The following is a 55543-nucleotide window of genomic DNA, read 5'->3' as shown; positions in this document are numbered from 1 at the left end:
CCGGCCAAGCTGACCAAGCCACTGCTTCGCACAGGCGAGAGGGGATCGGGCGAATTCCGCGAGATCGAGTGGGACGAGGCGCTGGAACTGGCGACCCAGTGGCTGGGCGAGGTTCGCGAGCGTGATCCGGCCAAGCTCGCCTTCTTCACCGGGCGTGACCAGTCGCAATCTCTGACCGGATGGTGGGCCAGCCAGTTCGGCACGCACAATTTCGCAGCCCACGGAGGCTTCTGCTCGGTCAACATGGCTGCAGGCGGGCTCTACACGCTGGGCGGGGCCTTCTGGGAATTCGGCGAGCCCGATTACGAGCGCACGCTCTACCACATGATGTTCGGCGTGGCCGACGATCATGACAGCAATCCGATCAAGCTTGGCCTCGGCAATCTGAAGACCCGGCCGGGGACGAAGTTCGTGTCGGTCAATCCGGTGCGTACCGGCTATTCGGCGATCGCGGATGAGTGGATCGGGATCAGGCCGGGGACCGACGGACTGTTCGTGTTCGCGCTGATCCATGAACTTCTGCGGGCGGAGAAGATCGATTGGGCGAGCCTTGCCCGCTATTCCAACGCGCCCTGGCTGGTCATCAACGAGCCGGGCGCTGCCGATGACGGCCTGTTCCTGCGGCACGAGGACGACGGCGCACCGCTTGCATGGTGCCTCGAGCAGGACCGGGCGATCAGGGCCAATGCTGCGCACATCAAACCGGCCTTTGCGGGCGAGCGAGAAATGAATGGCCGCCGCGTCGTTCCGTCCTTCCAATTGCTCGCGGAACGGTACCTAGACGCCGAATTTTCAGCCGATGCCGTTGCAGCGACGACCGGCATTCCGGCGGACACGATCCGCCGCATTGCCGCAGAACTGGCGGAGACGGCGTTCGAGAAGGAAATCGTAATCGAGGAGCCGTGGATCGATGCCTGGGGGCGTCACCACGACCGCTTCGTCGGCCGGCCCGTGTCCTTCCATGCCATGCGCGGCATCTCGGCGCATTCGAACGGTTTCCACACCTGCCGGGCCATCCACATCCTGCAGGCGCTGCTTGGCTCGGTCGATTGCCCTGGAGGATGGAGGTACAAGGCGCCGTTCCCCAAGCCGATCCCGCCCGGCGTCAAGGCGGCTTGGCCCAAGGCGGAAGCGGGCGTTCCGCTGGACGGCCCACCGCTGGGCTTCCCGCGATCGCCTGAAGACCTGATCGTCGACCAGCACGGCGAACCGCTGAGGATCGACAAGGCTTTCAGCTGGGAGCACCCGCTGGCGCTGCACGGCATGATGCACATGGTGCTGCACAATGCCGCCACGCAGGACCCTTACGGCATCGATTTGCTGTTCATGTTCATGGCCAACATGGCCTGGAACAGTTCGATGAACATCCCCGACACGTTGGGCTATTTCACGAAGAAGCGCGAGGACGGCGAATACGTCATCCCGAAGATCATCTACTCCGATGCCTTCTGGTCGGAGACGGTCCCCTATTGCGACCTCATCCTGCCCGATACGACCTATCTGGAGCGGTGGGACTGCATCTCCATGCTCGACCGGCCGATCTCGTCTGCCCATGGCGGCGGGGACGCGATCCGCCAGCCGGTCCTTCCGCTCGACCGCGATGTGCGCCCGTTCCAGACTGTCCTGCTCGATCTCGGCGCGCGGCTGGGCCTGCCGGGCATGACCAATCCCGACGGATCGCCGAAATTCCCGGGCGGGTACGAGGACTATATCATCAACCACGAACGCGCGCCCGGGGTGGGTCCGCTATCGGGCTGGCGCGGCGAGGACGGGAGCAAGTCGGGCGTCGGTTCGGTCAATCCCGAACAGCTCGACCGCTACATCGAGAACGGGTGTTTCTGGCACGAGGAACTGCCGCTTTCCGCGCAATTCATGAAATACGCGAACCGCGAATACCTCGCCTATGCCAAGAAAATGGCTTGGCTCGGCTCGACCGACCCAATCACCTTCCAGCTCTACAACGAGGATTTGCAGAAATTCCGCCTGGCGGCGCGCGGGCACGGCAAGATCCAGCCGCCGGAGGAGCATCGCGAACGGATCGACACCTATTTCGACCCGCTGCCCATCTGGTACCAGCCATTCCTCGAACGCGAGGAGGGCGGGGAAGACTTCCCGGTCCACGCTCTCTCGCAGCGGCCGATGCACATGTATCACAGCTGGGGCAGCCAGAATGCGTGGCTCCGGCAAATCACCAGCGCGAACAAGTTGCACATGCACCGCGACCTTGCCGCCCGCCACGAGCTTGCGGACGACGACTGGGTTTGGATCGAGAACGGCCGCGGTCGCGTGAAGGCGCAGGTGAAGCTCGTCACCGGCGTGAACCCCGATGTCGTGTGGACCTGGAACGCGATCGGTAAGCGCAAGGGCGCCTGGGGCCTCGACAAGGACAGCCCCGAGATGACGCGCGGCTTCCTTCTCAATCACATCATCACCGAGAAGCTGCTGCCGGAGAAGGGCGACAAAGCCTATTCCAATTCGGACCCGGTGACCGGCCAGGCCGCATGGTACGATCTTCGCGTCCGCTTGCGGAAGTGTACGGCGGAGGAGGCAGGTGAAGCATATCCCGTTTTCGAGCCCGTCGGACAGCGCTTCACGGGGCAGGACGGCCCGCTGGAGTTTGGCGCGGACCTCAGGGGTGACGGGACGGGCGGGAAGGCCGCACTCAAGGAATTCATCGGCCAGCGGCACGCCAATCACAGCTGGATCGACGGCATCAGGGATGGGCGCGGTAACCGTGGGAATAAGGGGACATGACCAGCCTTCCGGAGACTACTGGCAAGAAGCTCGGCCTCGTCGTCGATCTCGACATCTGTGTCGGGTGTCACGCCTGCGCGGTGAACTGCAAGGAATGGAATGCAGGCGCGAAGTCCGCGCCGCTCACCGACTACGACCCCTACGGCAAGAAGCCGGACGGCGTATGGTTCAACCGTGTCCACACCTACGAGACGACCGATGAGGCCGGCCGCGGCCAGACCGTCCATTTCCCGCGGTCCTGCCTGCACTGTGAGGATGCGCCTTGCGTGACCGTGTGCCCGACAGGGGCGAGCTACAAGCGCGAGGAAGACGGCATCGTGCTGGTCAACGAGGACATCTGCATCGGCTGCAAGCTGTGTAGTTGGGCGTGCCCCTATGGCGCGCGCGAATATGACGAGAACCAGGGCGTGATGAAGAAATGCACGCTCTGCGTCGACAAGATCTACAACGAGAACCTGCCCGAGGAGAGCCGCGTGCCGGCCTGCGTATCTACCTGTCCGGCAGGCGCGCGCAGTTTCGGCGACTTGGGCGATCCGGATAGCGAAGTGTCGCGCCTCGTCGCTGCAAGAGGCGGCTACGACCTCATGCCCGAGCAGCAGACGAAACCGGTCAACAAATACCTGCCGCCGCGACCGCGACAGGACGGGCGGGAAGGGGCCAAGGCACCGCGCATGCTGGACCATGTCGACGAGACGACCGAAGGGGCGGGCCTGATCGCCCGCTGGGTCGACAAGATCCTGTCGTAGGGGAACGGGCGATGCATCCTGCGAAATCCGTGATCTTCTTCACTACCGCCAGCGGCGCGGGCTACGGGATGATGATCGTCTTGGCCTTGCTCGCATCGCTGGGCGTCCTGCCGCGAGAGGCGGGTTTCGGTTTCGCGACTTTCGGCCTGGCTTTTACCCTGATCGTTGCGGGGTTGCTGTCCTCGACGCTGCACCTTGGACGTCCGGAACGCGCATGGCGGGCGTTGTCGCAGTGGCGGTCGAGCTGGCTTTCACGCGAAGGGCTGGCGGCAGTGATCGCCTTCGTCCCGCTCGGCCTGTTCGCGATTGCGTGGAGCTTCAACCTCGTCGCAAGCTCGACCAACGTCGTTCTGGGCATCGTGGGAGCGGCCGTGTCGCTCGTGACGCTTTACTGCACGGCCATGATCTACGCTTCGCTGCGGCCTGTTCCCGCGTGGTTCAACGGCTGGACTGTTGCGGGCTATCTTGTCCTCGGGCCGATGAATGGCGCGGTGATCCTCGCATTCCTGCTGGACGCTTTCGATGCCGACCAGGCGACGGCGATCACGCGGCTGCTTGCGCTGGTAATGTTGATAATCGGGCTAGGCGTGAAGATGGCCTACTGGCGGCGCATCCACACCTCCGCGCCCGTCAGCACGGCAGGTTCGGCGACAGGGCTGGGACATTTGGGGCGGGTCGAGATGACCGGGAGCCCGCACGACAATGACAATTACCTTCTACGCGAAATGGGATTCCGCATCGCGAGGAAGCACGCGGACAAGCTCCGGCGGATTACCGTATGGTCCGGTTTCATCATCCCCATGCTCGCCATGGTGTACGGGCTGGTCTTCCCCTTCGAACCTTTGACACTGCTGTTTGCGGTGATTGGCCTGGTCGCCTGCCAGATCGGGGTTGCGACCGAGCGTTGGCTGTTCTTCGCCGAAGCCAAGCACGCCGTAACCCTGTATTACGGAGAGCAGGCCGTCTGACCTCACTGGCTCAGCCGCGCTTCGGCTTCACGTAGCTGGGTAAGATCATCGATATCCTCGAACGCATCGCCACTGCCATCTGTAGGCCATTGTATTTCGAGCGCCTCCTGCGCCTCCGCAAACCGCCGGAGTGAACGCCCGCCTTGTGCGATGAAAGCGGCAAGCTCGTCCGGCGCAACCCGCCAGAGACCGGCCATCGCCTGTAAATGCCCGCTCGCGACGGGAAGCGCGGCACCTTTACCACCGATAGCTGCCGCAAGGCGCGGCAAAAGGTCGCGGTGAAGGAAAGGCATGTCGCAGGCCACCAGCAGGACGTGAGAGCAGTGCTGCTCACCGGCGAAGCGGAACGCGCTGGCGAGCGCCGAAATCGGGCCGAGGTTTTCCGCGCTGTCGAACAGGATGGGAAGGTCCGAAGGCGCTGCCTGCCCGGGCTCGCTCACCGCTATCGCGATGGTGTCGCCCCATGTTTGCGCCGCATCGATGGCACGTTCCAGCATGGATCGTCCGGCCAATATCCGGGCGGGCTTGTCTCCGCCAATGCGTTCGCCACGCCCGCCTGCGGCGATGACTATGGCAACCCGGCTTGGATGCAGAACTTCGACCACTGATGCAGGCTAGGCCGGGCGGACGAGGCCGTCCATGCCGATTGCATCCGCTCGTTTGTCAGACCGCTGCGCTGAAGCGCGTTTTTGACACCTGCCTGTACGGGTCGAGCAGGGCGGCGATCGTCCGCGCATAGGGCAGGCCGTCGGGGTCCATGGTCAGCACTCTCCCGTCGAGCGAAGCCAGTCCGCGGGCAGTAAACGCCGACAGGCGGCAGGCGATATCGGCCGTGAGATATTCGGGCAATTCGGTCCTGCCCTGACAGAGCAGATCCTCGATCGCCTTGCCGCGTTCGCGGTCCTCTGCGCTGCGCTCGAACCCGCGCTGGGCGGTGAGCGACCCTTGCGAGGCGATCATACGATAACGCCCGCTGTTCTTCTCGTTCTGGGCGAGGAGGTGAGGGAAGGAACTGATCGCCGAACTGCCGAGGCCGATCAGGTTCGGCGCGGCATCGTCGGTAAAGCCCTGGAAATTGCGGTGCACCCGCCCTTCCGTCGCTGCGCGTGCAAGGGGATCGCCGCCGGGCCGCGCGAAATGGTCGAAACCGACCGGCAGATAGCCGTGGGTCGCCAGGTAGGAATAGCCGAGCCCGGCCATGGCGAACCGCTCCGCCTGGTCGGGCAGGTCGGTATCGTCGATCATCCGCTGGCGCGGGACGATGTGCGGCACATGGGCATAGCCGAATAGCGCGACGCGATCCGCGCCTAGAGCGCGGGTGCGCTGGAGCGTGTCGAGCAGGTCGTCGCGGGTCTGGCCGGGCAGGCCGTACATGAGATCGAAATTGAGCGAAGTGACGCCTGCATTCCTGAGCAGATCGACCGTCTCGACAATCGAATCCTCTGTCTGCACACGCCCGATCGCTTCCTGGCAGTGCGGGGCGAAGGTCTGGACGCCTAAGCTGGCACGCTCGATCCCGACGTGGCCGATCACTTCGGCCCAGGAGCGCGTCATCGTGCGCGGATCGAGCTCGATCGAGAAGATCGGGTCGTCGAGACCGAAGCGGATGGTCAGCGTGTCGACCAGCCGCACGAAATCGGTAGGCGTGATGGCATTGGGGCTACCGCCACCGAATGCCACCCGCCCGACCTTCGTGCCTCGCGGGAGGAGCGAGGACACGAGATCAATCTCTGCGTGCAGTGCCGAGAGATAGGATTCCAGCCGCTGCCGACGCCCGGCCTTGCCGGTATTGCAGCCGCAGTAGAAACAGATTTTCTCGCAGAAAGGGATGTGGACGTAGAGCGAGACATCGCCCGACACGATCTCCAAGGCCTTGCGATAGGCATCGCCCGGGATGTCGCCGAATTCGGCGGCAGTCGGGAAGCTGGTGTAACGCGGAACGGGCGTTGCGAGCAGGTCGGGGTGATAGGGCCACATGCAGGCCGGATTGGCGGGAATTGCCCCCGCTTTCATTGACTTCGATCAAGCCGTTTTCGAGAGCAACCGGCGTGACACCCTTTTTGCAGGCAGGCGCCGGGTTCGTCTTCTCCGCCGGTGCGCATCGGGAGGGTGAGGACGATGGTCTCACCACTGGCGCAAAGCGTTGCCGTCAAGCTCGTGGCTTCGGCGGGCAGGGGGCCGATTATCAGTGGGAACAGGGCAGCAAGGGGGAGCGCGAAGGAACTCATTTGGCGTTCTCCTCGCTTTCGTCCTCGTCATCAATGAGGATGCGGTGTGCGGCACCGTCGAGATCCTCGAACTGCCCGTCGCGCATGGCCCAGAAGAACATCGCCAGCCCGAATACGCCCATGCCGAGCGCAATCGGGATGAGGATCGCAAGGCCGCTCACTTCGCGGACCTTGCGAGGCGGAGCGAGTTCGCGACCACGACCAGCGAGCTGAGCGACATGGCGATGGCCGCGATCAGCGGTGTGACCATGCCTGCCAGCGCCAGCGGAACAGCCAGCACATTGTAGCCGATGGCGAAGGTGAAGTTCTGGCGGACGATACGCATCGTGTCGCGCGCCACGCTCACAGCAGTCGCCACGGGCGCAAGGCGTTCGCCGATGAAGACCGCATCTGCGGCTTGCTGGCTGATGTCGCTGGCCGTGCCCGGCGCGATGGAGGCGTGGGCGGCAGCGAGGGCAGGGCCGTCGTTGAGCCCGTCGCCGACCATCAGCGGGAAATGCCCCTCGCTGCGCAGGGCTTCGAGCCGCTCGAGCTTTTCTTCCGGACCGACACCGGCAAAACCTTCGAGGTTGAGTTCCTCGACCACCTTCGCGACGGCACCAGGGCGGTCGCCGGAAATGACCTGCGAGCACACGCCCATGCGGGCCAGCGTGTCGATCGCCTCCTTCGCGTCGGGTCGCAGGGCGTCCGAAAACAGGATGGGATGAGCGAGCCCGCCGACATGGAGTGTGGTGGACATGCCCGGCCCGCCGATCTCGTTGCGGCGCAGCGCGACCGAAGAATTGTCCCAGGTCGCCACGATCCCTTCGCCCTTGATCTCGCTGATATCGGCAAGGGTCGCAGGTTTCACGCCTTCCGCCCGCAGGCTTGCCGTGAGACCGCGGCTGAGCGGATGGCTGCTCGCCTGTGCAAGTGCGAGGGCCACCGATTTGGCGCGTGCGTCGAGATGCGAGATATCGGGGCGAGGCTCGCCCAGCGTGAGCGTGCCGGTCTTGTCGAACAGGGCGATATCGACCTCTGCCAGCCGTTCGAGCGCTGTCCCGTCCTTGACCAGCAGGCCTTTCTTGATGAGCGCACCGGAGGCGACCACTTGCGCCGCCGGAACTGCAAGTCCCATCGCGCAGGGACAGGTGATGATAAGCACTGCAATCGCAATGACGAGCGACTGGTGCCAGCCGGCGCCCGCGATCATCCAGCCGATGAAAGCGAGCACTGCCAGCGTGTGAACCGCAGGCGCATAGAGCCGCGAGGCGCGGTCCGCGATACGAACGTAGCGGCTGCGCGATTGGCCCGCTTCATCCATGAGGCGCGCGATTTCTGCCAGCGCAGTGTCGCCCTGCGTCGCCGTAATCTCTACAGTCAACGGGCCTTCTAGCGCGATCGCGCCAGCATGGACCGTATCGCCGGGGGCGACGGCTTCCGGCGTACTTTCGCCCGTCAGCATGGCATTGTCGAGCGCGCCCTTGCCGGAAACGACCGTCCCGTCTGCGGCGAGGGCTTCGCCGGCCGCCACGATCATGGTCATGCCGGGAAAGAGGTTTTCCGCCACGATCCGCTGCGTGCTGCCGTCCTCCTGGACAATGGCCGCGCTCTTGCCCATGCGCGAGAGCAGGGCACCGATGCCTGCCCGCGTGCGGTTGCGCATCATCGCGTCGAGCGAGCGACCTGCGAGCAGGAAGAAGAGCAGCATGACAGCGCCATCGAAATAGGCGTGCTCGCCGCCGGTCAGCACTTCGTAGAATGACATGCCCGTCGCCAGCAGGACACCGATAGAGATGGGAACGTCCATGTTGGTGCGGCGATAGCGCAGCGCCATGGCCGCGCTGGCGAAGAACGGCCGGCCGGAATAGGCCACCACCGGCAGGGCGATAAGGGCGGAGAGAAGGTGGAACAGCTCGCGCGTCACGCCGCCTGCGCCCGACCACACGCTGACCGACAGCAGCATGATGTTCATCATGCCGAAGCCCGCGACTGCAAGCGCGCGGAATAGGCGCTTTGCCTCCCGGTCGTCTTCCGCGAGCGGATTGGCGGCCACCGGCTGCGCTTCGAAGCCGAGGTGCTCGAGCGCGGAGATCAGCGCCTCGTCGTCCACGCGCGCAACATGGCGCACCGCCACCCGCTTGGCAGAAAAGTTCACGCGCGCCGCGTCGACACCATCGATTTCGCCAAGGCCCCGCTCGATCTTCGCGATACAGCCTGCACAGCGCATCCCCGGCACGGTGAAGCGGCTGTCGACCAGCGCCGGAGCCTCATCGGGCAGGGGATTGGCGAGGGCGTTCATCCCACGGGGCGCTCGATGCGATATTCTTGTTCGCCTTCGGCAAGGGTCAGGCGGACCAGCCAGCGTCCTTCCGGCAGCGGCGCGGTGCTGACGAAGCGGCCGTCATCTGCCGCTTCGAGTTGCCAGCGCAGCGGTTCTGCCCGGCCGAGCGGGTGACGCAGTTCGGCAATCGCCAGCGTGCCTTCGGGCGTGCCCTCGGTCTGGACTTCCAGATGGCCTGCCCCATTGCGCGCCACACGGGCCGACCAGCCGAGTTCGTTGGCCTCTTCCGCTGCGGCCAGCCAGCCGTTGAACTTTTGGCTGGCGACGTAGGAATTTTCGACCACGACCCCGCCGAAGCTGTTCACGGCAAGGCCGGCCATCATGAAATTGACAGCGACCACCACGCCGAAGCCTCCGACGAGGATGCCGGTCATGTGCCAGCCCGTGAAACGCTTGGTCATCATTCGCTCTCCGGTGCGCTGAAGCGGGTTGTGCCGCTGGCGGTTTCGGGTTGCTGGTCGTCGGTCGCCAGCGTGAAGGTGAAGTCCTGCTGGCCGCTGCCCGCAGGTGCCACGACATAGGCCCTGACGGTCCGCGTCTCGTCCGCCGGGACGGTGAAGGCCTGGCTGCGCGCCGCCGCATCCTGGCTGATACGGTCGGTCCAGAAACGGCCGCCTTCCAGCCCCTCCATCGCCACGGTCATCTCGCGCGGGCTGGTGGTCATGTTGCGCAGCTTGAGCGTGTAGGAATTGCGGATGGAACCGTCGCTCATCAGCATGAAGGGCGGATTGCGGTCGGGCGAAATGGTGAGATCGAGATGCGACCGCGTGCCGAGCGCGAAAAGCAGGGCAAAACCGATCGCCGACCAGATGCCGAGATAGACCAGCGTGCGCGGACGCAGCAGCGCCTTCCACGGCGGGCGCGGGGTTCCGCCTGCCGCCTCGCGCTCGCAGTCCTCCAGCGTCGCGTAGTCGATCAGGCCGCGCGGGCGACCGATGTCCTTCATCACCCGGTCGCAGGCATCGATGCACAATGCGCAGGTGATGCAGCCGATCTGCGGTCCTTCGCGGATGTCGATGCCGGTCGGGCAGACCTGCACGCATTGGGTGCAGTCGATGCAGTCACCGAACTGGCCGGGGTTCTTGGCGGCCTTCTTGACGCTGCCTCGCGGTTCGCCGCGCCAGTCCTTGTAGGTCACCAGCAGCGATTTTTCGTCCATCATCGCGGTCTGTATGCGCGGCCAGGGGCACATGTAGATGCACACCTGTTCGCGCATGAACCCGCCCAGCGTGACCGTGGTCAGCGTCAGGACGGCAACCGTGATGTAGGCGACCGGCGCAGCCTCTCCGCGCCAGAAATCATGCACCAGCGTGGGTGCATCGGCGAAATACATGATCCACGCGCCGCCGGTCCAGAACCCGATGAAGAGGTAGATCGACCACTTGAAGGCACGGCGCATGACCTTGCTCCACGTCCACGGCGCCGCATCGAGGCGCATGCGCGCATTGCGGTCGCCGTCGACGAAGCGGTCGACGTGCTGGAACACGTCGGTCCAGACGGTCTGGGGACAGGCGTAGCCGCACCACGCGCGGCCGACCGCGCTGGTGACGAGAAACAGGCCGATGCCCGCCATGATCAGCAGGCCGGCGACGAAGTAGAATTCATGCGGCCAGATCTCGATGCCGAACATGTAGAAGCGGCGGTTGGCGAGATCGACCAGTACCGCCTGGTCCGGCGCGTAGGGGCCACGGTCCCAGCGGATCCACGGCGTGCCGTAATAGATCGCCAGAGTGACCACCATGACCAGCCACTTGAAACGGCGGAACGGGCCGTCGATGCGCTTGTTGTGAACCGCCTTGCGCGCTTCGTAGAGCTTTTCGGGCAGGTCCTGGCGCGGCGGCTGTTGCGGCTCGTGCCGCCGCGTAGCGGCTTCAGGGCTGGCAACGGCACTCGAGACGGGGTCGTTGGTCTTGACGACCCCGTCTTCGATTACCTGCCGCGGATCGTCATTCTGCGGCATCGGCTTCGGCGACCGGTTCTGCGACCGGAGCCTCCACGAAGTCCTCGCCTCCCCCGCGCGAATGGACGAATGCCGTCAGCATCTTGATGGTCACCGGATCCAGCCGATCGGCCCATGCAGGCATTGCGCCCATCTTGGGGTTCACGATCTGCGCCCGGATGGCTGCAGCACTGCTGCCGCGCAGCCAGATGGCGTCGTCGAGGCGCGGCGCGCCCAGTTCGCGGTTCCCCTCGCCTGCGGTGCCGTGGCAAGCGGCGCAATTGTCCGCGTAAGTGACAGCGCCAGCGGCATTGGGCTGTTCCAGACCGCTGAGCGACCGCACGTGCGAGACAAGCGCAGCCATCTGGGCATTGTCGAACGCGCCCTCGAACGGGGGCATCACGCCTTGACGGCGATCTTCACCCGGCTGGCGGATGCCGTGCGTGATCGTGTATTCGATCTCGCTCATCGAGCCACCCCACAGCCAGTCGTCGTCGTTGAGGTTGGGATAGCCGAGGTCCTGATAACCCGCAGCGCCCGATCCGTGGCACTGCGAACAGTTCACGCGGAATGCCGCGGCACCGCCCGCGATGGCCTGTTCCATCAGTTCGGGATCGGCCGCCAGTTTCTCCACGTCCAGAGCGGCGATCCGCTCGTTCACGCTCATGCGGGCCTGGTCGGCGAGATCCATCTCGTTCGCCAGCTGGCCGCGGCTGGTCCAGCCGAGCATGCCCTGCGTCGCGCCCGAGATCATCGGCCAGGCAGGATAGGCGACCGTGTAGGCAAGGCCCCAGAAGACCGTCAGGTAGAAGGTCCACAGCCACCAGCGCGGTAGCGGTGTGTTCAGTTCCTCGATACCGTCCCATTCGTGACCGACGAATTCGGTCCCGGTCGGCTGGTCGATGCGCTTGTCGTCATTCGCCATCGGGCATGTCCTTGAAAATCGAATTGGCGGCGTTCTGGTTGTGCTGGTGTGCTCCGGGACGGAACGGCCAGGCGCAGAGCGCGAGGAAGGCGACCATCATGGCTGCAAGGCCATAGCTGTCGGCGAAGTGGCGCAGGGTTTCGTACATCCTCAGCGCCCCTTCTCGGTGGCGAGTTCCTCCTGCGCGGCGGCGCTGTCGACATCGACCAGCGTGCCCAGCATCTGGAGGTAGGCGACCAGCGCATCCATCTCGGTCAGGCGAGCCGGATTGCCGTCGTAATCGCGCACCTGCGACTTGGGATAGCGGGCAGCGAGGTCCGCCGCATTGCCGGCAGGGTCAGCCTGCAGCTTGAGGTCGGCTTCGGCCTTCTCGATCTGCTCGTCCGAATAGGGCACGCCCACCCGGCGTAGCGCCGTGAGGTTCGCGGCCGGATCGGCGATCGACAGGTCGGCCTCCGCCAGGAAGCCGTACTGCGGCATCACGCTTTCAGGCACGACATCCTGCGGATTCTTGAGATGCTGCACGTGCCATTCGTCCGAATAGCGGCCACCGACGCGGGCAAGGTCCGGCCCGGTCCGCTTGGAGCCCCACTGGAACGGGTGGTCGTACATGCTCTCTGCCGCGAGGCTGTAGTGGCCATAGCGTTCGACCTCGTCCTTGAAGGGACGGATCATCTGGCTATGACAAGTATAGCAGCCTTCGCGGATGTAGATGTCGCGGCCGGCGAGTTCGAGCGGTGTGTAGGGACGCATCCCGTCCACCTTCTCGATCGTGTTGTCGATCCAGAACAGCGGGGCGATTTCCACGATGCCGCCGATGGTGACGGTGAGGAAGGTCGCGACCGCCATCAGGGTGACGTTGCGTTCGAGCCGCTTGTGGCCCTTGACGGTTTCTTTGACGACTTGGTCGGTCATGCTCGTTCTCACTCGGCCGGTACGGCGGCAGGGGGAAGGGGACGGTCGGCGTTCTCGTCGTGCGGGGTCTCGGTCATCGGAGCTTCCTCGCGGACACGACCGGCGAGGGTCTGCCACACGTTCCAGATCATGATGACGTAACCCGACAGGTAGAGCAGGCCGCCGAAGGCGCGCAGCAGGTACATCGGGTGCAGCGCTGCGACGGTGTCGGCAAAGCTGTTCACGAGGTAGCCGTCGGCACCGTATTCACGCCACATCAGGCCCTGGGTGACGCCTGCCACCCACATGCTGGCGGCGTAGAAGACGATCCCCAGCGTCGCGAGCCAGAAGTGCCAGTTGATCATGCGCAGCGAATACATCCGCTTGCGCTTCCACAGGCGCGGCACGAGGTAGTAGACGCAGGCGAAGGTGATCATGCCGTTCCAGCCAAGTGCGCCGGAATGGACGTGGCCGATGGTCCAGTCGGTGTAGTGCGACAGGCTGTTCACGGCCTTGATCGACATCATCGGGCCTTCGAAGGTGCTCATCCCGTAGAAGGCGAGCGCCATGACCATCATGCGGATGATCGGGTCGGTGCGGATCTTGTCCCAGGCGCCGTTCAGCGTCATCAGGCCGTTGATCATGCCGCCCCAGCTGGGCATCCACAGCATCACCGAGAACACCATGCCCAGCGTCTGCGCCCAGTCGGGCAGCGCGGTATAGTGGAGGTGGTGCGGACCCGCCCAGATGTAGAGGAAGATCAGCGACCAGAAGTGGATGATCGACAGGCGGTAGGAATAGACCGGGCGTTCGGCCTGCTTGGGGACGAAGTAGTACATCATCGCCAGGAAGCCGGCAGTCAGGAAGAAGCCGACCGCGTTATGGCCGTACCACCACTGGGTCAGCGCATCCTGAACCCCGGCGAAGACCTGGTAGCTGCGCGAACCCGTCAGGCTGACGGGGATGGCGAGGTTGTTGACCACGTGCAGCATTGCCACGGTGATGATGAAGGCGAGGAAGAACCAGTTGGCCACGTAGATGTGGGGTTCCTTGCGCTTCACGATCGTGGCGACGAAGACGATGAGATAGGCGACCCAGACGATGGTCAGCCACAGGTCGACGTACCATTCGGGCTCGGCGTATTCCTTGGACTGGGTAACACCGAGGAGATAGCCGGTCGCCGCCAGCACGATGAACATCTGGTAGCCCCAGAACACGAAGCGCGCGAGCGAGGGGAAGGCCAGCTTGGCGCGGCAGGTGCGCTGGACGACGTAGAAGCTGGTCGCGAGCAGCGCGTTGCCGCCAAACGCGAAGATCACCGCGCTGGTGTGCAGCGGGCGCAGACGGCCGAAATTGAGGTATGGCTCGAAATTGAGCTGCGGAAACGCAAGCTGCAGGGCGATATAGAGCCCTGCCACGAAGCCTGCCAGGCCCCAGAACATCGTCGCCAGCACGCCCCAGCGGACCGGATCGTCGTCATACTGGCTTTCCCCCGGCGGGATGCGGAAGAAGCTGTTGAGCGATGTCGTGGGATCGAACCTTGCGGCGCTGACCAGGACGAGGGCGAAGGCCGTCACCGCGACGATCAGCGCATGCGCGGCGAAACCGCCATCCTTGGCTGATAGCATCGCCGCCAGTGCCAGCAGGGCGATGACAAACCACAGTGCCACGCGCCCGAGAGCAGATTCAGCTTGCATTGAAATCTCCGTTGTCCGGCACTGCTGCTAGCCACCCGCTGGCGGGCAAACTTTGATCCAGCGCAATTTTGATCAAAAATTTCACGCGGCCTCGGTCAGGTATCCGGCCCGCGCCTCGAGGGCGCGCAGGTCGACCAGTTGCACCCCCGACTTGCCGACCGTGCGGACGATCCCGAGGTCACGCAGGATGGTGAACTGGCGGCTTACCGTCTCGATGGTCAGACCGAGGCTGTCGGCGATGTCCCGCCGCGACATCGGCAGGTCGATGAAGGTGAGGCCTTCGCGTTCCACGCCGATGCGGTGCGCCATGCCCACCAGGAAGCTGGCGAGCCTTTCGGTGGCGGTCTTGCGGCCGAGCGTGAGCGACTTTTCGCGCGAACGCGAAAGCGAACTGCGCGCCGTGTCGAGCAGGCTGCGCAATACGGCAGGATCGCCGCGGGCAAGGTCGGCGAAGCTGGCGTAATCGAACACCAGGAGGTCGCTCTTGCGCAGCGTGCTCAGCGTATAGGAATGCTCGGCGCGAGCCGGGACGACGACCAGTTCGTCGGGGAAATGGAATGCGACCACCTGGTTGCGGCCGGCAGAGGCATGGGCGACCAGCTTTATCGCGCCCGATGACACGAACACGAGATGGTCGCTCCCCTCGTCGAGGCCGAGAGCAACGTCGCGCGCTGCGTCGACGGGGCGCGCCAGCGAGCGAAAACGCAGGATGGCGTCATCGCCAAGATGTGCCGGCAGGTGCAGCTGCGCAAACCGGTCGAATTGCTCGGCGAAGGTCATCATTGCGCGGCGATGCCGCACAAAACCTTTGGCGGCATTGACCTAAATCAAGGTCAGGGCCTTGCGCCAAAGGCATTGGGACTGGCGAGCGCTGTAACAACCTCGGCCGTAAAGGACGGCCACTGCAGCGCCAGGACGGAAATCATGAAGAACAAGTTCGCGCTGAGCTTCGCCACGCTGGCAATCGCAGCTTTCCCGGCCACCGCATCTGCCGAAGCCGGCGACCTGCAGGTCAAGCTTCTGGGCACGCTGGTCAGCCCCGACGGGGAAATCACGCGTGTGGACACCGACATCGTCGGCCTGCCTGCCGATACGCAGACCAAGGCCAACGACAACTTCGTGCCGACGCTGGCTATCGAATATTACTTCAGCGACAATTTCTCGGTCGAGACGATTTGCTGCATGACGCAGCATGACGTCGATGCCGTGTCGGGCCTCCCGGGCGCAGAACTGGTGTCGAACGCCAAGGTGATCCCTGCAACCTTCACCGCGAAGTACCACTTCGACCTCGGCGCGGTGCGCCCCTATGTCGGCGCAGGCCCGACCTACTTCCTGTGGGTCGGCGAAGATCCCGGCGCGGCTACCCTGCCGCTGGGTGTGACCGACACCGACCTGTCGGACGAATTCGGCGTCGCACTGCAGGCCGGCTTCGATGTCGATCTCAACGACAAGGGCCTTGGCCTGACTTTCGATGCCAAGCGCTATTTCGTCGACACCACCGCGCAGTGGTACGTCGGTGACACGCTGGCCATCCAGACCAAGCACAAGCTCGACCCCTGGGTGCTCAGCGCCGGCGTCAGCTACCGGTTCTGACCGGCATAAAGGTGCAGCCGCGCCGCGGGAGGAACACCGAGTTCCCGCGGCGCGGCTGCGCTTCGCATTTCAGAAGGGGAGAGCCTCGACGAGGGCCCCCTTGTTGCAGACAGGTGATCCGGCAGGACGCCTGATCAGCCAGTCGGCTGCTGCGAGCGGTGCCTGCGCCCCGCTTTCCTGGTTTCCTACCGGTACCAACCCCTCCAACGTGGCCGTTGCCCTGACGAATGTCTCGCGGTCGCCGGCGTGCGGCAGGGACGCAGCCAATGGCATTGAAACGAAGCGCAACTCTGCTGCCGGAATTCCGCCCTGCATCGCTGCCAGCAGCGGGCGCAGCAACAGGCGCGCGGTGACCATGGCGGATGTCGGATTGCCCGGCAGGCCCATCACAAGGCGGCCATTGGCTCTTCCGAACCACACCGGCTTACCGGGCTTGATGGCGACACCTGCGAAGACAAGGTCCAGGCCTGCCTTGCCGAACATAGGCTTGGCGAGGTCGTGATCGCCCACAGATGCGCCGCCGGTCACGACCACGCAATCGGCGGCTTCCAAGGCCTTGGCGGCCACCTCTTCCAGCAATTCGAGCCGGTCGGCGCCTCTCGCGCGCAGGACCACTTCACAACCCATCGCCTCGCACATTGCCGCTACGCCGTAGCTCGCGGATTCGGAGATTGCACCCGCCTTCAAATGCGCAGTCCCGGGGGCCGCCAATTCTTCGCCTGTCGCGATAATCGCGATCTTGGGCGTGGTTGAAACCTCTACCGTGTCCCGGTCGGCAGACGCCGCCGCAACCATTGCGCGGGGTGCCAGACTTGTCCCGGCCGCCAGAAGCAGGTCGCCTGCGCGAAAATCGCTGCCGGCAGTCCGGACATGCCGCGCCGGACCGAAGCCGCTGCGGAAGCGGACCTGTCCGCCTTCGCGCTCCGCATATTCCTGCATGATCACGCAATCTGCGCCCGCAGGTAGCGGAGCGCCGGTGAATATCCGCATGGCAGTGCCCGGTTCGAGGGTGCCGGGGTCAGGCAGGCCGGGTCGGCTCTCTCCGGCCAAGCTCATCCACCGGTCCGGCTCCACATTCTCCAGGGTCACGGCATAGCCGTCCATTGCCGACACGGCGCGGGAAGGGGCGTCAGAGCGCGCATGGAGCGGGGCCGCGAGGAAGCGCCCTGCGGCTTGTTCGAGCGGCACGCTTTCGGCGGGTAAGGGGCGAACAGCGCCCACAAGCAGCGCGAGCGCCTCGTCGAAGCTGGTCATGGATGCCTTCTAGGGCTGCCGGCCATTGCTTGGCCAGAGCGGCTTTTGCCTTAGGCGCCCTTGAATGCGGCCTTGCGCTTCTGGAGGAATGCCATCGCACCTTCGACCGCATCCTGCGTGCTGCCCGCGATACGCTGGGCATTGGCCTCTGCCGCCAGCGTGGCTGGGAAATCGGCCTGCAGCCCGTCGCGCAGCGTGCGCTTCATCTGGCCGAGTGCCACCGTTGGGCCATTGGCCAGCTTTTCGACCAGCGCGCGGGCTTCGCTTTCCAGCGCGTCGTCTTCCACGCACTTGTAGATGAGGCCGATGCGTTCGGCTTCCTCGCCGTGGATCTTCTCGCCCAGCATCATCATGCGCGTTGCCTGTGCGGTGCCGATGAGACGCGGGAGCATCCAGCTCGATCCGCCATCGGGCACGAGGCCGATGTTGACGAAAGCCTGGAGGAAATAGCCGCTCTTGCCTGCAAGCACGAAATCGGCGGCAAGCGCGATCGAGCATCCGACGCCGGCTGCAGGGCCCTGAACCATCGAGACGACGGGCACGGGAAGGCTGGCCAGTGCCTGCACCATCGGATTGTAATGTTTGCTGAGCGAGGCAAAGGCGCGATCGCCGCCGCTGACCGACATTTCGGCATTTGCAGCAAGGTCCGCGCCAGAGCAGAAGGCACGACCTTCGCCGCGCATCAGCACTGCGCGGGCATCGCCGATATCGCGCAGGGCGGTGAAGATCTCGTCCGCCATCTGCGGGGGGCAGGCGTTGAGGCGTTCGGGCCGATTGAGCGTGATCGTCAGGACCGGACCTTCGCGGGTCGCCGTGATCATTTCGAAATCGCTCATCACTCCAGTCCCTCTCTCATGTGTCTGTGCAACCCCTCTGCGCAAATCGGTGCGCGATTGCAACCTATTGCGAGGGGCGTAGCCAGATTGCGCGACCGTCCTCGCCGTTCAGGATGCTGCCCGCAGTTCCTACCGGCTCGCTGGCGCCGTCGGTGAAGAAGGCAATCATCTCTGCGTCGTCGCCCGAGATGGCGGCGAGAGTGCGCTTGCCCTCGGGCGTGCGTGCCACCACGACACCCTCGCGCGCTCTGCCGTCGCGCTCGTAGAACACGGTATATGTCTCGACCGTCGCGGGACCGGCGTATTCCTCGTCGAGTTCGGGCACTTCGCCGCGACGCTCATCGGCTTCTGCCTGGTAGTCGAAGTCCTGCGGGAAGCTTGCACCGGTCGGCTGGCCCGACAGCAGGATCGTGTGGTTGTGCGTCGCATAGCCGCCATTGGCGAACAGCAGGCCCTTGTCCGCCGTGCCGCGTAGCCGCAGCACCATCTCGGCAACCGCATGGCTCATGTAATTGCCGATCGGCCCGCCGCCGAAAGTGAGGCCGCCGAACACGCTGGACGGCTTGTCCAGCGGCCAGCCGAGCACGCGGCGCGCCATCTTCGGCACGCAAGGGAAACAGGAATAGAGTTCGACATAGGCTAGGTCGCCCGCTTCGACATCGTTCAGCTGCATCGTCCGCTTGATCGACGTGGCAAGGCTGGGCGAGGCATCGTAGCGGTCGCGGGCAAGGAAATTGCCGCTTTCGTGCGCCGCAACGCCATATCCCACGAAGACCACCTGATTATCGGAAAGACCGCGTTCGCGCGCTTCGCCGAGGCTGGTGACGAGGAAGCCCGCGCCCTGGTTCACCGATGAATTGGCGACCTGGAGCTTGGTATAGGGGAAGGCGATCGGGCGATTATTGCCCGACGGGGTGACGATGTCCCCGGCATCTGCCTCGCGGCGGATCCAGGCGCTTTCGTTGCTGGCTGCGACCTTGCTCATGCCGGCCCAGATTGCGCCGCTTTCCGCCTGCCCTTGGGCGAGCGTCTGGCCATAGGCAGCGCGTCCGGCATTCTCGTAGAGCGGGTATACATCGGTCGGCACGACCAGCCCGAACCCCTGCGCATAGCCCGTGCGCCGCCGGTGCGAGGCATCGCGCAGCGCGTTGGGCTTGGAGCCGTCTTCCCGCGGCTTGAGCGCTGCGAGGCGTGCGGCGGTGCGCAGGGCTTCGCCGCCGGCCACTGCGCACACGCTCGCTTCGCCACTGGCGATGCGGTTGGCGGCTTCGTGGAGGAGCAGGATCGGGCTGTCGCCATTGGGCATGGCGGTTTGCATCCGGTGGGCCGGTTCGATGCCGAGCCTTTCGGCCAACACCCCGTCGACCGGGTTGAGCTGCGGCCACGCCAGCTGCGCGACCACGGCAAGCGAATCGCAGGTCTCCAGCCAACCGCCGCCCGCATCAGCATCGGCGCGTCGAAGCGCCTCTGCCATCAGCCCGATTGGGTCGAGGGCGTCGCCGGGATTTTCGGTGCGGTCGTTGATCTGGCCAACGCCGATGATGACGGGAATGCGGTTCGGGTCCTGATCGCTCATGCGGTCAGGGTTAGCGGGAAGCGCCGAATACGCAAATGGGAGAAAGTGGCTGGGGTGGCAGGGATCGAACCTGCGAATGTCGGTACCAAAAACCGATGCCTTACCACTTGGCTACACCCCAGCAGGCGGGCGCTCCTATAGCGCGCCCGCCGCCGATGTGAAGGGGGTGTTAGAGCTTCTTGCCCTCGAAATCCGCTGCCGAGTGGCGCTCGAGAAGCTGCGTGTCCTCGTCGCCCCACGCCTTGTTGACGATCCGCCCGCGCTTGACGGCGGGGCGAGCCGCTATCTGCTTGGCCCAGCGCGCGACATTCTCGTATTCGTGGATCGAGAGGAAGGTCTTCGCCTCGTTGTAGATCGTGCCTTCGACGAAGGGGGCGAGCCAGGGGAAGGTGGCAATATCGGCCACCGTGTATTCGTCGCCGCCAAGGTATTCGCTGTCAGCAAGCCGCTTGTCCGCGACATCGAACAGGCGCTTGGTTTCCATGGCATATCGGTTGATCGGATATTCGTACTTCTCCGGCGCGTAGGCATAGAAATGGCCGAAGCCGCCACCGATGAAGGGCGCGCTGCCGACTTGCCAGAACAGCCAGCTGAGGACTTCGGCGCGCGAGGCGTCGGTCGGCAGGAACGCGCCGAACTTTTCTGCCAGGTGCATCAGGATTGCGCCGCTCTCGAAGACGCGCACCGGTTTCTCGCCGCTGCGGTCGAGCAGGGTGGGGATCTTCGAATTGGGGTTGAGGTCGACGAAGGCCGATCCGAACTGGTCGCCATTGCCGATGTTGACCGTGAAGGCATCGTATTCCGCGCCCGAGTGGCCAGCTTCGAGCAATTCCTCGAACATGATCGTGGCCTTCACCCCGTTGGGCGTGGCCAGCGAATAGAGCTGGAAGTCGTGGTCGCCAGTCGGCAGGTCCTTCTGCTCGCGTGCGCCGGATGTCGGGGCGTTGATGCTGGCGAAGCGCCCGCCGTTCTCTGCGTCGTTGGTCCAGACTGCGGGCGGGGTATAGGTCGGGTCGGCCATCGGGTTCTCCTTTGCGTGATGGGCTAGTTGGCTCATCCGTTCGTCGCAAGATGGGGAACCGCTACAGGCCTGCCACGGTTCTTCGCTTCGCCATGACGAAGCTCATCTATGTCGACGACAGCCTGCCAGGCATTTCCCGCAAACGCGCCGGCAAGGGCTGGGCCTATTACGATGAGAGGGGCAGGCTGATCGGCGATGCGGCGGAGAAGAAGCGGCTCAATGCGATCGCCTTGCCACCGGCCTATACCGACGCATGGTTCTGCCCGGCGGCAAACGGGCACATCCTCGCCACCGGCATCGATGCCAAGGGGCGCAAGCAGTACCGCTACCATCCGGAATTCCGCACCGCGCGCGAGAGCGAGAAGTTCGATGGCTGCATCGCATTCGGCAATCTGCTGCCGCTGGTGCGCAAGCGGGTTGAGGACGATCTGAAAGGCCGCAATCTGACGCGCGAACGGGCCGTGGCCAGCGTGGTGCGCCTGCTCGACCTCGGCGCCGTGCGCGTGGGGAACGAGGGATATGCGGAGCGCAACAAGAGCTTCGGAGCCACGACCCTGCGCCGCCGCCATGCCGAAGTGACGGGCAAGACCCTGCGACTCAGGTACAAGGGCAAGTCCGGCAAGATGCGCGAGGTCACGCTGACCGACGGCACGCTGGCGCGCATGGTGCGCTCCATGCAGGACCTGCCGGGCCAGAACGTGTTCAAATATGTCGACGGGGACGGAGAAGTGAATGCGGTCACCTCCAGCGACGTGAACCATTATCTCGAAGAGGCCATGGGCGAGCGCTTCACAGCCAAGAACTTCCGTACCTGGCACGCGAGCGTGCTGGCGCTCGAATGCCTGCGTAATGGCGAGGGGAAGATGCCGCTCAAGGCGCTACTCGACTGCGTGGCCGAGAAGCTGGGCAATACGCCTGCTGTGACGCGGAGGAGCTATATCCACCCCGCCGTGATCGACCTCGTGGAACGGCAGGAAGAGTGGCGGGCGAACCTGCGCCTCCCGCGTGCCACGCGCTGGCTGACGCGCGAGGAACGGGCGCTGATCGATCTGCTGCAGGAAGCGCCGGCGGCAGCGGAGTTGCTGAAGGCCGCATGAGCCTTGCATCGATTATCTTTTAGAGATAATCGCATGGGCATGCATATCGCGGGACAGAAACTCAAGGCCTGGCGCCTGTCGCAGGAGCCGCCACTTTCCGCGGAAGAATTCGCCTCGCGGCACGGCTTCAAGACACAGACCGTATTCGGCTGGGAGAGCAAGGGCCGGATCGCCCGCGCCGATGCCCAGCGCAAACTTTCCGAGCTCGGTATATGCCAGCCCGCCGACTGGATAACCCCCGCCTCTGAAGGCGAGAAAGACACCCGACCAATGGCCAAGGGCGATACGCACCCCTTCTACGACCTGCACACCCATGGCTTCGTACGGGTGGCAACGGCCACGCCGCGCACTCGCACGGCAGACGTCGCCTACAATGCGCAAGGCATTCTGGAGCAGGCCGAAAAGGCGCACGATCAGGGTGTCGACCTGCTGCTCTATCCCGAGCTGTGCCTTTCGTCCTATGCGATCGACGATCTGCACTTGCAGACGGCGCTACTCGAGGCGGTGGAGCGGCACCTGTCAGACATTGTCGCGGCATCGGAGAGGCTTTCGCCGGTCCTCGTCATCGGCGCGCCGCTGCGGCGCAACGGGCGCATCTACAATTGCGCCATCGCCATCACGCAGGGCCGCATTCTTGGCGTTGTTCCCAAGAGTTACCTGCCCAATTACCGTGAGTTCTACGAGAAGCGCTGGTTCAGCCACGGGCGCGAATGCGTCGGGCTGGAAATCGCGGTGGGCGGCGAGACTGTACCCTTCGGAACGGATATGGTGTTCGAGGCGAGCGACTTGCCGGGTTTCACTTTCGGAATCGAGATCTGCGAGGATTTCTGGTCACCCAACCCGCCCGGCACGCTTGCCGCGCTGGCCGGGGCGACGATCCTACTGAACCTCTCGGCCTCGAACATCACCATCGGCAAGTCGGACGAGCGGCACATGCTCACCCGTGCCAGTTCCTCGCGCTCGGTCTGCGCCTATGCCTATTCGGCGAGCGGTTATGGCGAGAGCACGACCGACCTCGCGTGGGACGGGCAGGGCATGATCTACGAGCTTGGCGACCTGCTGGTCGAAAGCGAACGCTTCGACCATGCGCCCGAGCTATGCGTGACGGATATCGACACCCGCCGCATCCTTGCCGAGCGGATGCGGATGCAGACCTGGGGCGACGCCGGGGATTTCGCCGGACGGCCCGAGGACTGGTATCGCCGCGCCACGTTCGAGCACGGGGCAGCGCGCCGCGATATCGGATTGGTGCGCCCGATCCGCCGTTTCCCCTTTGTGCCCAACCGGCGCGAGAAGCTGGACGAAGATTGCTACGAAGCCTTCAACATCCAGGTCGATGCGCTGATGCGCCGGATCGAATCCACGAAGGCGAAGGCCATTGTGATCGGCATTTCGGGCGGGCTGGATTCGACCCACGCGCTGCTCGTCGCGGCCAAGGCTATAGACCGGCTAGGGCGGCCCCGAACGGACATTCGCGGTTACACCATGCCCGGCTTCGCGACCTCGGACCACACCAAGTCCAATGCATGGGAGCTGATGGAAGCTTTCCACATCACGGCCGAGGAAATCGACATCAAGCCGGCTGCGCGCCAGATGCTGGAGGATATCGACCACCCGTTCTCCGACGGCGAGCCGCAATACGACACCACCTTCGAGAACGTGCAGGCAGGCCTGCGGACCGACTACCTGTTCCGTCTCGCGGGGCACCATTCGGGCTTCGTGCTGGGCACGGGCGACCTGTCCGAACTGGCGCTCGGCTGGTGCACCTATGGCGTGGGCGACCAGATGAGCCATTATGCGGTCAATGCCGGCGTGCCCAAGACGCTGATCCAGTACCTCATCCGCTGGACGACCACGACGCACCAGTTCGACGACGGCGTGGACGAGATATTGCTCGCCATCCTCGACACCGAAATCAGCCCCGAACTGGTGCCGGCAGGAGCGGACGGAGCCATCCAGTCCACCCAGTCGATCATCGGACCTTATGAGTTGAACGACTTCTTCCTCCACCACGTCATCCGCTGGGGGCAAAGCCCGAGCCATGTCGCCTTTCTCGCATGGCACGCGTGGAAGGACGCGCAGGCGGGGTTGTGGCCGATCGATTTCCCGCAGGAAGCGCGCAACCAGTACGACCTTTCCACCATTGCCAAATGGCTGGAGAATTTCGTGAAGCGCTTCTTCGCATTCAGCCAGTTCAAGCGCAGCGCACTTCCCAACGGTCCCAAGGTCAGTGCGGGCGGCGCCCTGTCGCCCCGCGGCGACTGGCGCGCGCCAAGCGATGCGGTGGCGGACGTCTGGCTGGCCGACCTGCACGGCGTGCTCCCGCCGCTGGAAGGCTGAGCCCGTGTCGCCCCGCGCCTTTGCCATCATCATGGCGTGCAACGTCGTCTGGGCGCTCAATGTCGTGGTCAGCAAGATTGCGGTCAGCGACCTCGAGACGCCGCCCTTGTTTTATGCCCTCCTGCGCTCGGCCATCGTGGCGTTGGCATTGCTGCCATTGTTGCGACCGGTTCCGAGGCAATTGGGTAGAGTGATGCTGATCGGGCTCGCCATCAGCGGCGGGTCGTTCGCCCTGCTGTTCATGGGGCTTCAGACAGCCAGCCCTTCCGCAGCGGGCGTCGTCAGCCTTTCGGGTGCACCGATGACGGTGTTGTTCGCCATCCTGTTCCTCGGCGAGCGCATCCGTTGGAAGCGTGGCCTCGGCATCGCGCTGGCCTTCGGCGGCGTTCTCTACGCGATGACGGGCGGCAACCAGATGGAGGCGAGCACCGGCCTCATCCTCATCTTTGCCGGTGCCGTCGTCGGTGCGCTGGGCACGGTGTTCATGAAGCAACTCGATATCTCGTCGATCCGCCTGCAGGCGTGGGCGGCCCTCGCGTCGGTTCTCGTCCTGCTGCCGCTGTCGCTGGCGATGGAGACAGGGCAGGCAACGTCATGGCGCGCGGCTCCGTGGGAACTGGCGGCCTGCCTGGTCTTCGCCGCGATCGTCGTATCGGTCGGCGCGCACACGGCCTACTACCGGCTGCTTCAGGAAAACGACGCCAATCTCGTCGTGCCCCTGACCCTTATGACTCCGATCCTGACGATCGTTTTCGGAGCTTGGCTTACAGGCGATGCGGTGAGTACGAGGCTGGTCGTGGGCGGGGCTATCGCGCTGGCGGGCGTTGCGATCATCGTCCTCAGGCCCACGCGCAATATCTTCAAGCCGCTGCTCGTGAAGACGCGGATATAATGCTGTTCTTCGTGAAATCAGCAGTTTGGGCGACGCACTTGCCAGAGCGGTGATTCCGAGTCACACATCCGGCACGGATCGTTAGGGACGCATCCGGCCACGGCACAAGGCCAGCCGCTCACTTCAAGGGGGGACGAGCATGGCTGTTGCCGGTTCAAGCAATGCGTGGATTCTCGAGAACAGCCAGCGACTGCGGCTGTTCACGCTGTTCATTCTCTACGTCGGGCAAGGCATGCCCATCGGCCTGTTCTGGTTCGCCATCTCCGCCTGGATGGCGGTGAACGGGGCGTCGGCTGCGGATGTCGGGACGGTCGCCGCACTGACGGCGCTGCCCTGGTCGCTGAAGCTGGTGAACGGCTTCATCATGGACCGCTACACCTTCCTGCCGATGGGAAGGCGCAGGGCGTGGATACTTGGCGCGCAGTTCGTGATGATCGCGTGCCTGGTCGCCGCCGCCTTGATCGATCCGGCAGTGACCGACGTCACCATCCTCGGCGGCATAGGCTTTGCCGTGAACATGGCGACGACATTTCAGGATGTCGCCGTTGATGGCCTTGCAGTCGATATCATGACCGAAGAAGAACGGGCCCGCGGGTCGGGGATGATGTTCGGCGGACAGGCGATCGGGGTCGGCGTTGCCACGGCCATCTGCGGATTCGTGATCGAGCGTCTGGGTGCGCCAGCCGCCTTCCTTATCGTTGCGGCGCTAATCTTCGCCCTGTGCGTCTACATCGCATCCTTCAGGGAACGCGGCGGAGAGAGGTCGCTGCCGTGGAGCGCGGGGCAGGCGCATCGGCGGAACCTGGAAATTCAGCTCGATGCCTGGTGGCCGCTCCTCAAAGCGACGTTCCATTCGATGAGCCGGGCGGTGAGCCTGCTGTGGATACCGTGCCTGTTCGGGCGCGGGATGCTCTACGGGGCGTTCACAGGGGCCACCCCGCTGATCGGGGCGAATTATGCCGGCTGGGATACGTCGGAAATCGCCAGCCTTACCGCGACGGGCGGCCTGTTGGCGGGCGTGCTGTGCATAACGCTTGGAGGCTGGCTTGGGGACAAGTTCGGCGCGAAACGGATCGGCCTGATGTGGCTCGCCTCCGGAATAGCCCTTTGCGCGGTCATGTATTTCGGTGTGGGCTATTGGAGCAATTCGGCCGTCTTCGTGGCCTTCGTGTGCTTCTGGATCCCGCTGGACATGCTGATCACGGTCGCGCTGCTGCCGATCTCCATGCGCCTGTGCGATCCGACGGTCGCCGCCACGCAGTTCACGATCTACATGGCCGTGTCCAACTTCGGCATTTCGTTCGGTGCTTTCATGCTCGGCAAGACCGATGCGCTCGGGGGCTTGCCGGCGATTTTCCTCATCGTGGGGGCCGGTCTGGCCGGGGCCCTGACATTGTTGCTGACCGTCCAGTATCCGCGCCGCCCCGAGTATTATGAACTTCGGAAGCGGCGCGAGATACTGGCGGCGCAGAAGCCTGCCTGATCAGGCGGCCAGCTGTTCAACCTGCTGGTGTGCCTCGGCGATCTTTTCTTCGCCGCCTTCACCCATGATGCCGTCGGCAGCGACGATTTCCACGTCCTTGATGCCGAGGAAGCCGAGGAAGAAGGTCAGCCACGGCGTCATGAAGTCCATCGCGCTGCCGACCGGCGTGCCGCCCGAAGCGGCGGTGATGTAGGCCTTCTTGCCCGTCAGCAGGCCCTCGGGACCATTGGCGGTGTACTGGAAGGTCGTGCCGGCACGCGCGACGAGGTCGGCCCAGGCCTTGACCGTCGCGGGGACCGAGAAGTTGTAGATCGGCACGCTGAAGACCAGTGTATCGGCCGCCTTGAGTTCCTCGATCAGCTCGTCGGCGACCTTTGCCAGCTCATGCTGCTCGGGCGAGCGGTCGGCATAGGGCGCGAGGTTGGCGGCGAACCGCTCGGCGTCGATGAAGGGCAGGTCGTTCTGCGACAAGTCGCGGGTGACGACGCTTGCGCCCTGCTTCGCGGCGAGGCCTCCAACGAGCTTGCCGCCAAGGCTGCGCGATACGGAATCGCCGTCACGGATGCTGGCGGTGATGTGAAGGATGGTGCTCATGTGTCTGTCTCCTGTTCAGGCTGCGTCGACGAGGACGAGTTCGCTGTCCTCAAGCGCGGTGATGGTGATGCTGTCTTCCTTGGTGATGGCGATGCCGTCGCGGGCCTTCGCCTCGATATTGCCCACGCGGATGCTGCCGGTGGCGGGCACGAGGTAGAGGTGCCGGTCGGCCTGGGCAGGCGTGTAGGTCACGCTTTCGCCTGCCTTGACCGTGGCACCCAGCACGCGGGCATCGGTGCGGATGCGCAGCGCATCGTCATCGTTGGCAGCGCCGCTGGCGAGCGGCACGAACTGGCCGGCACGGTCGTCCTTGGGGAACTGCCGTGCGCCCCAGCTGGGATCGCCGCCGCGTTCGGACGGGATGATCCAGATCTGGAACAACGTGGTTTCCTCGTCTTCGAGATTGAACTCGGAATGGGCCACGCCGCGTCCCGCGCTCATCACTTGGACGTCGCCTGCCTCGGTGCGGCCTTCGTTGCCCATGCTGTCGCGATGGGTGATCGCGCCGCTGCGCACATAGGTGATAATTTCCATGTCCTGGTGCGGGTGGGTCGGGAATCCGCTCTTCGGAGCGATCTTGTCGTCGTTCCAGACGCGCAGGGCGCCCCAGTTGACGCGCGAGGGGTCGTGGTAACTGGCGAAGGAAAAGTGGTGGTGCGCATCGAGCCAGCCGTGGTTGGCCGCGCCGAGCGTATTGAAGGGCCGTAGTTCGATCATCATGTATCTCCCTGTGGGAATGCTTCGTTGGGAAGAGAGATAGAGTTTGCGCTGCGTTCCGATAACTGCGATAAAACACATCAGGATGTTCAGGAAATCCGAACAATGAAGTTGGGCGAACCGAGCCTCGACCAATTGCGCATCTTCCTCGCCGTGGCGGAGGAAGGCAGCTTCGGCGCGGCCGCGCGGCGCATAGGGCGGGCGGTTTCCGCCGTCAGTTATGGTATCGCGCAAATGGAGTCGCAGCTCGGCGTCACCCTGTTTGATCGCGAAGGATCGCGCCGGCCCGTGCTGACCGAAGAGGGTCGCGGCCTGCTTGCCGAGGCCAAGGGCATCGCCGACGGGATCGATACCTTGCTGGCCAAGACGCGCAGCCTCCACGCGGGACTCGAAAGCGAGGTCTCGCTGGTGGTCGACGTGATGCTGCCGGGCGAGGTCACTGCCAGCGTGCTGCGCGAATTCCGCGCGATGTTTCCCACCGTCGCCTTGCGCTTGCAGGTCGAGGCGCTGGGGGCGGTGGCGGCCTGCCTGCTCGATGGCGGCGCGGACCTTGCCGTCGGCGGGCCGGTGCTGGCGGACCATCCCGAGCTGGAACGGCAGGCGATCGGTGAGGTCGAGCTGGTGCCCGTGGCCGCCCCTGAGCACCCGCTCGCCCGCAAAGGAGTTGGGCCGGGCGAAAGCCGCAAACACCTGCAGCTCGTCCTGTCCGACAGGTCGCCGCTGACGGAGGGACGCGAGTTCTCGGTCCTGTCACCGCAAAGCTGGCGGCTGGCCGATCTCGGCGCCAAGCACGCGCTGCTTAAGGAGGGCATCGGCTGGGGCAACATGCCGCGCCACACGGTGAGCGCGGATATCGCCGAAGGCCGGCTATGTCTGCTCGACCTGCCCGAAAAGCCCGGCGCGAACTACACACTCAGCGCTCTATGGCGCCGCGATGCGCGCCCGGGGCCTGCGACGAGCTGGTTGATCGATGCGATGCGCGACCGGCTGGGCGATTGCAGCGCGGTCGAGCCGTCTGTTGCCGCGAGGGGTTAGAGCTTCACGGTCCAGCCGTGAGTATCGGGAACGGCGCCCTTCTGGATGCCGACCAGCTTTTCGCGGATCTTGTTGGTGATCTGGCCCGTGCCGCCGCTGCCGATGTGGAATTCGCCGTCGGGGCCGAGCACCGTGCCGACCGGTGTGACCACCGCTGCGGTACCGCAGGCCATTGTCTCCAGCAGGCGACCCGAGGTGGCATCGGCGCGCCACTGGTCGATGCTGTAAGGCTCCTCGCGCACGGTGAGGCCTTCCTCGCGCAGCAGCTGGATCAGGCTGTCACGGGTGATGCCCGGCAGGATCGTGCCGGTGAGCGGCGGGGTGATCACGCTGCCGTCGTCGAAGACGAAGAACAGGTTCATGCCGCCCAGTTCCTCGATCCATTTCTTTTCGACCGCATCGAGGAACACGACTTGGTCGCAGCCGTGTTCGATACCTTCGGCCTGCGGCACCAGGCTGGCAGCGTAATTGCCGCCGGTCTTGGCCGCGCCGGTGCCGCCGGGGGCCGCGCGGGTATAGTTGCGGCTGACCCAGATCTTCACCGCCTTCGCGCCGCCCTTGAAATAGCCGCCGACCGGCGAAGCGATCAGGATGTACTTGTACTGGCGGGCCGGACGCACGCCGAGGAACGCTTCCGAGGCAAACATGAAGGGCCGCAGGTACAGCGCGCCGTCGGGAATGGTCGGTACCCAGTCGCGGTCTATCGCGACCAGCTGGCGGATCGATTCGAGGAACAGTTCCTCCGGCAGTTCGGGCATGGCCATGCGCCGGGCGCTGTCGTTGAAGCGGCGGGCATTCTGCTCGGGGCGGAACAGGGCAAGGCTGTCGTCGCCCTGCTTGTAGGCTTTCATCCCCTCGAAGATTTCCTGCGCATAGTGAAGCACGGCTGCGGCGGGATCGAGGCTGATCGGCTCGCGCGGGCCCAGCGTCGCCTTGTGCCACCCGCCCTTGTCGGCATCATAGTCGATCACGACCATATGGTCGGTGAAGAGCTTGCCGAAGCCGGGGTCGAGAAGGGCCTGCTGGCGCGTTTCGCCGGGAACCGGGGCGGGGTGGGGGATGTGCTCGAAATCCATGCCCGCGCGGTTAAAGGGAGTCATTGTGTTCCGCAAGCGCGTCCGCGCTCGCGATATCCTCGCTCACGCGACCTGGCGGTCGCATCGCTGCGGGCGGCCGGTCGGCCTTGCACTCGCCATTGGCTCGCGTTTTTGATTCCAAGCCCAGAGCCAATCTTGGTCACGGCAGTCAGAACGCGACCGCGTGACGGCCGGTCAGGCCGAAGCCAAGCGACGCGGATGCGTCGCGCCCGGCGTCTGAGGGCTACGACCCGAAATGAGAAGGGCAGCTTCGCCCGGAGGAGAAACTGCCCTTCGCATGGTCAGCGGCGGAAGTGCCGCTCACGAAGTCTCTATCGGGTCTGCTTACCGATAGTACCTCGCGCGGAAACTTGCCGACCTCTCTGCTGAACCATGAGACATCGGATCACCTCCTTTCGCGCTAGTGAGCTAGAAGCCTTTTCAAGGGCCCCAAGACCGCGTTCGCCGCTGATCTTGACTATCAATTTGTTGCGTTGCGGCGTGTAAAACAAGGCTTGAAAAAAAGTTTTCCCACGTCAGAATCAGCATTTGTGGCTCGGAGCATTCTCCGGGCCTTTTTCATTGGCAGATCGTCGGCTTGCGCAAGGCGGTGGAGGCCGAAGGGAATCGGCTCAGCGGCAGTCTTCGATCACCCGCGTCACTTCGGCCCAGGCGGGCAGGTAGAGCGTGGGCTGGCCCGGTGTCTCGACTGCGAATCGACCACGGGTCAGCGCAATCGCGTCGAAAAGCGGATCGCGTGCCGCAACTACCGCCACCGATAGCGGCGCCTGACCGGTGGCAGGCCTGGCCTGCAGCGTGCGGTCCTGCGTTTCGGTGCGCAGCGTCATGGTCGAGGCGGTATTCGTACCGCGAATCGTCCGTGCGATGGCAATCGTCCGGTCTGCCGGATTGCAGCTGAGCGACAAGGCCGGTTGTATGGGCGAAGCGCCGGTCCCGAAGGTCGCGCTCTTATTTGCGTACGTCCAATTGCCCTGCGTCTGCGGCGCATCGATCCAGTTTTCGGGCGCCGGTGCGGCTGCGACCGGGGGTGGGGGCGGAGCCGGCCTCGCTGCAGGGGTAGGGCTGGGCGCGGGGGTAGGTTCCGGCGCGGGCGGGATGCAGGCGGCGAGGCCGAGCGTCAGTGCGGCAGCGGCGGCAAAATGTCCGTAGATCGGTTTCATAGATGAACAATGCGCGCTAACGCCCTAGGTTTCAAACGGAGTTTGCTGTGGCGAAGAAACGTCTCGACCAGATGCTGGTGGACCGCGGGCTGGTGGAAAGCCGCACGCGGGCGCAGGCGCTGGTGATGGCGGGGCTGGTCTTTTCCGGCGAGCAGAAGATGGCCAAGCCCGGCCAGCAATTGCCCGAAGACGCGTCGCTCGACGTACGCGGACGCGATCATCCCTGGGTCAGCCGCGGCGGCATCAAGCTCGCCCATGCGATCGAGCATTTCGGGCTCGATCCGCGCGGCGTCACGGCAATGGATATCGGTTCGTCCACCGGCGGCTTCACAGACGTATTGCTGCAGGGCGGGGCGGAGCATGTTTTCGCCGTCGACAGCGGTACCAACCAGCTGGCGTGGAAACTGCGGCAGGACGAGCGCGTCACCGTGCTCGAACAGACCAGCGCGCGTATCCTGACGCCGGAGATGATCGACCGGCCCGTCTCGTGGGTCGTGTGCGATGCGAGCTTCATTAGCCTCGCCAAGGTGCTGGAACGCCCGTTCGAACTGGCGGAGCGCGATTGCCGCCTCGTCGCCCTCATCAAGCCGCAGTTCGAGGTCGGGCGCGAGGAGGTGGGCAAGAAAGGCGTGGTCAGCGATCCTGCCCTCCACGCCCGCGTGTGCGAGGAAGTGCGGACATGGGCCGAAGGGCTTGGCTTCACGGTCCAGGGCATTGTCGAAAGCCCGATCACCGGCCCCGAAGGCAATGTGGAATTCCTGATTAGCGCGCACAGGACCGCCTGACGTCATTGACGCTGCCGCTCCGTCCGCTCTAGGCGCTTTGCCGAGAGAGTTCAGACGGAGAGATCATGTCCGCCAATATCGCCGAAATGGAACGCCGCCGTGCCGCTGCAGAGCTGGGCGGCGGGCAGAAGCGCATCGACGCGCAGCACGCCAAGGGCAAGCTGACCGCGCGTGAGCGCCTCGACGTGCTGCTGGACGAAGGCAGCTTCGAGGAACTGGACCGCTACGTCGAACATGACTGCGTCGATTTCGGCATGGACCAGCAGCGCATCCCGGGCGATGGCGTGGTCACCGGATCGGGCACGATCAACGGTCGCCTGGTCTATGTTTTCTCCCAGGATTTCACGGTCTTCGGCGGCTCTCTTTCCAAGCGCCATGCAGAGAAGATCTGCAAGGTGATGGACACCGCGATGAAGGTCGGCGCACCGGTCATCGGCCTCAACGATTCGGGCGGCGCGCGCATCCAGGAAGGCGTGGCATCGCTCGGCGGCTATGCCGAGGTGTTCCAGCGCAACGTGCTCGCGAGCGGCGTTGTGCCGCAGATCAGCCTCATCATGGGACCGTGTGCGGGCGGGGCGGTTTACAGCCCTGCGATGACCGACTTCATCTTCATGGTGGAGGATTCAAGCTACATGTTCGTCACCGGCCCCGACGTGGTGAAGACGGTGACGAACGAAGTCGTCACGCAGGAGGAACTGGGCGGTGCGAAGACGCACACCACCAAGACCAGCGTCGCCGACAACAGCTTCGAGAACGACATCGAGACGCTGCTCGCGACGCGCGATTTCTTCGACTACCTGCCGCTGTCGAACCGCGAGGACGTGCCCGAGCGTCCGACCTCGGACGCATGGGACCGTGAGGAGCCGAGCCTCGACACGCTGATCCCTGACAACGCCAACCAGCCCTATGACATGCACGAAGTCATCCGGAAGACGCTGGACGAGGGCGATTTCTTCGAGATCCAGCCGAACCACGCCGCGAACATCATCTGCGGCTTCGGCCGCGTGGAAGGGCGCACGGTGGGCGTGGTCGCGAACCAGCCGATGGTGCTCGCCGGTGTGCTCGACATCAATTCGTCGAAGAAAGCCGCGCGCTTCGTGCGCTTCTGCGATGCCTTCGAAATCCCGATCCTGACCTTCGTCGACGTGCCCGGCTTCCTTCCCGGCACGGCGCAGGAGCATAATGGCATCATCAAGCACGGCGCGAAGCTGCTCTTCGCCTATGCCGAGGCGACCGTGCCCAAGATCACCGTCATCACCCGCAAGGCTTATGGCGGCGCCTATGACGTGATGGCGTCCAAGCACTTGCGCGGCGACCTCAACTACGCCTGGCCGACCGCCGAAATCGCCGTGATGGGCGCGAAAGGCGCGGTGGAGATCATTTTCCGCCAGGACCGCGACGATCCGGAAAAGATCGCCGAGAAAACGAAGGAATACGAAGACCGCTTCGCCAACCCCTTCGTGGCAGCGCAGCGCGGCTATATCGACGAGGTGATCTACCCGCACTCGACGCGGCGGCGCATCGCGCTGGGGCTAAGGAAGCTGCGCGGAAAGCAGCTCGAGAACCCGTGGAAGAAGCATGATAATATTCCGCTATGATCGTTCTTAAGGTTCTCCTTGCTGCCGTCTTCGCGCTGATTGGCCTTTGGCTTTGGCGAATGGCAAGAAGGTGGTCGGTGAACGAAGAAATCCCGAAGGAGTGGGTGGAATCAATCCATCCGCAGCCAGCGGGCCGGGATGATCCTAACTTTGGGAAAGCAGTTGCTTGGCAAGAGCTGATGGCGCTCATGGCATGGTTGTTCGCTGGACTTTTTGTCCTCTCGATTGGCTTTGAATTGACAGGAAAACTCTGATGAAACTCGGCCGTCTCAACCACATCGGCGTCGCCACGCCCTCGATCGAGGAATCGGTTCGCTATTACCGCGACGCCATGGGCGCGACCTCGTTCCACAAGCCCTTTGATCTGGAGGCGCAGGGGGTGAAGGTCTGCTTCGTCGACACGCCCGGCCTGAACGGCACCCACGGCACCCAGATTGAGCTGATCGAGCCGCTCAGCGCTGACAGCCCCATCGCCAGGTTCCTCGAGAAGAACCCCGCCGGCGGGCAGCACCACCTGTGCTACGAGGTCGAGGATATCGAGGAGGCGCGTAGCTGGTTCGAAGGGCTGGGCAAGCGCATCCTCGGCCCCACGCGCATCGGCGCCCACGGCACGCCGATCTTCTTCCTCCACCCCAAGGACATGATGGGCCAACTGACCGAGATCATGGAAACGCCCAAAGACAATGCGCACTGGTCGAACTGACGCCTGCGCCACTGGAAATCGAGATGACCGACACGCCTAGCTATGACGACTGGAAGCCCCTTGCCGACAAGGAGGTGAAGGGCCGCGACCTGACTTGGCACACACCCGAGGGCATCGCGGTGAAGCCGCTCTACACCAGCGCAGACACCGCCGACCTCGCCCCCGGCGTCCCCGGCATCGCGCCGTTCACGCGCGGGCCCTACGCCTCGATGTACACCGGCCGTCCGTGGACCATCCGCCAGTATGCGGGCTTCTCGACTGCCGAGGAATCGAATGCCTTCTATCGCCGCAACCTTGCCGCCGGGCAGAAGGGTCTGTCGGTCGCCTTCGACCTCGCCACACACCGCGGCTACGACAGCGACCACCCGCGCGTGGTCGGCGATGTCGGCAAGGCGGGCGTCGCCATCGACACCGTGCGCGACATGGAAATCCTGTTCGACCAGATCCCGCTCGACGAGATGAGCGTGTCGATGACGATGAACGGCGCGGTGATCCCGGTCATGGCCTTCTACATCGTCGCGGCGGAGCGGCAGGGCGTCTCTCAGGACAAGCTCGCTGGGACCATCCAGAACGACATCCTCAAGGAGTTCATGGTCCGCAACACCTATATCTACCCGCCCGAGCCGAGCATGCGGATCGTTTCGGACATCATCGCATATACCTCGGCCAACATGCCGAAATTCAACAGCATTTCGATCTCGGGCTATCACATGCACGAGGCCGGGGCGACGGCGGTGCAGGAACTCGCCTTCACCATCGCCGACGGCAAGGAATACGCCAAGCGCGCGATGGAAGCGGGCCTCGATATCGACGCCTTCGCGCCGCGCCTGTCCTTCTTCTGGGGCATCGGCATGAACTTCTTCATGGAGATCGCCAAGATGCGCGCCGCACGCGCGCTGTGGCACGACGTAATGGAAGGGCTGGGTGCGCAGAACCCCAAGTCGAAGATGCTGCGCACCCACTGCCAGACCAGTGGCGTGAGCTTGCAGGAACAGGACCCCTACAACAACGTCATCCGCACCACGATCGAGGCGATGGCGGCGGTGCTGGGCGGCACGCAGTCGCTCCACACCAACGCGCTCGACGAGGCGATTGCCCTCCCGACCGACTTCTCCGCCCGCATCGCGCGCAACACGCAGCTGGTGATCCAGGAAGAGACGGGCGTCACCAAGGTCGCCGATCCGCTGGGCGGCAGCTATTATATCGAGAACCTGACCGCCGCGCTGATCGAAGAAGCGCGCAAGCTGCTCGACGAGGTCGAGGCGGCAGGCGGCATGACCGAATACGTCGCCAGCGGCAAACCCAAGGCGCAGATCGAAATGGCCGCTGCGGCCAAGCAGGCCAGCGTCGACAAGGGCGAAACCGTGATCGTCGGCGTTAACAAGTACCGCCTGCCGGAAGAGGCCGATATCGAGACGCTCGACATCGACAACCACGCCGTGCGCGAAAGCCAAATCGCCCGCCTCAAGACCGTGCGCGAGGGCCGCGACGAGTTCGCCTGCAAGGCCGCGCTCGATGCGCTCGCACGCGGGGCGGCGCAGAAGGAAGGCAACCTCCTCGCCCTCGCGGTCGAAGCGGCTCGCCACGATGCGACGCTGGGCGAAATCAGCCAGGCGATGGAAGACGCCTATGGCCGCTACGACACCATGCCGCGTCCGGTGCGCGGCGTGTATTCGGAAGCCTATTCGGACGACGCACGCTACCGGCAGGTGATCGAAGGCGTGAAGGCGGTCGAGCGCCGCCTTGGCCGTGCGCCGCGCCTGATGGTAGCCAAGATGGGTCAGGACGGCCACGATCGCGGCGCCAACGTGATCGCCTCTGCATTTTCCGACATGGGGTTCGAGGTCGTTTCCGGCCCGCTGTTCCAGACGCCGGAGGAAACGCGCGACATGGCGCTCGAAAACGATGTCGATGCCATTGGCGCGAGTAGCCTTGCGGCAGGTCACAAGACCCTCATTCCCGAACTCATCACCCTGCTGAAGGAAGCGGGCCGCAGCGACATCAAGGTGATCGCCGGCGGCGTGATCCCGCAAAAGGACTACGACTTCCTCAAGCGCGCAGGCGTGCAGGGCATTTACGGCCCGGGCAGCAACGTGGTCGAGTGCGCGGCGGACGTACTGCGCCTGCTCGGCCACAATATGCCGCCTGCCGGAGAGGATCTGGACGAGGCGGCGGAGTGAGCTCCGGCGCCCGATTGCTCGCAGCGATCTTAGGGTCGCTTGTTTACTGGCTACTGGCTATGATCGCGCTGTTCGCCATTTTCCTCCCTTGCGGAATGGGGCCTGAAGCGGATTGCGACATGGCCTCTCCAGTGACTTTTTGGCTGGCAGTTATCGGCGTCGTGCTCATCTACATCGCGCTGCTTTTGCGGCTCAAAAACTGGAAGAAAAATTGACCAAAATCCGTACCGACTGGACCCGCGAGGAGATCGCGGGGCTGTTCGACCTGCCCTTTACCGAACTGCTCTTCCGGGCGGCCACCGTCCACCGCGAGTTCCATCCGCCCGAGCAGGTCCAGCTCTGCACGCTGCTGTCGATCAAGACCGGCGGGTGTCCGGAGGATTGCGGCTATTGCTCGCAGTCGGTCAAGGCCGATAGCGGGGTCGAGGCGACCAAGCTGATGGAGGTGCAATCGGTCCTCCAGCGCGCGGCGCAGGCCAAGGATGCAGGCAGCCAGCGCTTCTGCATGGGCGCGGCGTGGCGCAATCCCAAGGACCGCGACATGCCCGCCATCGTCGAGATCGTGAAGGGCGTCTCCGCCATGGGTCTGGAGACCTGCATGACGCTGGGCATGCTGACGCCGAAACAGGCGAACATGCTGAAGGAAGCGGGCCTCGATTACTACAACCACAATGTCGATACCGGGCCGGAATATTACGAGCGGGTGATCTCGACCCGCAATTACCATGACCGGCTCGACACGCTGCAGAATGTTCGCGATGCGGGCATCAATGTGTGCAGCGGCGGGATCGTTGGCATGGGCGAGACGCGCGAGGACAGGGTGGGCTTCGTCCACACGCTCGCCACGCTGGAACGCCATCCCGAAAGCGTCCCGGTCAATGCGCTCGTGCCGGTCAAGGGCACGGTGCTGGGCGACATGCTGGCCGACACCCCGCTCGCCAAGATCGACGATATCGAGTTCGTGCGCACCGTGGCAGTTGCGCGTATAACCATGCCCATGTCGATGGTCCGCCTTTCCGCCGGTCGCGAAAGCATGAGCGAAGCGACGCAGGCTCTCTGCTTCATGGCGGGCGCCAACTCGATCTTCACCGGCGACAAGCTGCTGACCGCACCCAATGCGGGCGACGACAGCGATGCGGCGCTCTTCGCCAAGCTGGGCCTTACGGCGCTCAAGCAGGAAGAGCCGATGCGCGCCTGCAAGGTCATGGAGCCTGCCGAGTGACCCTCGGCTTCTCCGTCGACGACCTGCTGCCCCGCGCACGCGGTGGCGGCGTGCTGAAGATGGGGCTCGCCAAGATGGACGAGGACGAGTGGCTCCAGCCCGATCCCGACCTCGCCGCACGCGAGGCTGGGTTTGCAGCCTATCCGCAAGGCATCCAGATTTCGCCGGAGGGCGAGGCACCGGGGGCGGAGCTTGCCGCCATGCTCGACCTGTCGGGCGGGCTGCCGGAAGCGGCCCGCACGCATCACGAGGACATGTGCCTGCTCACCCTTCGCGAAGGCGACGACCAGTACCGCCTCGTCGGTGCGGCGGTCGCATGGCCGTCCGACTGGACACCGGCGGACAAGATGGGGCTGCCCTTGCGCGCACTCCACGCGCCGATCCAGGGATACGAGGAGCAGCTCGCCAGCGGGGTCGATCATTTCATGGCCAAGCTGAAGGCAGGCGCGATCTACGGGCGCTGCAACTGGTTCATCGCTGCCACGGGCGAGCGGCGCTGGGTGGCGCAGCCGCCGGCTCAGGCCTTTGCCCATGTGACGCCTGACAACGCGGGCGAGACGCTGTTCGTGCGCTCCGAACGCCAGACGCTGCGCCGCCTGCCCGAAACCGGCGCGATCCTCTTCACCATCGGCATCTACGTCTCGCCGCTGGGCGAATTGTCGCGCGATAATGTCGAGCGGCTGGCGGGCGCGATGCGCACCCTGCTGGACGGCGAGGGCGACCGCCGCGGCGCCGGTGCCTATGCCGACGCGCTGGTCGCCTATTCGGAAAAATCCAGCTGAGGCGGGTGCTTAGGCGCCTTCCTTGACTCCCGGCGGGAAAAGGCGTGTCTTTCGCGCCGCTGGGGGACAACAGCATCACTAGAATTCGGATCGCTTCTCAGGGCCGCATTCCTTGAAGGGAGAGGACGTATGAAGAAGCTTTTACTCGCCGCAGCCGCAATTGGGCTCGCACTTCCCGCCGCACCTGCCATGGCCCAGGAAGGGCCGGAACGCATGGAAGGCGTGACCTGGGCCCGCGTGGTCCTGACCAAGTTCAAGCAAGGCAAGCGCGGACGCGGGACGGAAATCATCCGCGACTATTTCGCCAAGGCCGACGGCATGACCGGCAAGAAGAGCGGCATCCACGGCATTCATCTCAACACCGGCGAATGGGACCTGATGTATGTCTTTCCCATGGAAGGCGGGCCGAACGACATGACCTGGGCCACTTCGCCCGACGATATCGCATGGATGGAACAGCTGTCGAAGCTGGCCGGCGGCCGGGACAAGGCGCAGAAATTGCTGGAGGAATTCGATTCCCTGATCGCGCGAGAGACAAGCTACATCGGACATGCGCACGCCGATCACTGACCATGACTTGATGTGGCTCCGAAGGGGCGGCATAGGCTTGTGCATGACCTCTGCCGCTCCCGGAGCCTGAATGTTCGAGAAAATCCTGATCGCCAATCGCGGCGAAATCGCCTGCCGCGTCATCAAGACGGCCAAGCGCATGGGGATCGCCACCGTGGCGGTCTATTCCGATGCCGACGCGCGGGCGCCCTTCGTGCGGATGGCTGACGAGGCGGTGCATATCGGTCCGGCCCCTGCGGCGGAAAGCTACCTCATCGCCGACAAGATCATCGCTGCATGCAAGCAGACCGGCGCGGATGCCGTTCACCCGGGCTATGGTTTCCTTTCGGAGCGCGCGAGCTTCGTGGAAGCGCTGGACAAGGAAGGCATCGCCTTCGTCGGCCCGCCGACCAAGGCCATCGCCGCGATGGGCGACAAGATCGAGAGCAAGAAGATCGCCCGCGAGGCAGGCGTGAACGTGGTCCCCGGCTTCGTCGGCGAAATCCGCGATACCGAGCATGCGGTCGAGATCTCGAACGATATCGGCTATCCGGTCATGATGAAGGCCAGTGCCGGCGGCGGCGGCAAAGGCATGCGCCTTGCCTATAGCGAAAAGGACGTGCGCGAAGGCTTCGAAAGCGTGAAGCGCGAAGGCCTCAACTCCTTCGGTGACGACCGCGTCTTCATCGAGAAGTTCATCGAGGACCCGCGCCACATCGAGATCCAGATCCTCGGCGACAAGCACGGCAACGTGATCTACCTCAACGAGCGCGAATGCTCGATCCAGCGCCGCCACCAGAAGGTGGTCGAGGAAGCGCCGTCGCCCTTCGTCAGCGCAGAAATGCGCAAGGCCATGGGCGAACAGTGCGTCGCCCTGTCGAAGGCGGTCGGTTATTACAGTGCGGGCACGGTCGAACTGATCGTTTCCGGCGCCGACAAGACCGGCGAGAGCTTCTACTTCCTCGAAATGAACACCCGCCTGCAGGTGGAACATCCGGTCACCGAGGCGATCACCGGCGTAGACCTCGTCGAGCAGATGATCCGCGTGGCGGCAGGCGAAAAGCTCGCCATCACGCAGGACGACGTGAAGATCGACGGCTGGGCGATCGAGAATCGCGTCTATGCCGAAGACCCCTATCGCGGCTTCCTGCCTTCCACGGGCCGCCTGGTGCGCTACCAGCCGCCGGTCGAGCCATGGGCCGACGACGGGGCGGAGAACGGCCGCCGCGGCGTCGCCGGCGTGCGCGTCGATGACGGCGTGTTCGAAGGCGGCGAGGTTTCGATGTTCTACGACCCGATGATCGCCAAGCTGATCACCTGGGGCGAAACGCGCGACGAGGCAGCAGGCATGCAGGTGCAGGCACTGGACGCCTTCCGCATCGAAGGCCTCGGCCACAATGTCGATTTCCTCAGCGCGATCATGCAGCACCCGCGTTTCCGTTCGGGCGAGCTGACCACCGGTTTCATCGCCGAGGAATATCCCGACGGCTTCGAGGGCGCAGCCGCCTCGGATGACCTGAAGCGCGTGCTGGCAGCCGTGGGCGGGGTCATCGCGACTGCCGATGCCGACCGCGCGCGGCGCATCGACCAGCAACTGGATGGCGATTTCTACGCGCCGGGCGACTGGACCGTGCGCCTGGGCGAGACCGATTACCGCGTCGTGCTGGAGGAAGATGCCATCACGGTCGACGGCCAGCCGGTCGATCTCGACATGGAATACACGCCCGGCGAGACGATGATCGACCTCGAGGCGGAGGGCGAGGCGCTGACGCTGCAGCTAAAGCCCACCCGCACGGGCTATGCGATCACCACGCGCGGCGCGACGCACACCTTGCGCATCCTCCAGACGCGCATCGCCCACCTCGCAACGCACATGATCGAGAAGGAGCCGCCGGATCTTTCGAAGATGCTCATCTGCCCCATGCCCGGCCTGCTGGTGAAGCTGCACGTTGCCGAAGGGGACGAGGTGCAGCCCGGACAGCCGCTCGCCACGGTGGAAGCGATGAAGATGGAAAACATCCTGCGCGCCGAAAAGCAGGCCGTGGTCGGCAAGATCAATGCCGGCGAGGGCGACAGCCTCGCGGTGGACGAGGTCATCCTCGAACTCGAATAGGCAAGCGCCTTGCGCGATTAAGGAAAGTGCTGCGCAATCTTTTGAAAGGGTTGCGCGACATTCCTTGCGAATTTCGCTGCATTGCACCCAAACATGGTGAACGAGCTTTTACCGACTCGGTAAGCAGGAGATACTGGGGACCTTCGGTTCGCTTCTGACGCAACACGCACAGGAGTTATCGCATGGCACACAGGGGCACAGGCTTCTTCGATACCAGGGGCAATTACCACAAGACGCCCGAGGACGCGACGATCGCAGACCTCGCAGGCATTCTCGGCAAGATCGGCGAAGGCGACAGCCTCGCACCGGGCATCGCGCAGATGCTGCTGCAACGCCGCCCTGAAATCGAACGCCTTTTCGAAGAACACGACGCGATGCTGGCCGATTACCAGCCAGTCGGCGCAGGGGCCAAGGTCACCCGGCTCGAACCGCGCGCGGGCTGAGCAAGGTCATTCCGTCAGCGGGAGGTGGTAGCACTGGTTGTGCGGCCCGTTGACGTAGTCCGCAAAGGCATCGCCGCGTTCGAAACCGTATTTCGTATAGAGCCTGATGGCGGGGACGAACTCGTCCGAAGTTCCCGTTTCCAGGCTCAGCCGCGCAATCCCTTCCGCGCGTGAAAGGTCGATCAGCGCCTCCAGCACCGCTTTCGCAATGCCCTTGCCGAGATGTTCGGGCCGCGTGCGCATCGATTTCAGTTCCGCTTGCCCGCTACCGAGCCGCTTAAGGGCACCGATGGCGACCAGTTCCTCGCCTTCCCACGCGCCCAGCACGGTCGTCTCCCCCCCCGACAGGCCCGAAAGGTCGAGCGCGAAGCTGGTGCCGGGCGGCGACATCGCCTCCATGTCCTGCTGGTGAAATGCAATGAGATCGCGAACCGCCGGGTCCGCTAGGCTCGCCTCGGCGATCCGCATGGTCAGCCTTCCACCATCGCGACCGCGCGGATCCAGCCTGCGCTGGCGCGCTCGATCTTCACGGGGAAGCAGCTGAAGGTGAAGCCGTGGTCGGGCAGGGCGGCGAGATTGGTCAGCTTCTCAATCTGATAATAGGGCCTGATGCGGCCGGCCTTGTGGCCTTCCCAGATGATCGCGGGGTCGCGCTTTTCCGCCCAGCGCCGCGCGGTGTGGCTGAAGGGCGCATCCCAGCTCCATGCATCGGTGCCGACCACTTCCACGCCCCTTTCGGTGAGCCACAGGGTCGCTTCCGCGCCAAGGCCGACGCCCTGGTCGGTGAAATTCTCTGTCCCGTAGACCGCGCCCGACTGGACGAGGACGATGTCGAGCGGCTGGAGGTCGTAACCGATCTTATCGAATGCCTGTTCTACCTCTGCTGCGCTCACCACGTGGCCGTGCGGCAAATGGCTGAAATCGAGTTTCACGCCGGGGCGGAAGAACCGGTCGAGCGGCGCCTCGTCGATGCTGGGCGCAGCGCGTGCGCCATCGTCGGTCGTCGAGTGGTAATGCCACGGCGCGTCCATGTGGGTGCCGTTGTGGGTGGAAAGCTCCAGCATCTCCACGGCCCAACCTTCGCCGTCGGGCAGGTCCTGCTTTTCGAGGCCCGGAAAGAACATGGCGATCTGTTCCCACGTGTTCTCGTGGGTCATGTACTGGATTTTCGGCCGCATCACTTCCGGGTCCGAGACCACGACGTTGGTGATCGGGATGGACAGGTCGATGAAGCGCGTCATGCCTTCCGTCCTAATGCGCCTGCAGCTGTTCGTCGAGGAAGGCGGCGACGTCGGCCAGCTGGACATCCTTCGCGAGGTAGGCATCACCGATGCAGCGCAGCAGGATGAAGGGCAGGGAGCCTGCATCCATCTTCTTGTCGTGCAGCATGTGATCGGCCAGCGCGCGTCCGTCGCACGCGAGGCCGAGGGCCGAGATTTCCGCCGGAAGTCCCGCGGCATCGACCGCGCGCGTGATCCGTTCGGCTGCGTCGGTGGAAATCTCCCCGCGCCGTGCGGAATAGCGGGCGGCCAGCACCATGCCGAGAGCCACGCCTTCGCCGTGTAGCAGGCAGTCGGAAAAGCCCGTTTCCGCCTCCAGCGCATGGCCGAATGTGTGCCCGAGGTTTAGCAGGGCGCGCGCGCCGCTTGTCTCGCGCTCGTCCTCGGCGACGATCCGCGCCTTCATCGCGACGCTGGCAGCCACGGCGTGTTCGAGCGCAGCGGGATCGCCGGCCAGCACCTTGGCCCCGTTCGCTTCGAGCCAGTCGAAAAAGCCGGAATCGCCGAGGATTCCGTATTTGAGCACCTCGGCATAGCCGGCGCGCATTTCGCGGGCGGGCAATGTGCCGAGCGCGTCGAGATCGGCCATCACGAGGCCCGGCTGGTGGAACGCCCCGACGAGGTTCTTGCCTGCAGCGGTGTTGATCGCGGTCTTGCCGCCAACCGAACTGTCGACCTGCGCCAGCAAGGTGGTCGGCAATTGCACGAAGCCGCAGCCGCGCTTCAGGATGGCGCAGGCAAAGCCGGTGAGGTCGCCCACGACCCCGCCGCCCAGTGCCAGCACGTGATCGCCGCGCTCGACCTCTTCGGCCAGCAGCCAGTCGGTCAGACGAGCAAGGCTTTCCCAGCTTTTCGATCCTTCACCGGGCGCGACCTCGTACCAGCGCGGCTCCTTGCCGGCAGCACGCAGCGATGCCTCGACCGCTTCGCCCCAGTGCTTGCGGGCATTGGCATCGGCGACGATCGGCACGCTCGCCTTGCGCAGGAACGGCGTGGCCTGTTCGCCGATGGCGGCCAGCAGGCCGTGCCCCACGCGCACTTCGTAGCTGCGCCCGGCCAGGGCGACGTCGATCACAGCCATGCGGCCAGTTCCTCCAGTATTCGGTTCACGGCTGCATCGTGCGGACCGTCGCCGGTCACGACATGGATTTGCGCCTCTGCATAGGCGGGGCCGCGCTGTTCCTTCAGGTTGACCAGGATTTCGCGCGGGTCGCCGGTCTTGAGCAGCGGCCGCGTGTTACGGCGCGACGTGCGCTCGACCAAAGTGTCCAGGTCGCAGTCGAGCCACACCGCGACGCCCTTTTCCAGCACCAGCGCGCGGGTTTCGGGGTCGACGAAGGCACCGCCGCCAGTCGCGATGACGCCGTGGCCTTCCTCCAGCAGGCGTGCGATCACGCGGCGTTCGCCGTCGCGGAAATAGGCTTCGCCATGCTCTTCGAAGATTTCGGAGACGCTGCGGTCGGCCGCCTTTTCGATCTCCTCGTCCGCATCGACGAAATCGCGCCCGAGCGCGCCTGCCAGCCTTCGCCCGATGCTGGTCTTGCCCACGCCCATCAGCCCGACGAGCACCAACGGCCGGTCCAGCCTGCTGGCGATGCCGGCACGGTCCACCGTTTCGGAAGGCTTGTGCGCGTTGTTCATTGCCGCTCGGCCTATAGATGGGCTAGGGCGCGGGCAAGTCACACGGATTGTTGATCGAGGATACGAAAATCTTGGCCGTAAAACGCCCGCGCATTCTGGGGATCGCTGCGCTTGCCCTGCTGGCCGTGCTCGTCATCGCATGGATCGACGGCGGCGAAGAGCCGATCCGGCCGATTACCGAGCCTGTCGAAGTGCCGGAGATCGCCCGATGAACCGCGGCTACTGGCTCGCCGGCGCGGCGCTTGTCCTGTCCTCCACGGTGGTGCTGGCCCAGCGCGCGCCGGAAAGCATCCTACCGTCTTCCGCCAATACGCCCGCGCCGAGCCCGGCGCCGGCCGCATCTCCTGCGCCTTCCGCTCCCGCGGGCCAGGCAGGTGAAGTGGTCCAGCCGCTCCCGAGCGCGCCCGAGCCGGTCGACACCTCTGGCATCGACCTGTCCGATATCCCCTCGGTCGAAGAGCTCGAGGCGATGAGCACAGCCGAACTGGATGATGTCCTCGGCCTGAAGCCCCGCTTCGACATTCCGCCCGCCGCGCGCCGTTCGCTGTCGCGGGTCGGGGTGATTGCCGCAGCAGAAGGCGGTTTGCCGCCGCTCTCGCTGGCGAACCAGCCTGCCGGACTCGTGCGCGCCACGCTGGGAGGCATTCGCGGCCCCATGGTGTCGCGTTGGGGGCACATCCTCATGCGCCGTGCGCTCGCCAGCCGTCTCGACGCGCCGCAGGGCATGAGCCCGATCGAATTCGCCACCCTGCGCGTGCGGGTGCTCAATTCGATGGGCGAATATGCGGCTGCCCGTGCACTTGTGCAGGATATCGACACGGCGAACTACTCGCCTGCGCTGACGCAGGCCGCGGTCGATGCCTACATCGGCGCGGCCGACATCGTCGGGGCCTGCCCTTCGGTCCGCCTCGGCACCGGCACGGACGAGATTGCCAATTGGGCCATGCTCGAAGGCATTTGCGCGGCATTCGCTGGCGAATCGCAGCGCGCCCAGAACGATCTTCGCCGCCTGCTCTCCCGCGCCGAGGGAGACGCGCGGATCGACGTGCTGCTGGCCCAGCGCTTCGCCGGGGCGGCAGGTGATGGCCGCCGCGCGGTGACGATCGAGTGGGACGGCATCGATTCGATGACCCCATGGCGTTTTGCGCTGGCCAATGCGCTGGGCGAACCGCTGCCGGAAAACCTCACCGACGATCTGGGCGCGACCTACCTTATCTCCGAAGCGATGACGCCCGCCCTCCCGGTAACGCAGCGCATTCGCGGTTCCGACGTCGCCGCCGCTTCGGGCGTGCTCTCGGCGGAAGCCATCGTCGATCTCTACGGCCAGCTCTACGCGGCGCGCACCGACGCGGGCGAGGGGCCAGCCCTGACTACCGCATCACGCCTGCGCGATGCCTATGTCGATCCGTCGCCTGCCAACCGCGTCGCGGCCATCCGCGACGTGTGGAGCGGCAGCGATGCCGATTACGGGCGCATGGTGCTGACCGCCTATGCCGCCGCGCGCGTCACACCGAGCGAGGATTTCGCAGATGATGCAGGCGAACTGATCGCCTCCATGCTCACCGCCGGGCTCGAACGCGATGCGCTGCGCTGGGCCGACGCCGTGGACGCTGGAAGCCTCGGCTGGGCACTGTTGGCGCTGGCCAATCCGCGCGGCGGTACGGTCAGCGACGGCCAGCTCGACACATTCTTCGATGACGACGATTCGCAGAACAGTCGCAAGTCGCGCATGCTGCTCGCCGGGCTTGCGGGCCTTGGTCGTGTGAACGAGGGCGATATCGCCGAATATTCACAGCGTCTGGAGATGAACCTCGGTGCGCCCACGCGTTGGACGCAGATGATCGACCGCGCTGCCGCGGTGGAGAACCGCGCGCTCGTCGCCTACCTCGCAGGCCTCGGCATGCAGGGCGACAGCTGGGACCGCATGACCGCGCGCCACCTCTATCACATCGTTTCCGCGCTCAACCGCGTGGGGATGGAAGCCGAAGCCCGGATGATCGCCGCGGAGGCGGTCGCGCGGGCCTGAGCCGGCGGTGGCTGTCCCAGGAGGCACGATCGAGGATTTCCTCGCCATGCTCGCCGCCGAACGCGGCGCGGCGCGCAACACCATCCTCGCCTACGGGCGCGACCTTGCACAGGCGGAAGATCTGCTGGGCGGCGACCTTGCCGGGGCATCTGCTGCGCAGCTGTCGAAGCTGGGGCAGGGCTGGGCCTCGCTCGCGGCCTCGACCATGGCGCGCAAGATTTCGGCGCTGCGGCAGTATTACGGCTTTCTCCTCGACGAGGGGCTGCGCGAGGACGATCCGACCCATGCCTTGCCGCGCCCTGCCACGCGACGGCCGCTGCCCAAGATCCTCAGCCATGCGCAGGTTGAGGCCCTGTTCGCCCGTGCGGAGGACGAGGCTGCCAGCGACCGGCCTGAGGCTGTGCGCATGCTGGCGATGCTCGAACTGCTTTACGGATCGGGCCTGCGCGCAACGGAACTCGTCTCGCTGCCGATTTCGGCAGTCCCGCGCGACGAGCCGTTCCTCACCGTCACCGGTAAGGGTGGGCAGGCGCGCATGGTGCCGGTGAGCCGCCGCGCGAAGCAGGCACTCTCGCGCTGGCTAGCCTTGCGCGAACAGGGCTCGCGCTTCCTTTTTCCCTCGCGCAGCGGGCATATCTCGCGGGTCAGGCTGTTCCAGCTGCTCAAGGAACTGGCGGTGCGTGCCGACTTGCCGCCCGAAAAGCTCAGTCCTCACGTGCTGCGCCACGCCTTTGCGACCCACTTGCTGGAGGGCGGGGCGGACCTGCGCGCCCTGCAGACGCTGCTCGGCCACGCCGATATCGCGACCACGCAGATATACACCCATGTCGACGCGGCACGGTTGGTAAAGCTAGTGAACGAACGCCATCCCCTTGCCCGTCCGCTCGCGAGCGACTAGCGGGTCTGCGATGATTTCCTATCTCGAATTCGAAAAGCCGGTTGCCGAACTCGAAGCGCGCATTGCCGAACTGCGCAATGCGGCCGAGGGCGACGATGTCGACATTTCCAACGAGCTGCAACGCCTCGAACTCAAGAGCGCGGACCTGCTTGCAACGACCTATGCCGCTCTGACGCCTTGGCAGAAGACGCAGGTCGCCCGCCATCCCTCGCGCCCGCATTTCCGCGACTACGTGGAATATGCGTTCGAGGAGTTCGTGCCGCTGGGCGGTGACCGCGCCTATGGCGAGGACGAGGCGATCATGGGCGGCTTTGCCAAGCTGGACGGCCGCAAGGTCGTTCTGATCGGCCACGAAAAGGGCAACGATACCGCCAGCCGCCTGCGCCACAATTTTGGCATGGGTAAGCCCGAAGGTTACCGCAAGGCGATCCGCCTGATGGAACTGGCGGGCCGCTTCGGTCTGCCGGTGGTGACGCTGGTCGATACCTCGGGTGCCTTCCCGGGCGTCGAGGCGGAAGAGCGCGGGCAGGCGGAAGCCATCGCCCGTTCAACCGAGGCGTGCCTTGCCCTGCCGGTCCCGATGGTCGCGACCATCGTGGGCGAGGGCGGTTCGGGCGGCGCGGTCGCGCTCGCCAGCGCCGAACGGGTGCTGATGCTCGAACACGCGGTCTATTCGGTGATTTCGCCCGAAGGCTGCGCCTCGATCCTGTGGCGCACTGCCGAAAAGGCGCCCGATGCGGCCGAAGCCATGAAGGTGACGGCGCAGAACCTTGCCGAGCTCGGCGTTATCGACCGGATCGTTGCCGAACCCGTGGGCGGGGCGCACCGCGACCCGCGCGCAGCCGCCCATGCGCTGGGCGAGGCGATCGGCGAGGAACTCGACATGCTGTCGCGCTATTCGCCTGAAGAGCTGATTCGGATGCGCGAGGAGCGCTTCCTCAAGATCGCGGGCTGAGCCTAAGTTTCGGGATGCGGGAACAAACAGCCGCATCCCCCTGTTTCCCCTAGCGTATAAGAACCGGCCCGGCGGCGGTGGGACCCGCATGGCCAGAATCAAGGGGAACCCAATGTCCGCAATGAAGACACTCGCCGCCTCGACCGCGACGCTCGCGCTCGCGCTGACCGGCTGCGCCACCATTCCCGACAGCTCGGCACCGATCTCGCAGGGCGAGGCGCAGCAGGGCGCCGAGGCGCATCCGCAGCTGCTCGCCGAATTCGGCGGCGCGATGACCGGGCCGCAGGCACAGTACGTCGAAACCGTCGGCCAGAATATTGCGGTGCAGTCTGGCCTCGGCAATGCCCGCAGCGCCTTTACCGTCTCGCTGCTCAACAGCCCGGTGAACAATGCCTTCGCGATCCCTGGCGGCTACGTCTACACGACGCGCCAGCTGGTCGCGCTGATGAACAACGAGGCCGAACTGGCCGGCGTGCTTGGGCACGAAGTCGGCCATGTTGCCGCCCGCCATTCGCAACGCCGCCAGCAGGCAGCACAGCGCAACTCCATCCTCGGCGTGCTCGGCGCGATCGCCAGCTCGGTCCTGCTGGGCAATTCGGGCGTCGGCCAGCAGCTCGGGCAGCTGTCGCTGCAGGGCTCGCAGCTGCTGACGCTCAAGTTCAGCCGTGAGCAGGAGCTGGAGGCGGACCGCCTCGGCATCCAGTACCTCAATACCGCCGGTTACGACACGCGCGCCATGGCGACCGTGCTGTCGAGCCTTGCGGCGCAGAATGCGCTCGATGCGCAGCTGATGGGCCGCGACAATGCGCGCCTGCCCGAATGGGCTTCCACCCACCCCGATCCGGCAAGCCGCGTGCAGACCGCGCTCAGCTTCGCGCAGCAGACCGGCGGCACGGGCGGAGTGACCAACCGCGACACCTTCCTGACGCGTATCGACGGCATCCTGTATGGCGACGATCCGCAGCAGGGCGTGGTCGAGGGGCGCCAGTTCATCCATCCGGACCTGCGCCTTGCTTTCACCGCGCCGCAGGGCTTCTACATGGTCAACGGCACCCGCGCGGTGACGATCAGCGGGCAGAGCGGCAAGGCCCAGTTCTCGATGGGGCCGTACAACGGCAACCTGCAGAGCTATGTGAGCAGCGTGTTTGCGGCGCTCAGCCAGCAGCAGCAGATCACCCCGTCGAGCATCCAGCGCACGACCGTGAACGGCCTTCCGGCGGCCTATGGCACCGCGCGAGTGGCGAATGGCGGGCAGCAGGTCGATGTGACCGTGTTCGCCTATGAATTCGCCAACGACCGGGCTTACCACTTCCTCGCGCTGACGCCGGCGGGCCAGTCGGGGACCTTCAACGCCATGTTCCAGTCGATGCGCCGCATCTCCACGACCGAGGCGGCGAATGTCATTCCGCGCAGCATCGACGTGGTGACGGTGGGTTCGCGGGACACAGTGGCCACAATGGCGGCGAAGATGGCCTATTCGGATGCGCAGGAAACCCGCTTCCGCGTTCTCAACGGCCTGTCGTCGAGCGACACGGTGCGCGCAGGCCAGAAGGTGAAGATCGTGGTGCGCGGCCGCTAGGTCGCCGCACTCTCGTTACGCGCAACAAAAAAGGCGGCGAGGGTGACCTCGCCGCCTTTCTGTTTGGCTGAAAGCCGTGTCGATTAGACAGCAGCGTTGGCGGTTGCCATGGCCGAGTCGGTCGTGTTGAACGTGGTGCTCAGCTCCTGGCCGAGGCTCTGCATGGCAGTGATCGCAGCAACGGCGATGAGAGCGGCAATCAGGCCGTACTCGATGGCGGTTGCACCTTCTTCGTTGCGACGCAGCTTGTTGATGAACTTCATGTCTAGTCTCCTGGTTCAGTCTTCAATACCCGGCTCTCACCCCTGTTGCGGTTCGAGCTATCCTCTTTCTGCCTCGGACAAGTTGACAATTCCCTAATCGCCAACCGTCTTTGGTTTTCTCGCCTCAGACCCCGGTAACCGTGGCGACAGTCGTGCTGACGTTGTTCCACATGTTGATGGTGGTCTGACCGACCCCAGTCACGGCGGTCATCATGCCGAGAAAGATCAGAGCGAGGATCAGCCCGTACTCAATAGCGGTGGCGCCGGAGTCATCGCGTCCCAGATTTTTGAGAAATTCGATCACTTGTCCCGCCCCTCGATTGAATTCGTAGCTGACATCGTCGAAATACGCGGTGACCCGTTAAGAAAGGGTTTCGAAGGATCTCGCTTTTGGAAAATAATCCGACATGGATGTGCGTGGTGGCGCTGGCCCTGCAGGACGCAAACGGGCGCTGGCTGCTGCACAAGCGACCCGTGAACAAGCATCACGGCGGCCTGTGGGAATTCCCTGGCGGCAAGGTCGAACCGGCTGAAAAGCCCGCATCTGCGCTGGTTCGCGAGATCGGCGAGGAGCTGGGCATCGCGATTTGCGAAGCCGACCTTACCCCCTGCTGCTTTGCCGAAGAGGCGCAGGCAGAGGGCAGGGCGCCGATTGTAATCCTGCTTTACACCAGCACGCGCTGGACGGGCGAGGTGGCGGCACTGGAGGGCGGCGAAGTCGACTGGTTCGCGCCCGCGGACATCGCCGGACTGGACAAGCCGCCGCTCGATATCGCGCTTGCCGCACGCCTGCTGGAAAAAATGCCCGATTAGGTGTTGCCAAGGGCAGAGCACCTGCCTATGTGCCGCCCTCCAACGCGCCAGTAGCTCAGCTGGATAGAGTACCTGACTACGAATCAGGCGGTCGGAGGTTCGAATCCTTCCTGGCGCGCCAAACAAGCCCATGACCCGCAAGGGTCGTGGGCTTTTTTGGTTTCGGGGCCGGTGAAATCAGTCTTCCTGTTCTTCGAGCCAGTGCATGTCGTCGTCGCTGAAGCCGAAATGGTGGCCGGCCTCGTGGATCACGACATGGCGCACCAGCTCGTCCATCCGCACGCCTGTATCGCGCCATTCGGCGATCAGCGGCTGGCGGAACAGCCAGATGCGGGCTGGCTGGCGCCCGCTTTCCCAGATCGATCGGTCGGGTAGCGACACGCCTTCGTACAGGCCGCTCAGCTCCCATTTGTCGTCCAGCTCGACGCTGGCGAGCTGTTCGGCCGTGGCGAACTCTTCCACTCTCAGCACGATCTCTTCCATCTGCTCGCGGAATTGCGCGGGCAGGGTCGCGCGTACGGCTTCCGCCATCTGCTGCATCTGTTGCTGGGTCGGGCCGGGGCGAAGGTGGAGCATCGCCTCCATATGAGTCGCGCACCTGCATCCTGCAAGAACGGAACCCGCTCGGCTTTCGCCTGTTCAGGTAGGCAAAGGAGACACCCGATGACCCAAGCCACCGAAATCTTCGAACGCCTGAAGGAAGATCACGACCGCCACCGCGACCTGATCGACAAGCTGCTCGACACCAGCGGCGAGACCGAGGAGCGCAAGGAGCTGTTCACGGAGCTGACCAAGGAACTGAAGGCCCACGCCGCGGCCGAAGAGCAGGCGCTCTATTCGACCATGCTGCGCAAGCCCCCGACCACGGACGAGACGCGCCACTCGGTCGCCGAACACCACGAGCTGGACGAAGCGCTCAACGACCTTGCCGCGACCGACATGTCGGAAGGCGGCTGGCTGACGAAGTTCAAGACCTTCGCCCACGACTATCGCCATCACATCGACGAGGAAGAGGAAGAACACTTCCCGGATTTCGAGAACTATCTCGAAGACGATGACATGAAGCACATGCGCCAGGTGTTCGAGCGCCGGAAGAAGGAAGAAAAGGCCGAAGCCGAAGTGACGCCCGAGAAGAAAGAGGACGCCAAGGAATAGGATGGCCAAGGGGGTGGGGGACAACACCGACAAACCGGTCGACCCGCAGCGCGTGTCCCGGCTCGACGATGGCGTCGAGCCGGGCGTGTGGCGTTACGAGAAGGTCGAGCGCGCGCGCGTGATCATCGATGCGGCGGATTACTTCGCCGCCATGCAGGAGGCGATGCTGAATGCGCAGCATCGCATCTTCCTGATCGGGTGGGATTTCGACACGCGCATTCACCTGACCGATGGGCGCCGCTGGTGGCAAAGGCCTTACAGGCGCGAATATCCCGCGCGGTTGGGCGGGTTCTTTTCCTGGCTGGTCCGCCAACGGCCGACGCTGGAAATCCGCATCCTCAAATGGAGCTTCGGCATCTTCAAGTTCGTCGTGCGCGGATCGATGTGGTGGGACCTCGTGCGCTGGGCACGGCACCGCAGGATCGACTTCAAGTTCGACAGCGCCCATCCGACAGGGTGCAGCCACCACCAGAAGATCGCAATCCTCGACAACCGCTTGGCCGTGTGCGGCGGGATCGACATGACTGTGAAGCGCTGGGACACGCGCGACCACGCAGAAGACAATCCGCATCGCAAGACGCCGCGCGGTCAGGCTTACGAGCCCTGGCACGATGCGACGATGATGATGGAAGGCCCGATTTCAGACGCGCTTAGCGAGCTGGGGCTTGACCGCTGGGAACGCGCCGGCGGCAAGCCGCTGCTGCCGATCAAGGCGCGGACGGACAGCCTGTGGCCCAAGGAACTGGAGCCGACCTTCGAGAATGTCGAGGTCGGCATCGCCCGGACCCGTGCCGCCTATCGCGACTGGGACGCGGTGAAGGAAATCGAGGCGCTGTTCGTCCAGCACGTCAAGCGGGCGAAGAAGTTCATCTATGCCGAAAGCCAGTACTTCGCCTCGCGCAAGGTCGCGGAAGCCATCCTTGACCGAATGCAGGAGGACGACCCGCCGGAAGTCGTCATCGTCCATCCCGCCAATGCCGACGGCTGGCTAGAACAGCAGGCGATGGATCATGCCCGCGCCGAACTGGTGCGCTGCATCGAGGAAGTGGACGATAACCACCGCTTCAGCATCTGGATGCCCTACAGCGGCGAAACCCCCATCTATGTCCATGCGAAGATGATGATCGTCGACGACGAGATCTTCCGCATCGGCTCGGCCAATCTCAACAACCGGTCGATGGGGCTGGACAGCGAATGCGACGTGTTTGTCGATGCCGCGCGCAAGGGGAACGAGCACGCCGTCGATGCCATCCGCGCGATCCGCCATTCGCTGCTGGCCGAGCATTGCGGGGTCGAAGAAAGCGAAATGCCCGACTTGCTGGCGCGCTACGGTTCGATGGCCGGCATGATCGACCACACCGTCAGCGAAGGCGGGCGCAACCTGAAGCGATATCATCCGCCCGAACTGACCGAGGCGGAAAAGAAGGTGGCGCACAGCGGCCTGCTGGACCCCGAAGATCCCGACGACATGTTCGAGCCGTTTGCAAAGGGCGGGCTTTTCCGCAAGGGAACGCGACTCGAGAGGGTTCGCACCAGAATCAGAGGAAAATGGGGCAAATGAGCAGCCTTGTAGGACCGGACGAAGACGACCCGCGCGGCAAGCCGCCCGTGCCCGAACACGTTCAGGAAGCGATCCGTACGCTGATCGAGTGGACCGGCGACGACCCGACCCGCGAAGGACTGGTCGATACGCCCGCGCGCGTCGCGCGCGCGTGGAAAGAATACTGTCTCGGCTACGGCGAAGACCCCGGCTACCACCTAAGCCGCGTGTTCGAGGAAGTCGGCGGCTACAACGAGATCGTGCTGCTCAAGGACATTCCCTTCCAGTCGCATTGCGAACACCACATGGCCCCGATCATCGGCAAGGCGGCGATCGCCTACCTGCCGAACGACCGCGTGGTGGGCATTTCCAAACTCGCCCGCGTGCTCCACGGCTTCGCCCGCCGCCTGCAGGTGCAGGAACGCCTGACCGCCGAAGTGGCAGACTGCATCTGGGAACACCTCCAGCCGCAGGGCGTGGCTGTGGTGATCGAGGCAGCGCACAGCTGCATGACCGCGCGCGGCGTGCGCACGCCGGGCGTTGGCATGATCACCAGCCGGATGATGGGCACCTTCCTCGAAGATCAGCGCAGCCGCAAGGAAGTGCTCAGCCTGATGGGTTACGGCTGAGGCAGCAGAGGCGTTCATCCGGCTGACAGTATCGGTGGCGCAGGTTCCCGGGCATCAACAGGAGAGGACTTGCCATGGGAATTCTAGTCTCGGCCCTTCCGTTCGTTGCGATCGGACTGACCGCAGCCCAAGCCGACTATTCGGAGCAGTACGAAAAGATCGCCGTCGCCGTCAGTTCGGTCCAGACCTGCGAACAGCTGGGTTACACGGTCGATCGCGAAGGTCTTGTCGCCTGGACCAAGCAAGCCCAGCAAAGCGCAATGGCAAGAGGCCTCAGTGAAGCCGAAGCTCGCGCCCGGCTCGAACAGGCTGTGAACGCGCAGCACGCTGCCGACTTCGAACGTTTTGCAGACGCCAAGCGCATGGAGCACTCTGAGGAACTCGTTTCCCGCAACAATCGCCTGTGGCGCTCGCGGTGCAGCGGATTGGCCGAAGAGCCCTCGAGCGAGGCCTATTTCACCAAAGCGGGCGACTAGTCTTCCAGGGTAAGCCGGTCCTTAAACGGTCATCGGCAAATCATCGGGAAACCGTCACCCTTCCTTCATAGACATGGCGGGCTTGCCTATCGACACTCCTCATATCCCGACCGCCTCTTGGCCGGGAAAGCGAGGAGGCTTTCATGAAGAGATTTCTCAAGACCCTGGCACTGGGCCCGGTGTTGATCGCCACAGCCGTGTCGGCAGACGTGCCGCGCGACCAGCCCGACCAGGCGCTGCAGGAGCTGGCGAGGCAACTCGAACCATTCAAGGATGTCGCTTACGCCGAGCGGAATGGCTACGTCCGGGGCTCGGCTTGCGAGGTGCATCCCACGCTTGGCGGGATGGGCTTCCATTACGTCAATCCGCGCCTTCTGGAATTTACTGCGCCGATCAACGGCAAGATGAACGGCACGGGTACCTATACCGGCACCAATCCGCCCGCGATCCTGCTTTATGCACCGGATGGGCACGGCGGACTCGAACTGGTCGGCATCGAGATGCTCGTTTTTGCCGAAGCCTGGCACGCCGAGCACAAGGAAAAACCGAAATACCGGGGGCGCGAGTACAATTACATGGCGGACAATCCGGCAACCCCACAGGACGAGGCACACAGTTTCATGCCGCATTACGACCTGCATGTCTGGCTGTTTGAGGAAAATCCTGCCGGCCTCTATGCCCAGTGGAACCCCAATGTAAGCTGCAGCAATCTAGGGATCGTCCATTTCGGTGATCACTGACGGC

Annotated in this window: 57 protein-coding genes and 2 tRNA genes (1 of these 59 only partly in view); 32 read left to right on the top strand and 27 right to left on the bottom strand. The window is 64.6% G+C overall.

Annotated features, from left to right (window positions below):
• The 3 genes in view from GRI42_RS05910 to GRI42_RS05900 are tightly spaced (at most 11 nt apart) and all read left to right on the top strand, a layout consistent with a single transcriptional unit that may run on beyond the window.
• Nucleotides 1–2754, top strand: the 3' portion of a protein-coding gene (locus GRI42_RS05910) for a molybdopterin oxidoreductase family protein (RefSeq protein ID WP_160607403.1). It extends 225 nt beyond the left edge of the window; 2754 of the gene's 2979 nt are visible here — the last part of the coding sequence; its start codon lies off the left edge, out of view; its stop codon occupies nucleotides 2752–2754.
• A complete protein-coding gene (locus GRI42_RS05905) occupies nucleotides 2751–3500 on the top strand; it encodes a 4Fe-4S dicluster domain-containing protein (protein ID WP_160607402.1) in 750 nt (249 codons plus the stop codon). Before GRI42_RS05910 ends, GRI42_RS05905 begins: the two co-directional genes overlap by 4 nt.
• Before the next feature lie 11 nt (nucleotides 3501–3511).
• Nucleotides 3512–4468 (top strand): dimethyl sulfoxide reductase anchor subunit family protein, encoded by a 957-nt coding sequence (locus GRI42_RS05900; RefSeq protein WP_160607401.1) that lies wholly within the window; start codon nucleotides 3512–3514, stop codon nucleotides 4466–4468.
• A 2-nt stretch (nucleotides 4469–4470) separates the two neighbouring features.
• Here GRI42_RS05900 and mobA read toward each other — a convergent pair whose 3' ends face one another.
• From mobA to GRI42_RS05845, 11 genes are all read right to left on the bottom strand, one after another.
• Nucleotides 4471–5073: a molybdenum cofactor guanylyltransferase gene (mobA, locus tag GRI42_RS05895; RefSeq protein WP_160607400.1), complete on the bottom strand. Its 603-nt coding sequence runs from the start codon at nucleotides 5071–5073 to the stop codon at nucleotides 4471–4473.
• A gap of 58 nt (nucleotides 5074–5131) precedes the next feature.
• The gene (locus GRI42_RS05890; RefSeq protein WP_160609095.1) at nucleotides 5132–6445 is read right to left on the bottom strand and encodes a radical SAM protein; all 1314 of its coding nucleotides are present in this window, start codon (nucleotides 6443–6445) and stop codon (nucleotides 5132–5134) included.
• A 247-nt stretch (nucleotides 6446–6692) separates the two neighbouring features.
• The gene (gene ccoS, locus GRI42_RS05885) at nucleotides 6693–6857 is read right to left on the bottom strand and encodes a cbb3-type cytochrome oxidase assembly protein CcoS (RefSeq protein WP_160607399.1); all 165 of its coding nucleotides are present in this window, start codon (nucleotides 6855–6857) and stop codon (nucleotides 6693–6695) included.
• The gene (locus GRI42_RS05880; RefSeq protein WP_160607398.1) at nucleotides 6854–8977 is read right to left on the bottom strand and encodes a heavy metal translocating P-type ATPase; all 2124 of its coding nucleotides are present in this window, start codon (nucleotides 8975–8977) and stop codon (nucleotides 6854–6856) included. Before GRI42_RS05880 ends, ccoS begins: the two co-directional genes overlap by 4 nt.
• A complete protein-coding gene (locus tag GRI42_RS05875) occupies nucleotides 8974–9420 on the bottom strand; it encodes a FixH family protein (RefSeq protein WP_160607397.1) in 447 nt (148 codons plus the stop codon). The genes GRI42_RS05880 and GRI42_RS05875 overlap by 4 nt, the downstream gene beginning before the upstream one ends.
• Nucleotides 9420–10979: a cytochrome c oxidase accessory protein CcoG gene (gene ccoG / locus GRI42_RS05870; protein ID WP_160607396.1), complete on the bottom strand. Its 1560-nt coding sequence runs from the start codon at nucleotides 10977–10979 to the stop codon at nucleotides 9420–9422. Before ccoG ends, GRI42_RS05875 begins: the two co-directional genes overlap by 1 nt.
• Nucleotides 10966–11883: a cytochrome-c oxidase, cbb3-type subunit III gene (gene ccoP / locus GRI42_RS05865; RefSeq protein ID WP_160607395.1), complete on the bottom strand. Its 918-nt coding sequence runs from the start codon at nucleotides 11881–11883 to the stop codon at nucleotides 10966–10968. Before ccoP ends, ccoG begins: the two co-directional genes overlap by 14 nt.
• Nucleotides 11873–12031, bottom strand: coding sequence for a cbb3-type cytochrome oxidase subunit 3 (locus GRI42_RS05860; RefSeq protein ID WP_160607394.1), 159 nt, complete (start codon nucleotides 12029–12031; stop codon nucleotides 11873–11875). The genes ccoP and GRI42_RS05860 overlap by 11 nt, the downstream gene beginning before the upstream one ends.
• 2 nt (nucleotides 12032–12033) lie before the next feature.
• Nucleotides 12034–12798: a cytochrome-c oxidase, cbb3-type subunit II gene (ccoO, locus tag GRI42_RS05855; RefSeq protein WP_160607393.1), complete on the bottom strand. Its 765-nt coding sequence runs from the start codon at nucleotides 12796–12798 to the stop codon at nucleotides 12034–12036.
• Nucleotides 12799–12806: 8 nt separating this feature from the next.
• Nucleotides 12807–14474, bottom strand: a complete 1668-nt coding sequence (ccoN, locus tag GRI42_RS05850) for a cytochrome-c oxidase, cbb3-type subunit I (protein WP_160607392.1) — start codon at nucleotides 14472–14474, stop codon at nucleotides 12807–12809.
• An 81-nt stretch (nucleotides 14475–14555) separates the two neighbouring features.
• A complete protein-coding gene (locus GRI42_RS05845) occupies nucleotides 14556–15257 on the bottom strand; it encodes a helix-turn-helix domain-containing protein (protein WP_160607391.1) in 702 nt (233 codons plus the stop codon).
• A gap of 141 nt (nucleotides 15258–15398) precedes the next feature.
• On the opposite strand from GRI42_RS05845, the gene GRI42_RS05840 reads away from it, so the two are divergent.
• Nucleotides 15399–16067, top strand: a complete 669-nt coding sequence (locus GRI42_RS05840) for an OmpW/AlkL family protein (RefSeq protein ID WP_160607390.1) — start codon at nucleotides 15399–15401, stop codon at nucleotides 16065–16067.
• A gap of 69 nt (nucleotides 16068–16136) precedes the next feature.
• On the opposite strand, the gene GRI42_RS05835 is transcribed toward GRI42_RS05840, so the two are convergent.
• From GRI42_RS05835 to yghU, 5 genes are all read right to left on the bottom strand, one after another.
• Entirely contained in the window at nucleotides 16137–17321 is a 1185-nt protein-coding gene (locus GRI42_RS05835) for a molybdopterin molybdotransferase MoeA (RefSeq protein ID WP_160607389.1), read from the bottom strand.
• Between the two features lie 50 nt (nucleotides 17322–17371).
• Nucleotides 17372–18157, bottom strand: coding sequence for an enoyl-CoA hydratase-related protein (locus tag GRI42_RS05830; protein ID WP_160607388.1), 786 nt, complete (start codon nucleotides 18155–18157; stop codon nucleotides 17372–17374).
• A 64-nt stretch (nucleotides 18158–18221) separates the two neighbouring features.
• Nucleotides 18222–19733, bottom strand: coding sequence for an acetyl-CoA acetyltransferase (locus GRI42_RS05825; protein WP_160607387.1), 1512 nt, complete (start codon nucleotides 19731–19733; stop codon nucleotides 18222–18224).
• 46 nt (nucleotides 19734–19779) lie between these two features.
• Nucleotides 19780–19854 (bottom strand) — tRNA-Gln (locus GRI42_RS05820).
• Nucleotides 19855–19902: 48 nt separating this feature from the next.
• Nucleotides 19903–20754 (bottom strand): glutathione-dependent disulfide-bond oxidoreductase, encoded by an 852-nt coding sequence (gene yghU, locus GRI42_RS05815; RefSeq protein ID WP_160607386.1) that lies wholly within the window; start codon nucleotides 20752–20754, stop codon nucleotides 19903–19905.
• A 92-nt stretch (nucleotides 20755–20846) separates the two neighbouring features.
• Here yghU and GRI42_RS05810 point away from each other — a divergent pair, with 92 nt between their 5' ends.
• The 4 genes from GRI42_RS05810 to GRI42_RS05795 all read left to right on the top strand — a co-directional run bounded on the left by GRI42_RS05810 (nucleotide 20847) and on the right by GRI42_RS05795 (nucleotide 26566).
• On the top strand, nucleotides 20847–21851 hold the full coding sequence (locus GRI42_RS05810) for a DNA topoisomerase IB (protein WP_234033857.1): 1005 nt from the start codon (nucleotides 20847–20849) through the stop codon (nucleotides 21849–21851).
• A 270-nt stretch (nucleotides 21852–22121) separates the two neighbouring features.
• Nucleotides 22122–24191, top strand: a complete 2070-nt coding sequence (locus tag GRI42_RS05805; protein WP_160609094.1) for an NAD(+) synthase — start codon at nucleotides 22122–22124, stop codon at nucleotides 24189–24191.
• A 4-nt stretch (nucleotides 24192–24195) separates the two neighbouring features.
• On the top strand, nucleotides 24196–25083 hold the full coding sequence (locus GRI42_RS05800) for a DMT family transporter (RefSeq protein ID WP_325065304.1): 888 nt from the start codon (nucleotides 24196–24198) through the stop codon (nucleotides 25081–25083).
• Nucleotides 25084–25222: 139 nt separating this feature from the next.
• Nucleotides 25223–26566: an MFS transporter gene (locus GRI42_RS05795; RefSeq protein ID WP_160607383.1), complete on the top strand. Its 1344-nt coding sequence runs from the start codon at nucleotides 25223–25225 to the stop codon at nucleotides 26564–26566.
• On the opposite strand, the gene GRI42_RS05790 is transcribed toward GRI42_RS05795, so the two are convergent.
• Nucleotides 26567–27160: an FMN-dependent NADH-azoreductase gene (locus GRI42_RS05790; protein ID WP_160607382.1), complete on the bottom strand. Its 594-nt coding sequence runs from the start codon at nucleotides 27158–27160 to the stop codon at nucleotides 26567–26569. It abuts the gene before it with no gap.
• 15 nt (nucleotides 27161–27175) lie between these two features.
• Nucleotides 27176–27877, bottom strand: a complete 702-nt coding sequence (locus GRI42_RS05785) for a pirin family protein (RefSeq protein ID WP_160609093.1) — start codon at nucleotides 27875–27877, stop codon at nucleotides 27176–27178.
• A 105-nt stretch (nucleotides 27878–27982) separates the two neighbouring features.
• On the opposite strand from GRI42_RS05785, the gene GRI42_RS05780 reads away from it, so the two are divergent.
• Complete coding sequence (locus GRI42_RS05780; protein WP_160607381.1) at nucleotides 27983–28912, top strand: LysR family transcriptional regulator; 930 nt, start codon at nucleotides 27983–27985, stop codon at nucleotides 28910–28912.
• Here GRI42_RS05780 and GRI42_RS05775 read toward each other — a convergent pair.
• Nucleotides 28909–29988: a branched-chain amino acid aminotransferase gene (locus GRI42_RS05775; protein ID WP_199800430.1), complete on the bottom strand. Its 1080-nt coding sequence runs from the start codon at nucleotides 29986–29988 to the stop codon at nucleotides 28909–28911. The genes GRI42_RS05780 and GRI42_RS05775 overlap by 4 nt on opposite strands.
• A gap of 632 nt (nucleotides 29989–30620) precedes the next feature.
• On the bottom strand, nucleotides 30621–31169 hold the full coding sequence (locus GRI42_RS05770) for a hypothetical protein (protein WP_160607379.1): 549 nt from the start codon (nucleotides 31167–31169) through the stop codon (nucleotides 30621–30623).
• 71 nt (nucleotides 31170–31240) lie between these two features.
• On the opposite strand from GRI42_RS05770, the gene GRI42_RS05765 reads away from it, so the two are divergent.
• The 11 genes from GRI42_RS05765 (at nucleotide 31241) to GRI42_RS05715 (ending at nucleotide 41544) form a co-directional block, all read left to right on the top strand.
• Entirely contained in the window at nucleotides 31241–31954 is a 714-nt protein-coding gene (locus tag GRI42_RS05765) for a TlyA family RNA methyltransferase (RefSeq protein WP_160609092.1), read from the top strand.
• A 65-nt stretch (nucleotides 31955–32019) separates the two neighbouring features.
• Complete coding sequence (locus GRI42_RS05760) at nucleotides 32020–33552, top strand: acyl-CoA carboxylase subunit beta (protein WP_160607378.1); 1533 nt, start codon at nucleotides 32020–32022, stop codon at nucleotides 33550–33552.
• Nucleotides 33549–33806 (top strand): hypothetical protein, encoded by a 258-nt coding sequence (locus tag GRI42_RS05755; protein WP_160607377.1) that lies wholly within the window; start codon nucleotides 33549–33551, stop codon nucleotides 33804–33806. Before GRI42_RS05760 ends, GRI42_RS05755 begins: the two co-directional genes overlap by 4 nt.
• Nucleotides 33806–34255 (top strand): methylmalonyl-CoA epimerase, encoded by a 450-nt coding sequence (gene mce / locus GRI42_RS05750; protein WP_160607376.1) that lies wholly within the window; start codon nucleotides 33806–33808, stop codon nucleotides 34253–34255. Before GRI42_RS05755 ends, mce begins: the two co-directional genes overlap by 1 nt.
• 23 nt (nucleotides 34256–34278) lie before the next feature.
• Complete coding sequence (gene scpA, locus GRI42_RS05745) at nucleotides 34279–36435, top strand: methylmalonyl-CoA mutase (protein WP_160607375.1); 2157 nt, start codon at nucleotides 34279–34281, stop codon at nucleotides 36433–36435.
• A gap of 59 nt (nucleotides 36436–36494) precedes the next feature.
• A complete protein-coding gene (locus GRI42_RS05740) occupies nucleotides 36495–36650 on the top strand; it encodes a hypothetical protein (protein ID WP_160607374.1) in 156 nt (51 codons plus the stop codon).
• Nucleotides 36647–37657, top strand: coding sequence for a biotin synthase BioB (bioB, locus tag GRI42_RS05735; protein WP_160607373.1), 1011 nt, complete (start codon nucleotides 36647–36649; stop codon nucleotides 37655–37657). The genes GRI42_RS05740 and bioB overlap by 4 nt, the downstream gene beginning before the upstream one ends.
• A complete protein-coding gene (locus tag GRI42_RS05730; RefSeq protein ID WP_160607372.1) occupies nucleotides 37654–38439 on the top strand; it encodes a heme-dependent oxidative N-demethylase family protein in 786 nt (261 codons plus the stop codon). The genes bioB and GRI42_RS05730 overlap by 4 nt, the downstream gene beginning before the upstream one ends.
• 129 nt (nucleotides 38440–38568) lie before the next feature.
• Complete coding sequence (locus GRI42_RS05725; protein ID WP_160607371.1) at nucleotides 38569–39009, top strand: hypothetical protein; 441 nt, start codon at nucleotides 38569–38571, stop codon at nucleotides 39007–39009.
• 70 nt (nucleotides 39010–39079) lie between these two features.
• Nucleotides 39080–41101 carry an acetyl-CoA carboxylase biotin carboxylase subunit gene (locus tag GRI42_RS05720; RefSeq protein WP_160607370.1) on the top strand — a complete coding sequence of 674 codons (2022 nt, stop codon included), beginning with the start codon at nucleotides 39080–39082 and terminating at the stop codon, nucleotides 41099–41101.
• Nucleotides 41102–41283: 182 nt separating this feature from the next.
• On the top strand, nucleotides 41284–41544 hold the full coding sequence (locus tag GRI42_RS05715) for a hypothetical protein (RefSeq protein ID WP_160607369.1): 261 nt from the start codon (nucleotides 41284–41286) through the stop codon (nucleotides 41542–41544).
• A gap of 6 nt (nucleotides 41545–41550) precedes the next feature.
• Here GRI42_RS05715 and GRI42_RS05710 read toward each other — a convergent pair whose 3' ends face one another.
• From GRI42_RS05710 to GRI42_RS05695, 4 genes are read right to left on the bottom strand one after another with little or no spacing between them, the layout of a single operon-like run.
• The gene (locus GRI42_RS05710; protein WP_160607368.1) at nucleotides 41551–42012 is read right to left on the bottom strand and encodes a GNAT family N-acetyltransferase; all 462 of its coding nucleotides are present in this window, start codon (nucleotides 42010–42012) and stop codon (nucleotides 41551–41553) included.
• 2 nt (nucleotides 42013–42014) lie between these two features.
• Entirely contained in the window at nucleotides 42015–42785 is a 771-nt protein-coding gene (locus GRI42_RS05705; RefSeq protein ID WP_160607367.1) for a cyclase family protein, read from the bottom strand.
• 10 nt (nucleotides 42786–42795) lie between these two features.
• Nucleotides 42796–43905, bottom strand: coding sequence for a 3-dehydroquinate synthase (gene aroB / locus GRI42_RS05700; RefSeq protein ID WP_160607366.1), 1110 nt, complete (start codon nucleotides 43903–43905; stop codon nucleotides 42796–42798).
• Nucleotides 43896–44465 (bottom strand): shikimate kinase, encoded by a 570-nt coding sequence (locus GRI42_RS05695; protein WP_160607365.1) that lies wholly within the window; start codon nucleotides 44463–44465, stop codon nucleotides 43896–43898. The genes aroB and GRI42_RS05695 overlap by 10 nt, the downstream gene beginning before the upstream one ends.
• Nucleotides 44466–44536: 71 nt before the next feature.
• Between GRI42_RS05695 and GRI42_RS13815 the strand changes: the two genes are divergently transcribed.
• The 5 genes from GRI42_RS13815 (at nucleotide 44537) to GRI42_RS05675 (ending at nucleotide 49923) form a co-directional block, all read left to right on the top strand.
• Nucleotides 44537–44677, top strand: a complete 141-nt coding sequence (locus GRI42_RS13815) for a hypothetical protein (protein WP_170289991.1) — start codon at nucleotides 44537–44539, stop codon at nucleotides 44675–44677.
• Nucleotides 44674–46491 (top strand): hypothetical protein, encoded by a 1818-nt coding sequence (locus tag GRI42_RS05690; RefSeq protein ID WP_160607364.1) that lies wholly within the window; start codon nucleotides 44674–44676, stop codon nucleotides 46489–46491. Before GRI42_RS13815 ends, GRI42_RS05690 begins: the two co-directional genes overlap by 4 nt.
• A gap of 7 nt (nucleotides 46492–46498) precedes the next feature.
• Nucleotides 46499–47389: a tyrosine recombinase gene (locus tag GRI42_RS05685; RefSeq protein WP_325065303.1), complete on the top strand. Its 891-nt coding sequence runs from the start codon at nucleotides 46499–46501 to the stop codon at nucleotides 47387–47389.
• A gap of 10 nt (nucleotides 47390–47399) precedes the next feature.
• A complete protein-coding gene (locus GRI42_RS05680; protein ID WP_160607363.1) occupies nucleotides 47400–48344 on the top strand; it encodes an acetyl-CoA carboxylase carboxyltransferase subunit alpha in 945 nt (314 codons plus the stop codon).
• Between the two features lie 112 nt (nucleotides 48345–48456).
• Nucleotides 48457–49923, top strand: a complete 1467-nt coding sequence (locus GRI42_RS05675) for a M48 family metalloprotease (protein WP_160607362.1) — start codon at nucleotides 48457–48459, stop codon at nucleotides 49921–49923.
• 83 nt (nucleotides 49924–50006) lie between these two features.
• Here the strand turns inward: GRI42_RS05675 and GRI42_RS05670 are convergent, their stop codons facing one another.
• On the bottom strand, nucleotides 50007–50186 hold the full coding sequence (locus tag GRI42_RS05670; RefSeq protein ID WP_160607361.1) for a Flp family type IVb pilin: 180 nt from the start codon (nucleotides 50184–50186) through the stop codon (nucleotides 50007–50009).
• Between the two features lie 124 nt (nucleotides 50187–50310).
• Nucleotides 50311–50490 carry a Flp family type IVb pilin gene (locus GRI42_RS05665; protein ID WP_160607360.1) on the bottom strand — a complete coding sequence of 60 codons (180 nt, stop codon included), beginning with the start codon at nucleotides 50488–50490 and terminating at the stop codon, nucleotides 50311–50313.
• Between the two features lie 86 nt (nucleotides 50491–50576).
• Here GRI42_RS05665 and GRI42_RS05660 point away from each other — a divergent pair, with 86 nt between their 5' ends.
• Both GRI42_RS05660 and GRI42_RS05655 read left to right on the top strand, forming a co-directional pair.
• Nucleotides 50577–50999 (top strand): (deoxy)nucleoside triphosphate pyrophosphohydrolase, encoded by a 423-nt coding sequence (locus tag GRI42_RS05660; RefSeq protein ID WP_325065302.1) that lies wholly within the window; start codon nucleotides 50577–50579, stop codon nucleotides 50997–50999.
• Nucleotides 51000–51043: 44 nt separating this feature from the next.
• A tRNA-Arg gene (locus GRI42_RS05655) sits at nucleotides 51044–51120 on the top strand.
• A gap of 56 nt (nucleotides 51121–51176) precedes the next feature.
• On the opposite strand, the gene GRI42_RS05650 is transcribed toward GRI42_RS05655, so the two are convergent.
• Entirely contained in the window at nucleotides 51177–51575 is a 399-nt protein-coding gene (locus tag GRI42_RS05650; protein WP_160607359.1) for a metallopeptidase family protein, read from the bottom strand.
• Nucleotides 51576–51662: 87 nt separating this feature from the next.
• Here GRI42_RS05650 and GRI42_RS05645 point away from each other — a divergent pair, with 87 nt between their 5' ends.
• From GRI42_RS05645 to GRI42_RS05625, 5 genes are all read left to right on the top strand, one after another.
• A complete protein-coding gene (locus GRI42_RS05645) occupies nucleotides 51663–52154 on the top strand; it encodes a hemerythrin domain-containing protein (protein WP_160607358.1) in 492 nt (163 codons plus the stop codon).
• 1 nt (nucleotide 52155) lies between these two features.
• Nucleotides 52156–53715: a phospholipase D-like domain-containing protein gene (locus GRI42_RS05640; RefSeq protein ID WP_160607357.1), complete on the top strand. Its 1560-nt coding sequence runs from the start codon at nucleotides 52156–52158 to the stop codon at nucleotides 53713–53715.
• A complete protein-coding gene (gene folE, locus GRI42_RS05635) occupies nucleotides 53712–54323 on the top strand; it encodes a GTP cyclohydrolase I FolE (protein WP_160607356.1) in 612 nt (203 codons plus the stop codon). The genes GRI42_RS05640 and folE overlap by 4 nt, the downstream gene beginning before the upstream one ends.
• 74 nt (nucleotides 54324–54397) lie before the next feature.
• Entirely contained in the window at nucleotides 54398–54799 is a 402-nt protein-coding gene (locus GRI42_RS05630) for a hypothetical protein (protein ID WP_160607355.1), read from the top strand.
• Nucleotides 54800–54942: 143 nt separating this feature from the next.
• On the top strand, nucleotides 54943–55539 hold the full coding sequence (locus GRI42_RS05625; protein ID WP_160607354.1) for a hypothetical protein: 597 nt from the start codon (nucleotides 54943–54945) through the stop codon (nucleotides 55537–55539).
• The last annotated feature ends 4 nt before the right edge of the window (nucleotides 55540–55543 follow it).

It is taken from the genome of Qipengyuania gaetbuli (assembly GCF_009827315.1).
In the GTDB taxonomy this organism is placed as follows: domain Bacteria; phylum Pseudomonadota; class Alphaproteobacteria; order Sphingomonadales; family Sphingomonadaceae; genus Qipengyuania; species Qipengyuania gaetbuli.
Note: the sequence above shows the minus strand (reverse complement) of the source record. Positions and strands in the feature narration are given on the sequence as shown.

Coding starts and splice junctions, on each gene's coding strand:
- GRI42_RS05905 (WP_160607402.1), top strand. CDS start 2,751: ATGACCAGCCTTCCGGAGACTACTGGCAAGAAGCTCGGCCTCGTCGTC.
- GRI42_RS05900 (WP_160607401.1), top strand. CDS start 3,512: ATGCATCCTGCGAAATCCGTGATCTTCTTCACTACCGCCAGCGGCGCG.
- GRI42_RS05890 (WP_160609095.1), bottom strand. CDS start 6,445: ATGTGGCCCTATCACCCCGACCTGCTCGCAACGCCCGTTCCGCGTTAC.
- GRI42_RS05880 (WP_160607398.1), bottom strand. CDS start 8,977: ATGAACGCCCTCGCCAATCCCCTGCCCGATGAGGCTCCGGCGCTGGTC.
- GRI42_RS05875 (WP_160607397.1), bottom strand. CDS start 9,420: ATGACCAAGCGTTTCACGGGCTGGCACATGACCGGCATCCTCGTCGGA.
- ccoG (WP_160607396.1), bottom strand. CDS start 10,979: ATGCCGCAGAATGACGATCCGCGGCAGGTAATCGAAGACGGGGTCGTC.
- ccoP (WP_160607395.1), bottom strand. CDS start 11,883: ATGGCGAATGACGACAAGCGCATCGACCAGCCGACCGGGACCGAATTC.
- GRI42_RS05860 (WP_160607394.1), bottom strand. CDS start 12,031: ATGTACGAAACCCTGCGCCACTTCGCCGACAGCTATGGCCTTGCAGCC.
- ccoO (WP_160607393.1), bottom strand. CDS start 12,798: ATGACCGACCAAGTCGTCAAAGAAACCGTCAAGGGCCACAAGCGGCTC.
- ccoN (WP_160607392.1), bottom strand. CDS start 14,474: ATGCAAGCTGAATCTGCTCTCGGGCGCGTGGCACTGTGGTTTGTCATC.
- GRI42_RS05845 (WP_160607391.1), bottom strand. CDS start 15,257: ATGATGACCTTCGCCGAGCAATTCGACCGGTTTGCGCAGCTGCACCTG.
- GRI42_RS05840 (WP_160607390.1), top strand. CDS start 15,399: ATGAAGAACAAGTTCGCGCTGAGCTTCGCCACGCTGGCAATCGCAGCT.
- GRI42_RS05835 (WP_160607389.1), bottom strand. CDS start 17,321: ATGACCAGCTTCGACGAGGCGCTCGCGCTGCTTGTGGGCGCTGTTCGC.
- GRI42_RS05830 (WP_160607388.1), bottom strand. CDS start 18,157: ATGAGCGATTTCGAAATGATCACGGCGACCCGCGAAGGTCCGGTCCTG.
- GRI42_RS05825 (WP_160607387.1), bottom strand. CDS start 19,733: ATGAGCGATCAGGACCCGAACCGCATTCCCGTCATCATCGGCGTTGGC.
- yghU (WP_160607386.1), bottom strand. CDS start 20,754: ATGGCCGACCCGACCTATACCCCGCCCGCAGTCTGGACCAACGACGCA.
- GRI42_RS05810 (WP_234033857.1), top strand. CDS start 20,847: ATGACGAAGCTCATCTATGTCGACGACAGCCTGCCAGGCATTTCCCGC.
- GRI42_RS05805 (WP_160609094.1), top strand. CDS start 22,122: ATGGCCAAGGGCGATACGCACCCCTTCTACGACCTGCACACCCATGGC.
- GRI42_RS05795 (WP_160607383.1), top strand. CDS start 25,223: ATGGCTGTTGCCGGTTCAAGCAATGCGTGGATTCTCGAGAACAGCCAG.
- GRI42_RS05790 (WP_160607382.1), bottom strand. CDS start 27,160: ATGAGCACCATCCTTCACATCACCGCCAGCATCCGTGACGGCGATTCC.
- GRI42_RS05785 (WP_160609093.1), bottom strand. CDS start 27,877: ATGATCGAACTACGGCCCTTCAATACGCTCGGCGCGGCCAACCACGGC.
- GRI42_RS05780 (WP_160607381.1), top strand. CDS start 27,983: ATGAAGTTGGGCGAACCGAGCCTCGACCAATTGCGCATCTTCCTCGCC.
- GRI42_RS05775 (WP_199800430.1), bottom strand. CDS start 29,988: ATGGATTTCGAGCACATCCCCCACCCCGCCCCGGTTCCCGGCGAAACG.
- GRI42_RS05770 (WP_160607379.1), bottom strand. CDS start 31,169: ATGAAACCGATCTACGGACATTTTGCCGCCGCTGCCGCACTGACGCTC.
- GRI42_RS05765 (WP_160609092.1), top strand. CDS start 31,241: ATGCTGGTGGACCGCGGGCTGGTGGAAAGCCGCACGCGGGCGCAGGCG.
- GRI42_RS05760 (WP_160607378.1), top strand. CDS start 32,020: ATGTCCGCCAATATCGCCGAAATGGAACGCCGCCGTGCCGCTGCAGAG.
- GRI42_RS05755 (WP_160607377.1), top strand. CDS start 33,549: ATGATCGTTCTTAAGGTTCTCCTTGCTGCCGTCTTCGCGCTGATTGGC.
- mce (WP_160607376.1), top strand. CDS start 33,806: ATGAAACTCGGCCGTCTCAACCACATCGGCGTCGCCACGCCCTCGATC.
- scpA (WP_160607375.1), top strand. CDS start 34,279: ATGACCGACACGCCTAGCTATGACGACTGGAAGCCCCTTGCCGACAAG.
- GRI42_RS05740 (WP_160607374.1), top strand. CDS start 36,495: ATGATCGCGCTGTTCGCCATTTTCCTCCCTTGCGGAATGGGGCCTGAA.
- GRI42_RS05725 (WP_160607371.1), top strand. CDS start 38,569: ATGAAGAAGCTTTTACTCGCCGCAGCCGCAATTGGGCTCGCACTTCCC.
- GRI42_RS05720 (WP_160607370.1), top strand. CDS start 39,080: ATGTTCGAGAAAATCCTGATCGCCAATCGCGGCGAAATCGCCTGCCGC.
- GRI42_RS05715 (WP_160607369.1), top strand. CDS start 41,284: ATGGCACACAGGGGCACAGGCTTCTTCGATACCAGGGGCAATTACCAC.
- GRI42_RS05710 (WP_160607368.1), bottom strand. CDS start 42,012: ATGCGGATCGCCGAGGCGAGCCTAGCGGACCCGGCGGTTCGCGATCTC.
- GRI42_RS05705 (WP_160607367.1), bottom strand. CDS start 42,785: ATGACGCGCTTCATCGACCTGTCCATCCCGATCACCAACGTCGTGGTC.
- aroB (WP_160607366.1), bottom strand. CDS start 43,905: ATGGCTGTGATCGACGTCGCCCTGGCCGGGCGCAGCTACGAAGTGCGC.
- GRI42_RS05695 (WP_160607365.1), bottom strand. CDS start 44,465: ATGAACAACGCGCACAAGCCTTCCGAAACGGTGGACCGTGCCGGCATC.
- GRI42_RS05690 (WP_160607364.1), top strand. CDS start 44,674: ATGAACCGCGGCTACTGGCTCGCCGGCGCGGCGCTTGTCCTGTCCTCC.
- GRI42_RS05680 (WP_160607363.1), top strand. CDS start 47,400: ATGATTTCCTATCTCGAATTCGAAAAGCCGGTTGCCGAACTCGAAGCG.
- GRI42_RS05675 (WP_160607362.1), top strand. CDS start 48,457: ATGTCCGCAATGAAGACACTCGCCGCCTCGACCGCGACGCTCGCGCTC.
- GRI42_RS05670 (WP_160607361.1), bottom strand. CDS start 50,186: ATGAAGTTCATCAACAAGCTGCGTCGCAACGAAGAAGGTGCAACCGCC.
- GRI42_RS05650 (WP_160607359.1), bottom strand. CDS start 51,575: ATGCTCCACCTTCGCCCCGGCCCGACCCAGCAACAGATGCAGCAGATG.
- GRI42_RS05645 (WP_160607358.1), top strand. CDS start 51,663: ATGACCCAAGCCACCGAAATCTTCGAACGCCTGAAGGAAGATCACGAC.
- GRI42_RS05640 (WP_160607357.1), top strand. CDS start 52,156: ATGGCCAAGGGGGTGGGGGACAACACCGACAAACCGGTCGACCCGCAG.
- folE (WP_160607356.1), top strand. CDS start 53,712: ATGAGCAGCCTTGTAGGACCGGACGAAGACGACCCGCGCGGCAAGCCG.
- GRI42_RS05630 (WP_160607355.1), top strand. CDS start 54,398: ATGGGAATTCTAGTCTCGGCCCTTCCGTTCGTTGCGATCGGACTGACC.
- GRI42_RS05625 (WP_160607354.1), top strand. CDS start 54,943: ATGAAGAGATTTCTCAAGACCCTGGCACTGGGCCCGGTGTTGATCGCC.